Consider the following 57,671-nt stretch of genomic DNA (forward strand, 5'->3'; position numbering starts at 1 on the left):
AAACGGGTTGCCAAACATCTACAGCTTCCCGACCGTAATCCCAGGACGCTCAAATTTGTATTAATTCTGCTGAAAAAGAAGGCAGAAGCGCTACAAAAGGTCGGAAAGCACGACCAAATTCCGCAAATTTTAGATTTTTTTGAGGAAAACAATAACTTCTATCTAGTTGAGGAATTTATCCTCGGTCACCCGCTCAGTGACGAAATTTTGCCGAAGCAGGCATTGTCTGAACTGTGGGTTTTGCAGTTTTTGCGCGAGGCGATGGAGATTTTGGTGGTGGTGCATCGCTGGGGATTCATTCACCGCCGAATTAAGCCCTCCAACCTACTGCGTCGCCATTCTGATAGCCGTCTCGTGCTAACTGGCTTTGGCATCTTTAAGGAAATTAGTGCTGAGGTGATGCGATCGCCCGAATACGCTTCTCCCTTTGGCACCAATGGCGCTTCTGCTTACGTTCCAAATGAGCAAACTCAGGGACAGCTTCAGTCTAATAGCGACATTTACGCAGTCGGGATGATTGGGATTCAGGCGATTACTGGACTGACTGCTCCCGAATTAATCAAATTGCAGGATGCCGGACGATTTAGCCAGGGCGAAATTTGGAATGGTCGCACTCGAATTAGCCCAGAGCTAGCAACCATTCTCGATAAGATGGTACATCCCGATAGCAGCCAGCGCTATCAAGAGGCAACAGAGGTGTTGGACGACCTGAATCGGCTGGTTTCAGGTGAAGAAACTGTGCCGATTCCATCACCGCCCCGCCCTCCACGCTTAAATCTGTCTGTACCTCCAGTGCGTCGCTCTTTAATCCCTGTGGGAATCGCGCTGGCAGTTCTGGGCGGGTTGGCGATCGTCCTTTATTCACGCCTTCCCCAAACGCTGATGTCCAACCATTTGCTCAACCGGGGATTGGAGCAGGAAGAACAGGGCGACGATCAGCAGGCGATCGCCCGCTACGACCAGGCCATTCGCACTAACCCTAGTAGTGAGGTGTACTTTAACCGGGGTGTCGCTCACTCTCGCCTGGGCAACCAGCAAGCCGCTTTAGAGGATCTGACCCAGGCAATCCAACTGAATCCCAATCAGCCTGAGGCTCACTATTTTCGGGGAAATGTGCGCTACGAATTGGGCGATCGCCAGGGAGCGCTTTCAGACTATACCGAGGCAATTCGGCTTGAGCCCCAATCTGCCCGTGCTTACGCAAATCGGGGCAGTGTTCGAGCTGACCAGGGAGATGACCGAGGCGCGATCGAAGACTACACGCAGGCGATTCAAGTTGATCCCAACATGGCAGCGGCCTATCTCAATCGCTGTTTGTCCCGCTCTAATCTAGAGCAGCATCGAGAAGCAATCGATGACTGCACTCAAGCCATCAGCTTGCAGCCTAACTCAGTCGCAGCGTACCAAAACCGAGGGCTAGTGCGTCGTCGTTTGGGAGATATTACCGGTGCAATTGAGGATTTCAACATTGCAATTCGGCTTGATCCCGATGATGCCGATCCCTACTACAACCGAGGGGTGGCACGATCAGAGTATGGGGATGAAACGGGGGCGATCGCTGACTACAGCGAAGCGATTCAGCGCAACCCCAACCATCCATTTGCTTATTACGATCGGGCCTTGTCGCGGGTAGATACCGGGGATCAAGAAGGGGCGATCGCCGACTTTCACCAGTCTGCCAAACTCTGCCTTGATTCGGGGAGAACTGGCTGTTATGAAGATGCTCAATATCAAATCGAACAGCTTCAGGGAGCAGAGTAAATTCTGCTAGAAAGCCGTAGATGGGCAAAGAGCAATTGCTCTTTGCCCATCTCACAATGTTTATGAGCTTAGGATAGGCACGCTTTGCTTTGCCCATCCTGCGACTTTCTGGGAGTTTCCTAAACGTTCACTACCGATTTGTCAGGCAGAGCTGACGCAGTGGTGATTTCTCCCAGCAGTTCATCATCTTCACCCGTAATTAACCGAGCGCCCCGATTTTTGGTGAAATAGCTCCACGCCCACTGAGTCATGACGATCAGCTTATTGTCAAACTCAACCAGGTAGTAGATGTGAACGAAAATCCAGATCAACCAGGCGGGTAAACCAGCAAACTTGAGCTTACCCAGGTTTGCCACCGCTGCATTGCGCCCAATCACCGCTAAACTGCCGCCATCAGAATACTGGAAGGCTGGCACTGTTTGCCCCTCAAGCCGCTGCTTGATCAGCTTGGCAATGTAGCTGCCCTGCTGCATCGCGACAGGCGCTACACCTGGAAGGGGTTTGTCACCCTGATGGGCAAAATGAGCCAGATCGCCCACCACAAAAATGTTTGGATGTCCCGGCACAGACAGATCCGATTCCACGATCACCCGACCGACGCGATCGAGTTCTGCGCCTGCGCGCTCTGCCAACACTTTCCCCATCGCGGAGGCCTTGACTCCAGCCGCCCAAAGGATTGTGCGAGATTGAATCTGTTCGGTGCGATCGCCCTGCTTCATCGTCACCACATTGTCATCAATATTGGTAACCAGAGTGCGCGTCTGCACCGTCACACCCAACTGAGTCAGCGACTTTTCTGCTTCTGCCGACAACTCAGGCGGGTAAGGAGGCAACACCCGATCCAACCCTTCCAGCAAGAAGATGCGGGCTTCAGTCGTGTCGATGTTGCGAAAATCATGCTTAAGCGTCGTGTGAGCCAATTCTGCCAGTGCACCTGCAAGCTCTACGCCGGTTGGACCACCACCTACTACCACAAAGGTCAACCAGGCACGCCGCTTCTCAGGATCAGGCTCCTTCTCAGCTGCCTCAAATGCCATGAAGATCCGTCGCCGCATTTCCAACGCATCTTCGACGGTTTTTAAGCCTGGAGCAACGTTTTCCCAGGCATCGTTGCCAAAGTAGTGATGGCTCACGCCCGTCGCTACAATCAGGCTGTCATACTTTAAAGTCTGGTTTCGCAGCGTCACCTGCCGCTGCTCAGAGTCGATATCCGTCACCTCATCCATCAACACTTTGACATTGCGGCTACCGCTGAGAACGGCGCGCAGAGGCGAGGAAATGTCTCCGGGAGACAAGCCACCCGTTGCCACCTGGTAGAGCAATGGTTGAAACAAGTGAAAGTTGCGCTTATCAACCAGCGTTACTTCTACAGGAGCGCGACTCAGCGCTTTGGCGGCATACAGTCCACCAAAACCACCGCCAACGATCACAACCTTGTGGGGGGATGGACGATTCTCTGCGTCTGACATCAGCTCCTGCTCCGCTTGAATAGGTTTTGCAATGGTGTTCACTAAACAAGCTGTATGACTGTAGATTTCGACAGCTTGTTTCGGTTTCTCTGTCTAACTATTTTTACACAAATTTACACTACAATCACCACTTTTACACAGGTTCACTGAGTATTTATACACAGCAGCGATCGCTACATCTAATATTTGCGATCGCCCCCTTGTCCTTAAGGCAATGGGCGACTGTTGGTCATTTCTTTTCGGGGTGATTGCTCCCAATGGAAGGCGTACCCAGTTGATTGATTATCTTGATCATCTGGTACAGTCGCCCCAAATCTCGCTGATTAAAGCTCATGACTAAGCGTGGTAGCTCTGCCATTTCACCGTTAATTTTTTCGGGTACTGCCGGACTTTTCTCAATCTTTCCCTCTAACAAAATATCTGGGAAGGTTTCGTTGAGGTAATCTACATCTGCGTCAGAAAGTTCGCACTTGAGCCGTAGCACCAGCTTCCCCTGCGTATACCGGCTGGAATGGAAAACGCGGTAAAAGCTAATGATCGCTTCATAAGCCACATCCAGGCGATCGGTGATGGTGTAGAGGCTCAGATCATCTGGGCTAATCAGACCATTTCGCAGCAGTTGGTTCTTCACATAATCCTGCCAGCCCAGCCAATACTCGCCCTCTGGACGATCAATCAGTACTAGCGGCAGCAAATCGGATTTACCCGTTTGAATTAATGTGAGGCATTCAAAAGCCTCGTCCTGGGTGCCAAAGCCACCTGGAAACAGGACCAGAGCATCGCTTTCCCGCAAAAAGAAGAGCTTACGAGTAAAGAAATACTTGAAGTTGATCAGCTTGCGATCGCCCTCAATGTAAGGATTAGCGCCCTGCTCAAATGGAAGCTGAATGTTTAAGCCAAAGGAGCGATCGGCACCCGCCCCCTCGTTTCCAGCCTGCATGATGCCACCGCCCGCCCCCGTCATCACCATAAACCCTTGCTGAGTGATGTATCGGGCAAACTCAGCAGCCATCTTGTAATGAGGACTCTCTGGCAAAATCCGAGCTGAGCCAAAAATCGTCACCTTACGTACATGACGATAAGGATAGAATCCTCTGAATGCTCTCTCCATATCTTGCAGAGAAGCATTCAGAATCTTCCAATCCAGCCGATCCGCCTCAACCTCTGCCATGCGAACCAGCGTCATGATTGCCTGCTGAACCAACTCCCCATGCATCATGTCTGGCAATTGGTCGATTAGGTTATTGACCTCTACCCGCAGCGAATCAAGCGAATGGGATGAAGAAGATACCATGAAGTTCTTTAACGGAAGGCACTCTATTTTACCGAGGTTTCGGTCGGGTTGCCCTTAAACCAGACAAAATCACCCTTTCGGGTACACGGATTTTGCCCTACTTAAAATGTTTGAAAGTTTGTCCCTAAACGGCACAAACACAAGAACAAACTCGTCAGTACATACGAAGGGGATCTGCCAAAGAAGATTTGCGCTGTTCAGAATCATCCTCCTTCAGGCTCTCCCTTAAACTCACTAGAAAAAAAGACTAAACAACCCTGAAAGGAGAGAGTTCTTCGCTCTTCTCCGCTCAAGATTGCCTAAGTCTTATGCAATTTTCAGAGATGTTTTCCCTTAGGTTTAGAGATATTTCTCTAGGGTGTTAGCTAGCGTTGTCTTAGGAACCGCACCAACAACCATATCGACTCGTTGTCCTCCCTTGAAGATCATCAAAGTCGGGATACTGCGAATGCCATACTGACTTGCAACGCTGGGATTCTCGTCAGTATTAACTTTAACGACTTTAATCTGTCCAGTGTACTGCTCAGCGATCTCGTCAACGACAGGTGCAACCATGCGGCAAGGGCCGCACCAGGGTGCCCAAAAATCTACTAAAACGGGAACTTCACTATCAAGTACTTCTTGCTTAAAAGTAGAATCCGTAACTTGCGCGGCTGCTGACATGCCTGAAAAATCCTTGCCTACGTGATCTGTCAAAATCTTACCATAGTGAAACGAACCGCCTTCGACCAAGAGATGTATATCACTGGATACAACTTAACGGAATGTTAAAGCTACTCATGTCTGTGTCATTTCTGATTTAGCAACGTAGGCATTTGTATGTTGCTCATCTTCAAACTTCAGCTTGATGAACTAGAAGAATTGAAAGTAAAGATTCAAAATTTTTCCGCTAACTATTCTGGATTGACTGCTTTGGTGAAGTAGTTCCTTTAAAAGAGGAACCGCCTGAACGGTAGTCCAGGCGGAGTGTGGTGTGAGGAGTGAACGGAAACATGCGTCTCCGCTACTTTCTATTGTAGGCGATAGTTATAGTTTTTCCAGCAGTTCACCCAAACGGAAAGGATAAACTTATTGAAATAACTTGACAAAACTACGCTTACTTGCCCATGCCTAATTGTTGCGCTTTTTGGTAAACCTTACCTTCAGTGAGCAGAGAGGGTGCAATTACAACTTCTACCTGCTGCATTTCTCGAATGTCTTTAGCACCAAGGGTACCCATACTGGTTTGCAGAGCCCCCAGTAGGTTGTGAGTGCCGTCGTCAAGCTGGGCAGGACCACGCAAAATTTGCTCTAGGGTGCCAGTCGTGCCGACGCGAATTCGCGTGCCTCTGGGCAGGACAGGGCTGGGTGTCGCCATTCCCCAGTGATAGCCGCGACCGGGAGCTTCTTTTGCTCTAGCAAAGGGAGAACCAATCATTACACCATCAGCACCGCAGGCAATACATTTACAGATGTCTCCACCTGTAACGAGTCCGCCATCTGCAATTACAGGGACATAATTTCCGGTTTCCTGATAATAATCATCTCGTGCTGCGGCACAGTCTGCGACTGCTGTGGCTTGAGGTACGCCCACTCCTAGCACGCCGCGTGAGGTGCAAGCTGCACCTGGGCCAATGCCAACTAACACTGCTGCTGCCCCTGCTTTCATCAAGTTGAGGGCAACTTCGTAGGTGACGCAGTTACCCAGCACGACCGGAATTGGCATTTGTTGGCAAAACTCTGCCAGGTCGAGCGGTGTGACCGCTTCGGGCGACAGGTGAGCGGTTGAAACGACGGTTGCCTGAATGAAGAACAAATCTGCTCCCGCCTTAGCGACAGCCGAGCCATACCGAGTTGCTCCAAGGGGAGTAGCACTGACCGCAGCGATGCCACCCTGTTGCTTGATTTCTTGAATTCGCCGTTCGATTAGTTCTGGCTTGACCGGTTCTGCATAAAGTTCTTGCATCAGCGGCACAAATTCGGTGGTGCCAACTGCGGCAATGCGATCGAGGATGGGGTTGGGGTCTTCGTAGCGAGTCTGAATTCCTTCCAGGTTGAGTACGCCCAGTGCGCCCATTTGCGAGAGCTGCACTGCCATCTGTACATCAACGACTCCATCCATTGCGCTGGCGATGATGGGAATTTCACGTTCAATTCCACCGATGCGCCAGCTAGTGTCTGCCAATTTTGGGTCTAGCGTTCGCTGTCCAGGGACGAGTGCGATTTCGTCAAACCCATATGCCCTACGGGCCGCTTTGCCCCTGCCAATTTGAATGTTCACGCTTTTAATTCTTCTATAACCCGTTAAGGCTAGACTATCAAATCTAGAACAAAATTAATGCAGCCTAACTATTAAAAACCGAGGGAACACCCTTCCAGGGGAACTCCCCAGTTCTATTCATTTGGCGATTGGAGGAATTGAGTTGAGTCTGACGCTGTACTTACTTCGACATGGGCAAACCGATTGCAGTCGCGCCAATTTGTTTTGTGGCTCGATTGACCCAGAGTTAACGCCCGAAGGAATGGAAATGGCTCAGGAGTTTGCGGCAGCTTACCGCAATACAGCTTGGGAAGCAGTTTTTGGTAGCCCAATGCGACGAACCCAGGCGACGGCTCAGCCACTTTGTGAGGCAATTGGGCAGTCTATTCAACTGCGAGATGGGTTGAAGGAGATTAATTACGGCAAGTGGGAGGGGCAGACGGTCGAGACAGTCAGACAGGATTATCATGATGACTATATTCGCTGGCTGGCTGACCCGGCGTGGAATCCACCCACCGGAGGGGAGGCAGCGATCGCCATTGCCAACCGTGCCCTGGGTGTCATTGAAGAAATCCAGCAACGCTATCCTCAGGGCAACGTCCTGATTGTTTCTCACAAGGCAACGATTCGGATTATTCTCTCTAGCCTTTTGGGAATTGACGTGGGGCGGTTCCGATATCGGTTGGGCTGTCCAGTGGGTTCGGTTAGCGTGGTTGAGTTTGGCTCTCACGGCCCATTAGTCAAGGCGGTTGCCGATCGCCTTCATCTGAGTGAACGGCTACGCAACCTACCGGGAACTTGAAGTAGGAACTTAAAGATGGCTCGCGTTTCGATTGTGATGCCAACCCTGAATGAGGCAAGCTGCTTGAGACGCACTTTGCGTCACCTGAGTTTGCTTGACCCACCCGCGGCAGAGGTGTTGATTATAGACGGGGGTAGTACGGATGAAACGTTAGCGATCGCTCGTCACACTCATCAAGCCTTCCCTCAGACAGAAATGCGTATTCTGTTAACGGAGCAGTGCGGGCGATCGCTGCAAATGAATCGAGGAGCAGAAGCCGCAACGGGCGACATTCTCTGCTTTTTACACGCGGATACCCTGGTTCCAGATGATTTAGTCACGGTGGTAACTGACACTCTGACCGATTCGACGGTTTCCTGTGGGGGGTTTATCTCTTTGATGGCTGGCACTCAGACAACTCGCTGGGGCGTATCACTGCACAACTATTTGAAAACATATTACGCGCCGCTGATTTTTCGTCCCCATTTGTTCCTGAAAGGGATGCGGCTGCTGTTTGGCGACCAAGTGATGTTTTGTCGGCGGGAGGATTTTTGGGCGTGTGGTGGCTTTGATGCAGCAATGCCGATTATGGAAGAGGCGGATTTGTGCTTGAAGCTGACGCAGCGTGGACGAATTCGGCAGGTCAATCGGGTGGTGCAATCGTGCGATCGCCGTGTAGCAAAATGGGGGACACTCAAAGCAACTGCGATTTATCTCTACATTGGGTTGCTCTGGGGCATTGGTGTTTCGCCTGCATACCTGAAGCAGTTCTATGAAGATGTTCGCTAGGTCACAAAACCACAAGAGTTTGATAGAGCCTAAACCCTAGGGCAAAAAATCATGAGGTGTGGATAAAAGCTTGAGTCATCTGTCTAAAAGCCCTGGTGATTTCAACCGATAGTCAGGATACTTAAACAAGGACTCTGCTGACCTTAAATAGAAACGGATTGTGGGAAACTTCGTTGGGAGCATCCCACCTTTGTGTTTTTATAGTGGGCGGAAAAGCGCAGGACAGGAGCAGGCAAAGCAGACGTGAGCAAAGCAGACGCAAGCAAGACGGGTGAGGGCAAGGCAGACATTTTGGTCGTGGATGACCATCCAGCCAATCTTCGGCTGCTCTCGGCGATGCTTGAGAAACAGGGATATCAGGTCAGGAAAGCACTCAGCGGACAGCTTGCTCTAGATTCTGTTGAGGCATCTCTGCCGGATATTGTTTTACTCGATGTCAATATGCCTCAGATGAGCGGTTACGAAGTTTGCGCCAAGCTAAAGGCAGCAGAACGGACTCGCGACCTACCGGTAATTTTCTTAAGTGCTGCTTCAGAGGCGCTCAATAAAATTTATGCGTTTGAGGTGGGAGGTACAGACTACATCACCAAGCCATTTCAGTTAGAGGATGTGCTGATTCGGGTAGAGAATCAGTTGACGATTCAGCGACAGAAGAGACAGCTTACCGAGCAAAATACTCGGCTTCAGCAAGAAATTCGCGATCGCCAACAGGCAGAAGCCGCCCTGCGACGCAGCGAAGCCCAGAACCAGGCTGTATTGGCAGCCATTCCCGACTTGATGTTTCGCGTTCGTCGAGACGGGGTTTATCTAGACTATTTCCCGGCTAAAGGGTTCCATGAACCACTATCGCCTGAGATGGAGCGGATTGGGCGAAAAATGATGGATGTGATTCCTACAGAAATGGCGCGGCGACAACAGCAGTATATGGAATTGGTGCTACAAACGGGCGAGATTGAGGTGTATGAGCAGCAGTATGAGGTAGATGGCAAACTCTTTGAGGAAGAGGTGCGCGTTGTTGTCAGCGGTGAAGATGAGGTGTTGTTTATCGTGCGGGATATTGGCGATCGCCGCCGCATTGAGCGAGCGCTTTATGAAGCTCAACGCAAATCTGAAACGTTGCTGCTGAACATTTTGCCTAAAATCATCGCGGATCAACTCAAGAAGAATCAAGACTCTGTGAATCAAGAGAATGGGGCGATCGCAGAACAGTTCAGCGAAGCCACAATTCTGTTTGCTGACATCGTTGACTTTACCTCTCAGGCGGCGCGGACTCGTCCAACGGACCTGGTGAATCTGCTCAACCAGATTTTTTCGACCTTTGACCAACTGGTCGAACAGCACGGCTTGGAGAAAATTAAGACAATTGGAGATGCTTACATGGCAGTGGGCGGGCTGCCAACTCCCAGAGATGACCACGCCGAGGCGATCGCGGATCTTGCCCTGGACATGCAGCAAGCGATTCAGCGGTTTCATCGAGATCAGGGTGAGCCGTTTCAACTGCGGATTGGCATCAACACAGGAGCTGTCGTCGCAGGTGTAATCGGCATCAAAAAGTTTAGCTATGACCTCTGGGGAGACACCGTCAACGTCGCTTCTCGGATGGAAACCCAGGGTGAAGCCGGAAAAATTCAGGTGACGGCAGAAACCTATCAGCACCTTCAGCACCGCTACCAGTTTGAAAAACGAGGGGCGATCGCCGTCAAGGGCAAGGGGGAGATGACGACCTACTGGCTTTTAGCCAAAGCTTCTAACGATGAGCCGTCAATAGCAGACGCAGAACTCACTGCACAAATAAATTAGGACGCAGCCCTATCGTTTGATCAGAGTTTGATTAATTTGATCGAGCAACTCTTTCATCGAAAGCGAGGGAGGGAGGACTTGAGCGGCGATCGCCTCCAGCACTTCGCCTATCGCCCCCATTTCAAACGGCTGGGGTTGACAGTTCCAAACCAGAATGGGCGGTTTAGTACCGACCTGAGCTAGAGTTTGCAGTGCTTTCAGCACCGACGGATGCGGTTCAGCATGACGCACGCACAACAGCAGCAGATCAACGCTCTGATGCTGGATTTGCTCTAACACCTCAGACCAGGAACGACTGATTGAGCTACGAAAGCCCGCTGCTTGAAAATATTGCATTGAGGCTTGCAGCCATTCTGCCGCGCGCTTAGCGCTGGGATCAGGTGCTGTCCCCTCTACCCAGTCAGACTGCGGCAATGAAACCCAGTCTTGCTGAAGTGCCGCCACATCAACAACCAAAACATGCGGTGCCCAGCTCATTCCAGCAGCGACCTGAATTACCTGAAGTAGTGCTGAGTCTGCATTTGAACTAGCTGTCTCATCTGGCAAAGGCGAAGCCAAACAAGGAAAAACTGTTAGCTCTGGCAGTTGGTTTGCAGCTTGCGTAATTTCTGCGGTGAGCGTTACCAGCGGCAGGGCTGCTAGAGCTGGATATTCACTCAACTGCCTGAGGTAGGTTATTGGATCAGAAATGGCTCCATCCAACAACACCACATTAGGCGTCCAAACTTTTGCCAGCAAATCTGCCTGGTCTAAGTCGTCCACTTCTAGCATCCGGCAGTTGTGAGGATGCAACAGGCTATTTAAGTGAGTCGCTAAATAATGCTCGGATCGGGCAGATAGCACCTGTCCACCTGCGTTCAGGTGCAGGATGGTTAGACTGGTGACTGCATCTTGTGGCTCAGACGCTTTGTGAGTTAGAGGCTTCAGGCTTTGCTCTAACGCATCAGGCTGAATCGGCAAGCTGAGAAAGCCATCTGCTCCATTGCGCTGAGCCTGAGTTTTTTCCAGATGACTGGCGGTCACAATAACGGGGATGTGGCGAGTTTCGGCATCCGATTTCAGCAGGGTCAGGACATCCCAACCAGTCAGCAGGGGCAAAGCCGGATTTAGAAAAACCGTCGCCGGCTGGAGCCGTCGCACTTTTTCTAGGGCTTCGGTGCCAGAGCGGGCGATCGCCACGCGATAGCCCAGCCCAGTCAACTGATGGGTCAAGTCTTTTAAAAAGCGGGGCACTACCTCAACCACCAGCATCAGACGATTGCTGTAAGTTTGGGCAAGCGGCTTGACCGACGATTGCGTTTCAGCTGCGGTTGCTTGAGGAGGGCTAGGCGGCAGCAAAATAGTAAATTGGCTCCCCTGCCCCTCAACGGAGGTGAATGTTACATCACCACCATGCAGTCGCGCTAGCCGCTGGGTCAATACGAGTCCCAGTCCGGTTCCTTCATATCGACGAGTTAGCGGATTTTCAAGCTGCTGAAACTTTTGGAAAATCAGGTGTTGCTTTTCATCGGGAATGCCAATTCCGGTATCCCACACAGTGAAGGCAATCCAACCTTCCCAGGCTTCCACGGTTAGCCCCACTTCGCCGCCCACTTCTGTGAACTTGAACGCATTGGAGAGGAGGTTGGTCAACATTTGCCGTAGCCGTAGCTCATCGGCAATCAAGGTTTCTAAACCGGGCTGCACGGTCAAGTCAAAATGAATTTCTGATGCTGAAGCGCTAATCTCCATGCCAGAGCTTTCTTCCCGGGGCTGCAACCGACGGGCTTGCTCATAAGCGCGATCGCACACCGTTTTAACATGAACTGGCTCTAACGTTAACTCCAGTTGTCCAGTTTCAATTCGAGTCAAATCCAGGATGCTATTAACAATTAGCACCAGATGTCTACCGCTCTGGTGGATTAGTTGCGCGTAGCGAGTCTGGCGATTGTTTAGCTCACCCAACGCCTGGTCTTTGAGCAGCGTTGATAGCCCTAAAACCGCGGTCAACGGCGTTTTTAGTTCGTGGCTAATGCAGGACAGAAACTCATCCTTGAGGCGGTTAAGCTGGACAAGATCTGCATTTTTAGCAGTTAGCTCTTTGGCTACCCGGTGCTGCTCGGTAGTGTCCTGAGCCATCACCAGCCATAGCTCCTGAGAATGGGCTTGAGCAGGATGATCTGGCTCAGCAGCGAAGTCAGATATCTCATGGGACTGGAAGCCAGACTGGGCACGACGGCGAGATTCCACCACCGACAAAAGAGCCGCCATGCTGAACTGTGCGTAAGTAGAGCGGTTTCCCAGCGGAATTTTGAGAAACTGCCAGGTTCGCTCCTGTCCGTCTTTCATGGGACAAGTACAGACACAGGTATCCAAGTCAGCCCCTAAATGACAAAAACTGAAGCGATCGCCCATCGCATCAATCGAATTGGCAACACTCCAAGTCCCGGACAGATGGGACCGCTGGGCTGCGCTGAGGAACCACGGAGGCTCAAAGGAAGATTCGGTAGAGAGAGCAGGTTGGCTACGCTGTAGCACAGGCGTAGCGACTTCCAGCAGTAAAGCGGCTTCTCGACCTACGCTGCTAGGGTCTTGCAGCTCACCGAGTTGTTCCCGCCAAGACAAGTTGCGAGCAACGACTTCCCCAGTGCTGGTTTGTAGCATCATGGGCAAGGGCAGTCGCTCTAGCAAATCAATCAACAGGTCAGCGGAAATTGACTCAGCAGAAATCGACTCAGCAAAGGTTGGCTCTGCTAAGGGCGATCGCTTTGGGTGCTCAAACGCGCTCGCCTTTTCATTTAGCGGACCCAGGCTTTTTTGAATCTCCGCCATCCCTAACGATCGTTCCTGCAAACTGGGCATGGGGTTTAGCACCAGAAACTTGAGCAGTTGCATTTGGTTTAACAGCCCCAGACAGTCGCCGGACTCGTCAATCAAGGCATATTGCCACTGCTCCAGGTCTTTCAGGTAAGGAGCAAGCTGGCTGATTGGCAAGTTTGCAGATAGCTCAACTAGCGGCTCATAGAGCGGCTGATCGACAAGAAAGGACAATTGCTGAAGGGTTTGCTGCCGAGGAGCGATCGCAGTCTCAGAGTAATCACGATCTACGCGATCTATAACTGTTGTCTCTTCAACTTCTGCAGTCTCTTTAGATAGAAAGTCTTTAAGGCAATGAAGGGTCAACGTTCCCACTAACCGCTGTCCATCGGTAACAATAACCCGCTCACAGCTAATTTGTTGAAATAACCCTAGCACCGCTGGCAGTCTGGCAGTTTGAGCGCAGACTGGCGTAGGTTGGATAAATTCCCTGACAGAAGCAACATACATGTATTACGAGAAAGCAGGCCCCAGTGAGAATTTTATCAACAAGCTAGCGATCCTAGCTCAATTATGGCCACATGACAGGAGAAGTAAAGACGTTTGCAATTACAATAAATGTTAAGTATTTTAATGCTGTTTAGCGATCGCCCAGTTTTCGCTAGGATTCTTGACAAGTCTACTTATCTCACTATCAGCTCAGCTTTATAGTTCTTCTTCAGTTATTGTCCTTTTTGCAGTTATAGCTTTGCGTCCTCAACTGTTCATTTGTTGCCTGATCTCTTCTGATGCACTAGCGCAATCCCTCAAGCATTCTCTTCAGCGAGACTCGTTTGAGGGTGCGTTAAGTGGACAGTACAGCCTGACTCAATTTGCGGTTGAGACTGAATTCCTCAGTTTTATTGAGCGAGAAAAGCAGTTGGACTGTTTAATTCTGCAAGATACTGCAAAGCTTTTGGCAACACTTGGACATTTGAGAGAACGGGCCATCTTCCTGCCAACGGTGATTTTAGACTCAGTCACCCCGTCGTCTGTCCAAGACTCACCTATCTTGGCAGAAGCTGATCTGTCAGATCTGGCTGCTCTCTACCATACGGCTGTCCTGAGAACATCAGTTGATCAGCTGCATCAGATCGACCAAACCATTGATCGAGCGATTGATCAATTCTTGACGCTATCGCTTTCTTGCCCGCTCCCTGAACAGGACTCAACCCCTGGCTCCTTGGCAGCCCTGACTACCCACACGTCTCTCGTTGCGCAACAAAAACGCCTGTCTGACAAACTGAAGGAACGGCTAGGATACCTCGGTGTGTACTACAAAAGGAATCCCCAAAACTTTCTCCGACACTTGTCCTCATCTGAGCGAAAAGAGCTAATCCAGCAGCTTAAGGAAGATTATCGGGAAATTGTCTTGAATTATTTTGCCCGAGAAGACAATCTCAACGAGAGAATTGATAATTTTGTCAATGTGGCTTTTTTCGCTGACATTTCAGTCTCGACCATTGTAGAAATGCACATGGAATTGATGGACGAATTCTCTAAACAGCTACAGCTAGAAGGACGCAGTGATGATATCTTGCTGGACTATCGGCTGACCCTGATCGATGCGATCGCCCATCTCTGTGAAATGTATCGTCGCTCCATTCCTAGAGAGTCTTGAAAACTCTGATAAGCGATCGCCATCAGCATTTACAATCCTCATTGTCGTCTCGTCAAAAAACCGAATTCCTCATCGGAGATCCATGAGCCCACTGAAAAAGACTTACATTTTGAAGCTTTACGTCGCTGGGAACACCCCCAACTCGATTCGTGCTTTAAAGACTTTGAACAACATTTTGGAAAAAGAATTTCAGGGTGTGTATGCGCTCAAGGTGATCGACGTTCTCAAAAATCCTCAGCTTGCTGAAGAAGACAAGATTCTCGCGACCCCAACCCTATCCAAAATCCTGCCTCCGCCCGTGCGAAAGATCATCGGAGACTTATCGGATCGCGAGAAAGTTTTAATCGGACTAGACCTTTTGTACGACGAATTGCGAGAAGATGAACGGGAAGAACAGTAGTTCAATCCAAAAACCTTATCCATCCCACATCCCACATCCCACCGCACATTTCACACCATTGAACTAAATTTAAAAACTCTTTTGGTAAGCTGTTGACAGATTTATGAATAAAGCTAATCAAACTGGGCAAGCCATTGAATCGACCTCAGCAGGTATCCAGAAGATTCGTACCCTAATTGAAGGCTTTGATGATATTAGTCACGGCGGTCTGCCAGTTGGTAGAACTACTCTAGTCAGCGGCACCTCTGGAACTGGAAAGACCCTGATTGCCGTCCAATTTCTCTACAACGGCATCACTCACTTTGATGAAGCTGGGGTATTTGTCACGTTTGAAGAATCTCCGGCTGATATCATCAAAAACGCTCACAGCTTTGGCTGGAATTTGCAGCAGCTAATCGATCAGGGCAAGCTGTTTATCCTGGATGCTTCCCCTGATCCCGAAGGGCAAGACGTAGTCGGCAACTTTGACCTATCTGCGTTGATCGAGCGAATTCAGTACGCGATTCGTAAATACAAAGCTAAACGAGTTTCGATTGACTCCGTTACGGCGGTCTTTCAGCAATACGATGCAGCTTCAGTCGTGCGACGCGAAATTTTTCGGCTGGTGGCTCGCCTTAAGCAGATGAATGCCACAACGATCATGACCACGGAGCGAGTCGAGGAATACGGCCCGGTTGCCCGCTTTGGCGTTGAGGAATTTGTCTCTGATAACGTGGCGATCGTCCGCAATGTGCTGGAGGGAGAACGCCGTCGCCGCACGATCGAAATTCTCAAACTGCGTGGCACAACCCACATGAAGGGCGAATATCCCTTCACCATCACCAATGATGGCATCAACATCTTCCCACTCGGAGCCATGCGCTTAACACAGCGATCGTCCAACGTCCGCGTTTCCTCTGGCGTAAAGACGCTGGACGAAATGTGTGGTGGCGGCTTTTTCAAAGATTCGATCATCCTGGCAACGGGAGCGACAGGTACAGGCAAAACGATGCTGGTCAGCAAGTTTTTGCAAGATGCGTGCAGGATTGGCGAACGCGCTTTGCTATTTGCCTATGAAGAATCTCGCGCCCAGCTTTCCCGCAACGCCTATTCCTGGGGGATTGACTTTGAGGAACTGGAGCAAAAGGGCTTGCTGAGAATTCTCTGTGCTTATCCAGAGTCAGCGGGTTTAGAAGACCATTTGCAGATTATCAAGTCTGAAATTGCCCAGTTTAAGCCGTCTCGAATTGCGATCGATTCGCTTTCTGCCCTGGCGCGGGGTGTAAGTAACAATGCATTTCGTCAGTTTGTCATTGGCGTGACGGGCTTCGCTAAGCAGGAAGAAATTACAGGGTTCTTCACCAACACGACCGACCAGTTTATGGGATCGAACTCCATTACCGATTCCCATATTTCTACAATCACCGACACAATTTTGATGTTGCAATATGTCGAGATTCGCGGCGAAATGGCACGAGCCCTGAATGTCTTTAAGATGCGCGGTTCCTGGCACGATAAGGGCATTCGAGAATACACGATCAGCGCTCAAGGTCCACAAATCAAAGAATCCTTCCGCAACTTTGAAGGAATCATCAGTGGCTCCCCCACTCGCATCGCAGTTGATGAGAAGAATGAGCTTTCGCGGATCGTACGCGGCTTCCAAGAAAAATCTGACGACGATGCCTAACCCGTAGAGTGGGCAGTACTCACCTTATAATCTTGTTCCCAGGTAAAACTCGGGAGGCATTGCTGATCTGAGGTATGAATTTCGTAGAGTAATGGCAATGCCATGACCCTGCAGAGGGAATTGAGATCCGTGAATCATGCCCGCATTCAGTAACGCCAAACCTAGAAATGTCTATAGTAAGGCTTTGCCTCATAAAGAGTACAAGAAGCAGAGCCTTTGGTTGGCACTACGAGACTGAGCCTCGTAACGAGGAGAGCTGGAGGATTCAAGGGCTTTCCATGAAGGTTTGGACTCTGCCGCTGGGGTCGAGAACAATGCGAATTTGGGGATTGCTACCATTCTCAACGGGAGAGACAAAGGGTTCACCAGGAAGGGGCATTCCGGTGCGATCGATATAGTCCCCAGCAGCCCGCCCGAGGGGAATAATTCGCTGAATTGTACCGTCAGCGCTTAATTGCAGTCGATATTCCAGTGTTTGGTCGAGGCTTTCGGGCGGTTGCCAGCGTTCCTGGAAAAAGGCGCGGGCTTCTGCAACTTGGGGAATGGTGTCAAAGGCAGTGCTGCCTGGGTTGGGGCGATCGCCTCCTCCTTCATCCGACGGTGCAGCCTCCGACGAAGCAAATGCGTCCCCTTGCCCTGACGAAGATCGCGCTGCGCTCGAAGGCGCATCTGCCGCTTCTGATTCCGTTGGAACTTGCAGTTCAGATGGATTGCTGCCTGTTCCGGGTGCATCCGATCGCTGCTGGGAAGGGGCGATCGCTATATCGGGGAGATTGGTAGGAGCGCTGGAAGTGTTAGGGACAGGAGCATTCGGCGTAGGGGTACGAGGTACCCCTACTGATGGCAACCCGGTACCTGGTGAAGGGAGAGTATTAGCATTGGGCGGCGGTAGCGGAATATCGAGCGGTTGAGAGTTAGGAGGGGTTGTGTCTTTACCAGACGGAAGAGGGGTAAGCGCAATGTCTTGTGGATCTTCGCTAAAGGTACCTTCTGCGGTTTGGATTTCGTTCGTGTCTTCGTTAGAAGCAGTAATCGTAGGCTGTCCAGCGTAAGGATCGACAAAGCGAATGATCGACGCTGTTACCCCAACTGCCAACACTAGGACAGCGGCAACCTTTGCCCAGGCAGGCGTAGCGTTAAGCCAAGTGGGACGGTTAAGCGTGGGGAGAGCGATCGCCTCCGCACTGTACTCATCCAAGGCATTTGCCAAATCAAATAGCTGCAAAGCGCTCAGCCGCACTACATTTGACTCACCTGTGGACAATTCACCCAAGCAAAGGTCGTGGGACAGCAAGCCCTTTGGCTTGAGATAAATCTCAGTTGCGCTCCCAGTTGCACCAGCACCATTACCCTCCTCAGGTTGCATTACTGCTGTACCGTTTCCTAGCCTACTAGAAGCAGCACCCGGCAAAGACTCTAGCTGGTCAAAGGATGCCAACAGGGGAGGAGATTGCCCTGGCGTAGGAGCGGTACCTAAAACATTTTGCACATAGCGCTCGACTGCTTCACACAGTGCTTCTAACTGAGCGCGATCGCCTGTAATCTGTACCTGCTCTTCTGGCGGTAAGCGTGGGTCATCAAAGCTAAGCTGAAACCGCAACTGCTTCAACACAGGGCGACCTGCCCAGCGAGACAGAGGCGACCCTTTTGCCGCAATTTCCAGTGTGCAGGTAGGGGGAGTATATCGACGCAAAACGGAGTTGGGCAAAGACATGGTTAAGGAAGAGAGGTTTGGCTTTCTTCTAAAGACACACGGATAGATCCACAGGTGAACAGAAGCAAGCTGTTTTGTGGAAGCAAGAATACGACTCAATCACCGAAATTATAAGGATACTGCTGAGATAAAGCTTCGTCTCTGCGGTATATAAAGCTCATAGCTCTGGCTTTGAAGGATGAACTGGCGCGACACCAGTGCGATCGAGCAGTGCCATCCAAAGCCGCCGAGAGCCATTAGGAGCGCTATAAAACAACAGATCAATCAGCAGTTTCAGCGCCAGGTGAGTCAACTGGTCGGGCGGTGTGTTTTCGCCGTCTTCCATCCGTTCCTGGTAGGCATTGCTGAAATTATCGAGGTAATCCCCCAATAGCGCAGCCTGGTGAGGTTCACGGTTTTGTTCAGCAAGTTGTTCTAATAGCCCCACTGCACGGCGAATTAGCTCTTGATGCTGGTTTGCCAGACGACAGGCAATCAAGACAAGCGATCGCGCCTCATCTACATCCAACCGCTTACGTCCCTGCCCCTTTCGCAAAGGGCTAGACTGCCTCAACCGCCACAGCGAAACGCGATCTGCCACGACATCTGCCAGGTTTAGCTCTGCCGCCGTTCGCAACATTGCTTCAGAGCCAATTCCGGCTAACGCCTCCAGCGCCAGCAACACCAAATCCAGTTGGGCTTTGATGTTGTCCAACTGAATCGGGTCTGGCTGAATGCCTGAAGTTAGCTCCTCCCAGGCAGCATTTGAATTGGGTGACTTAACGGTAGAAGGCATAAGTCTAAGTTACGGCACGAGACAAAGTTTGGCGGAGCAGTTACAGGACTTGAAACAAGACTACTTAACTCTAGAGTAAGTTTCTTTCTACCCTAAAAGTTGGTTATTTCCGATACATCCCCCAATGGGACAGCTTCTGCAATAACAAATCATTTGCGCCTTAAATAATCTATTAGCCCATCTGCTAGAGCAATCTTATTAAGCGGTTTTTACGGAAAAACTACTAACTTACCTTATGGTGTTCATGCCAGTGTTTAGCAATGTCAATCCGACGGCAAAGCCACACTCGTTCATGCCTTTGCACATAGTCCAAAAACCGTGTCATTGCCAGCGCTCTACCCGGTCTGCCGACGAGCCGACAATGGAGTCCAACGCTCATCATTTTGGGTGCTGTTTCACCCTCAGCATAAAGACAATCAAAGGCATCACGCAAATAGGCAAAAAACTGGTCACCAGAGTTAAACCCCTGTGGGGTAGCAAACCGCATGTCATTGTTATCTAACGTGTAGGGAATCACTAGGTGGGGCTTGTCATATTCCTGTACCCAGTAGGGCAAGTCATCGGCATAACTATCAGAGTCATAAAGAAAGCCACCCTCCTCCACAACCAGGCGGCGCGTATGGGGACTGTTGCGCCCTAAGTACCAACCCAGGGGACGACTGCCTGTGACTTGAGTGTGGAGGGCGATCGCCTTTTCCAAGTGCTCTCGCTCTGCCGCTTCCCCAAAATACTTGTAGTCAATCCAGCGATAGCCGTGACTGGCAATTTCCCAATCTGCTTCCAGCATGGCAGCCACCGCTTCTGGATTTCGTTCTAGCGCCATCGCCACTCCATAGACAGTGATCGGAATGCCTCGCTCCACAAATAAGCGGTGCAAGCGCCAGAATCCAGCCCGACCGCCGTAATCGTAGCAAGACTCCATATTCATGTGGCGCAATCCTTGCAAAGGAACTGCCCCAACGATTTCAGACAGAAAAGTTTCTGAAGCCTGATCGCCGTGCAGAATGCAATTCTCTCCCCCTTCCTCATAATTAATCACAAACTGCACGGCAATCCGGGCGTGATTGGGCCACTGTGGGTCAGGAGGGGTCTGTCCATACCCAATCAGGTCTCGCGGATACGGTGGGGTCATAAGGTTGAAGTTGCCTATTTTGTCCAGATTCTTGAGGGGTTAACATCCTGGCTACCCAAGACGCTGAATACGTCCGTCAAAGACATTACCTTAATATCGCTACCGGCTAAGATACTGTATCTACAGACAAAATTCAGGCATTGCTTCACGTCTATGACCTCCCCTAACAAGCGAGTTTTCATTTGTGGTTCTGCGCTGCGAGGGCAACCTGACCACCAAAATCTCCAGTCTGCTGAGTTTATTCGTCCAGCAAAAACTCAACCGATTTATCGGCTCCATGCGGCTGAGAATGGCTGGCATCCCGCGATCTATGAGGTGACAGAGGGCGGTATTTCGATTCCGGGTGAGGTATATGAACTCACTCAGGAGCAGTATGAATATCTGTTAGCCAATGAGCCACCCCATATGTATCCCGGTGATGTGATGTTGGAGGATGGGGAAGTTTCGACGGCAATGCTTTACCCGCGTGAGTTAGTAGAGCAGCACAACTGGATTGATATCTCTGATTATGGAGGTTGGGCAGCTTACAAGGCGGCTGTAGTGAGTTAGCTGCAATCTACAAAAATCTCCGGCAGGGGCAAACGATCGTTTGCCCCTGCCGGAGGTTCTCCTATTAAATTTTTAATTTGTATATCGGTGTTTCCACAACGAGCTCGGCTTACATTCTGCCGTTCTGCATAACCTGCTGAAGGTGCTGACGAATCTCTTGTGCCTGCTGTTGGTCAGAATCCCGTAGCTTTTGGAATAGCTCCACACAGGGCTGCGAGTCCATGCTTTGAGCATCCTGAATGTAGGTTTCGTAAGCTTTTACTGCTTCGGCTTTATTTTGCAAAGCTGTAATCAGGTCATACTCTAGATTGCTGACGGCTCGGTTTTGGCTACTTTGGGTATTAACCATTGGTTTCACCTCTGTGAATGTTCAATCTCACAGTGACTCACCTTTAGGGACAATTCATCTGCCCAAAAGCGTAGGGGTTGTAACTGATTAAAGTAGTCCCCCGTCGCCCCAAGACATATCAGAGATGTCCCAGCTTTTCAGGTCGGTTGGTGGGCGATCGCTACTCCACGCCCACCAGGAAACACCGCAGGTACAGAGATAAAACTCCTGCCACCTTTTACGATGTTCTTCGGTAAAAACGGGCGATCGCCGATTAATCCAAACCTTTTCTGCTTCTACACAAGCGGTGCGGCAGGTCGGGCAAGAAAATTCGTGAACGTGAACAGCTGAATTTGTCCAGTCAGGTGGAATTGGAGCAAACGCATCCATGAACTAAAACTGAATAGCATCTGCTACCCATTATTAACGGTTTGTTTACGAATCGGGTGAGCTAAATAACTGTAGAAACCCAATCAGAATCTCAAATCTAGGTAAAAGGACAGTTTTCTAGTTTAATTGAGAACATTCACTGTGCCAGAATTTCCACCTTTAGGTACTGTCTGGGATGAAATTCGTAGTAAAACTAGAGCAAAACTGAAAGCTATAGTCTTTCAATCTTCTTTCAATCTTGAAGTTCTCAGTTTTACATTGCCTGCTCATTCAAGGCTAGAGTTCAAGTCTCGGATAATCTTGTAGCCTCACCTCTCCACAGGAAGGATGACCTCTATGACAGACAATCTTCTCATTCTTAGGGTAATCTCCCTGATTGGGATCTTTGTATTGTGTGCGATCGCCTGGTTATTTTCTGAAAATCGCAGTTTCAAGGTCTTCCCGTGGCGACTGGTGATCATGGGAATTCTCTTGCAGCTTGTTCTGGGCTTTCTAGTCTTTCAGTTTCCACTCACCCGGCTTATTCTTCAGGGCTTTAGCAACCTCCTCAACGTCGTGCTAGATGCAGCCGACTACGGAGCGCAATTTGTGTTTGGTCGAAACTTGGTGCCAGAGCCACCTCGCAATAACCCAATTCAACCCATTTTGCTTTCACCGCTTGCTGCGGGCGGCGTTTGTGCGCCCAATACAGCCGGAGAAGTCATTCCTGGATTTTGTGGTATCAGACTTGGCTATGTTTTTGCCTTTCGGGCTTTGCCCGCAGTTATCTTCTTCTCTGGTTTTGTAGGCTTGCTCTACAACTTGGGGGTTATTCAATTTATTACTAATATTTTTGCCAAAATCTTTTACTCGGTGATGCGGCTGAGTGGTGCCGAAGCTCTAAGCGGTGCCGCCAATATTTTTGTTGGAATTGAAGCGGCGATCGTTGTTAAACCGTTTCTGCCCAAAATGACGCGCAGTGAGCTTTGTGCCATTCTTGCCTGTTGCTTTGGCACAGCCGCTTCATCAACCCTGGCGATTTACGTCAACTTCCTCAGACCTGTCTTCCCCAACATTTTGGGACACCTGGTTTCGGCGTCCATCATGGCAATTCCTGCCTGCTTTGTCCTATCAAAGATTCTGGTGCCAGAGACAGAAATTCCTCTGACGGCAGGTGGTATTCCAGATGAACGGGCTTTGAGACATAGTCCTGACCCAGTAGATGAGCGGGTCGAGGAAGCCGACTTTCAAGATGCCCCTAGGGAAACGGTTGCTGGAGAATCGATTGAGCGTGTTAGCCCCTTGGACGCCGCCATTTTAGGTGCGTTAGATGGAGTCAGAATGGCAGTTTCGATCGCCGCTGTCCTGATTCTGATTCTGGGACTGGTTTATCTGGTCAATCAACTTTTTGTTGGATTGGCAAGTTTGCAGGAGTCTGAGATTGCTGCCTTACAACCGATTGGTCGCTTCTTTAGCGTTGTCTCTTTGGCGAATATTTTAGGCGCTTTGTTTTTGCCACTGACGGCGCTAACAGGCGTCTCTCTCAGTTGGCAAGAGCTATGGGAATCCTCGGTGATCATCGGGCGACGCTTGTTTGAAACTGCTATCCCGCCTTATCAAGCTTTGGGTGCAGCAGCAGCTTTGCCGGTAGGCGAAAGAATCATTAGCGATCGCGCTGTCCTGATTGTCAGTTATGCCCTATCCGGTTTTGCTCACCTGGCTTCAGTTGGCATCTTTGTAGGCGGCACAACCGCCCTAATTCCCTCTCGCCGCAAAGACATTTCAGAACTCGGCTGGAAAGCTCTGTTTATTGGGACGTTGGCAACCCTAATGATCGCCTGCGTCGCTGGTGTTTTTGACACGGGTGATTATTCTGGCATTCTAGGCGCACCTGCCCCTGAAGCGGCTCCCCTAACTGCTCCGTCGCCCAGCCCTGAAGAAACACCAGAGGAAAGCCTGGAGGAAGAAAGCCCAGATGCCTCTCCTGTCCCAACTGAAGCAGAATCACCTGAGGCAGAAATTCCCTCCCCTAGCCCGACAGTTTCTCCTAGCCCAACCGCTCCTGCTGGTCAGGCTCCTGCTGGTCAGTCTGCTCCATCTACCGCCCCAACAACTAGCCCTTCTCCGGTAGATAGCCCAACTCCATCACTACGGACTTCACCATCTCCGTCTCCTTCACCGACTCGTTGATGGACTGGAATTTTGGGTTGTAGTCAACCGAAGCTGATGAGAGAGGGGGCGATCGCCCCCTCTCTCATCAAACTAAAAAGAGCTCTCGAATTCCGGCACTGCCGATCTCTACCGCCAAAGCCGCCAACAAAAAACCCAAAATCTTGGTAACAATAATTGCGCCTTCAGCCCCCATCCATTTATCAATTCGGGAAGACTGACGCACAATGAACCAGGTGACAGCCATTGCCGCCACGATTCCCGCTACTACGCTTAACTGAGCCGCCTGCGACTCCGACATCATCAGCATCACTGTTGTCAGTGTTCCTGGCCCTGCCAGTAGCGGCAATGCTAACGGCGTAATCGCAACGTCTCGCCCCTGCTCTATCACAGGCTCATCCATCTCGCCTTTCAGCATATCCAGCGCCACCAGCAGCAGCAGCAAACCTCCCGCAACTTGCAAAGAGGCAATGCTGATATGCAGATAATCCAAAATCGCTTGTCCTGCAAAAGCAAATCCCAGAATTACGGCAGTAGCGACGAACGTAGCGCGATCGACAACCCGATTTCTTTCATCTATTTCCATTCCCTTAGTAAGCGCCAAAAAAATCGGTGCATTACCCAGTGCATCTGCCAGCACAAAAACCGCGACAAAAGTTCTAACCAGAATTGAGATGTCCACAGATAGAAGCTCAAGGAATTTCCCCTCAACAGTATCTTGAGTGCTGCCAGATTGCCATCCATTCAGCAGAAGAAAATCCGAAAGGCTCTGCCAATTCTATTTCAGTAAACCTCAGCCTGAATAAATAGATTTTTGACAAATTTTATACAGACTTTTATCTCTATTGATGAATTTCGATCCTTTGTAATCTAGATAACATTACAGGTATGGAGAAGGACGGCTACTGCCTATCCCTAATTCCCACCCAACAGGCTTTTGTCGTTTTTTGCTAAGAGGCTTTCAATATGAAACGTTTATTAATCAGCAGTCTTTCACTTCTACTACTGGGAACTGCGGTCATACCCGTAGCTCAAGCACAGTCCCAGTCAGGTCAGTCAAGTCCAGACAGCATGCAGCAAAACCAAATGGATCAGGAGAGCCTAGAGAACTCAAACCAGAATCAGCGCGCTACTCCTTACGAGGACGGATCACCAGCCTCAGTTGAAATTCAGCAAGACAACTCTTCTGAAAATCAGCAAAACAACTCTTCTCAAGATAGCTCCCAACCTGCTGCTAACGAAGGCAATCAAAACACCTATGCAGCTACAGGAAACTTTGTTAGCCAGTATGAGCCCACACCTTTTGAGATTGTCAGTCTTGCCCGTCAAGGGTACCTACAGAATCAAGGCATTCCCAGCTACGCTACACTAACCGACAACTACCGAACGCGCGATACCACTCCAGAAGACATTGTTCAAGCTGCGGTTGATGCAGGGCGCTTACCTGCTAGCCGAGTTGACGATGCTGCCTACACTTATGGAGTTCTTACTCAGTTGAGAGGGTTAGACCGCAATTTCCGGGATTAATTTAGCTGTTGAAGCTATAACAATGGGGTGGGCAATGCTCACCCCATTATTAATGAAAGTTCTACAATCTTGTACAACTACCGACTCGCAGTAGTCGGCATTCCTAAAATGTCCTCAATCCGAGGCATTTCCTCTAGGGGAATTACCCGACCTTCATCTTCAAAACCAGCAATCTGGTCAAAGTTGAGGTAGCGATATAGGTCGCCCGCAAAAGGATTCAGCTTGTTCGCCACAATGTTCGTGTATTCCTCTACTGTGGGAATACGTCCCAACAAGGCACAAGCGGCGGCAAGCTCAGCAGAACCAAGGTAAACCCGTGCATCCTTACCCATACGGTTATTGAAGTTGCGAGTTGAAGTCGAAAAAACAGTTGTGCCGTCTTCAACTCGTGCCTGATTCCCCATGCAAAGCGAACACCCTGGCATTTCAGTTCGGGCTTTTACTGCTTCAAAGGTTTCGTAAATTCCCTCTTTGCGAAGTTGGCTTTCATCCATACGAGTTGGAGGGCAAATCCATAGCCGACCATTAACCGCAGGTTGAGCTTCTAGCACTTTTGCTGCTGCCCGATAATGCCCGATATTTGTCATACAGGAGCCGATGAAGACCTCCTGAACTGGGTCACCTGCCACCTCTGACAGCAACTTTACGTTGTCTGGATCGTTGGGGGCCGCTACGATGGGCTCTTTGATCTGGTTCAGGTCGATTTCAATAATCTCAGCGTATTCTGCATCAGCGTCAGCTTCCATTAGTACCGGATTTGCCAGCCACGCTTCCATCTTGGCGACTCGACGCAGAATGGTGCGGGCATCCTGATAGCCCCGTGCCACCATATTCTTCAGTAAGGCAACGTTTGAGCGGATGTATTCTGCTACCGTGTCAGGACTGAGTTTAATCGTGCATCCAGCGCAAGACCGTTCGGCAGTTGCGTCGGTTAGCTCGAAGGCTTGCTCTAGCTTCAGATTGGGCAACCCTTCGATTTCCATAATGCGTCCAGAGAAGATATTTTTCTTGTTTTGCTTCTCGACGGTAAGCAACCCTTTCTGCATTGCCACATAGGGAATGGCGTTAACTAGATCCCGCAGGGTTACGCCAGGTTGAAGTTCGCCCTTAAACCGAACGAGGACAGATTCGGGCATGTCTAAGGGCATTACACCCAGAGCAGCAGCAAAGGCAACTAGTCCTGACCCGGCAGGGAAAGAAATACCAAGCGGGAATCGGGTATGAGAGTCGCCACCTGTCCCTACAGTGTCGGGTAACAGCATTCGATTGAGCCATGAGTGAATGATGCCGTCACCAGGACGTAGGGCAACGCCCCCTCGCGCGGCAAAGAAATCAGGCAGATCTTTGTGGGTCAGCAAATCGACGGGTTTAGGATAGGCAGCAGTGTGACAAAAGCTTTGCATGACTAGGTCAGCACTGAACCCTAAACAGGCAAGCTCTTTTAGCTCGTCGCGAGTCATAGGACCAGTAGTGTCTTGGGAACCTACAGTTGTCATCAACGGTTCGCAAGATGTGCCTGGACGGACGCCAGGTAGACCACATGCTTTGCCAACCATCTTTTGCGCCAGGGTGAAGCCCTTACTGGAGCTTGCCGGAATGCTGGGGCGGGTAAACACTGGGCTTAGCTCTAGTCCCAACCCAGTTCGAACTTTGTCGGTAAGAGTGCGTCCGATCAGCAGTGGAATACGTCCACCTGCACGAACTTCGTCCAGAATTGTCTCTGGCTTGAGTTTGAATGTAGAAATTACTTCTCCAGCTTCATTGGTGATTTCGCTTTTATAAGGATGGATCGTGATCACCATGCCTGTTTCCATTTGGCTGACGTCACACTCGATGGGCAATGCACCCGAGTCTTCAGCAGTGTTAAAGAAGATGGGAGCGATCGCCCCTCCCAGGATAAATCCACCCGATCGCTTATTCGGCACAAACGGAATGTCTTGCCCAATGTGCCATAGAACCGAGTTTATCGCCGACTTACGGGAAGAACCTGTACCCACGACATCGCCCACGTAGGCAACCGGATGTCCCTTTTGCTTTAGCTCAGCAAGGGTTTCCAACCCACCGGGCATTCGTGATTCCAGCATTGCCAGCGCATGAAGCGGAATGTCAGGACGAGTCGTCGCGTGAACGGCAGGAGAAAGGTCATCTGTATTGGTTTCTCCAGGTACCTTAAAAACCGTGACAGTAATTGCTTCGGGCAAAGATGGGCGACTGGTAAACCAATCTGCTGCTGCCCATGAATCGAGCACTTGCTTAGCATAAGAATTGCTTTCGGCTAGCTCCTCCACATCATGGAAAGCATCGTAAACCAGTAGGGTTTTGCTCAGGGCGATCGCTGCCGCTCCTGCAATCTCAGCATCTTCTACCTTCAACAAATCAATTAACGATTGCACGTTATAGCCACCCATCATCGTTTCCAGCAGTTCCACTGCCTGCACCGGAGAAACGAGCGGACTAGTCGCTTCACCCTTGGCGATCGCTGTTAAAAATGCCGCCTTCACATACGCCGCCTGATCAACCCCCGGAGGAATGCGATCGCGCAGCAGTTCCAGCAGTGTTTCTGCCTCATCTGCCGGTGGAGACTTTAGTAATTCACATAGCTCGGCTGTTTGTTCAGCAGTCAACGGTAACGGTGGAATACCCAGCGCCGCTCTCTCTGCAACTTGTTGACGGTAAGATTCCAGCATTTCAAGATTCTCCAGACACGATTAAGACATCAAAAATAGTTGAAATTTTTTAGGCTGCAATTCGGTTCGCAGCAGTTAAACTCCAGCACTTGCTGCCCGTTCCGCTCTACCTCACCGCCCCTGCCTCAACTTCATCATTTTTAATCTCAAGCATATATTCCTACGGTAACGTGCTGCACCATTGACTGGGATTGCAGCCAGATTTACGTTTTTTGCGATCGCACAGCTTCAATCCACCCGCATCTGGCAGAATTTTGGCAGAGCGTAATAGAATAAGATTCATTCTCAAAAAGAAATTGAGATCATTCTCGTTTTGCGTTACCCCCCAAACCTGTTAAAGGAGATCTGCGTCATGCACCCAATTTTGCGTCGGCTGCTGATTGCCCTGCTACTACTACCCGTTGCCGCTGGATGTAGTACATCTGCTCCTGATGCTCAATCACCAGATGTCACTACTGAAGCTTCAGATGAAAAACTGCAAGTTCTGGCAACATTCTTGCCGATGTATCTATTTACAAAAGCGGTAACTGGAGATGCAGCAGATGTGGAAGTCTTAATCCAGCCTGGAACAGAGGTGCATGAATATCAGTCCACCCCCGACGATGTGCGAGCGATCGCCGAAGCAGACGTGCTGGTACAAAACGGCTTGAGCATGGAAGAGTTCCTAGACAGCACAATTAATAGCGCTCAAAATGCCGAACTGGTTGTAATCAACGCCAGCGAAAACATCGACCCAGTTGGAGAATTATCTCCAGTTGTTTTTCCGGGTGGAGAAGTTGAGGAAGCACACGGGCATAACGAAGATGAACACGGTCACGATGAGGAGGCTGCAACAACTAGCGAAGAACATGCAGAGGATGAACAGGCTCACGAAGCTGAATCATCGGGGGAAACTCACACTCATGCTGAAAATCCTCATGTCTGGCTTGATCCCGTACTGGCTATTCAACAGGTGGAAACCATTCGAGATGGTTTAGTTGAAGCAGACCCCAACAATGCCGAAATCTACGAGGCAAACGCAACCGCTTATGTTGAGGAATTGCAGGCACTAAATGCTGAATTTGAGCAGCGCTTGGGAACCTATAGCGATCGCACCTTCATTAGCTTTCACGACGCTTTCCCCTACCTGGCGCAGCGGTATAATTTACAACAGGTGGCGATCGTTGCGATTCCTGAAGACAGCCTTTCCCCTACAGACATTCAGCGGACTGTTGAAGTCGTAAAAGAATATGATGTCAAAGCCTTATTTGGTGAACCAGGAGTGGATAATAGACTACTGCAAAGCCTTTCTCAAGATTTAGGTATAGAATTGCAGACTTTAGATTCCCTAGAGTCTGGTGAACTAGACCCGCAGTACTACTTCACTGCAATGAGCGAAAACCTGAAAATCCTCGAAACTGCGTTTCAATGAATTTCAATGAATTGGTGTGATGAACTCTGACCCCCCTGATGCTGCGATCGCCCCAAGCTCCCACCCCAAGGAAATTACACCTGTTCTCAAAGTTGAAAACCTGACTGTTTACCAGGGAACTTACGCCGCCGTTGAAGACGTTTCCTTTGAGCTTCCGGTAGGCACCAATACTGCGATTGTCGGGCCCAACGGTGCAGGTAAAAGTACTCTGGTTCAAGCCATTTTAGGCTTATTGCCATTTGAAGGCGCGGTTCAAATCTTGGGATGTCCGCTCAGTCGTCTGGGTAATTTGCGTTACCAGATTGGCTACATCCCTCAAAACTTTGTATTTGACCGGGGCTTTCCCCTATCTGTAAGTGAGTTAGTTGGCTTGGGCTGGGTTGATCATAATCTGAGCAATTCAGCTCAACTGCCCGTTTTTCCTCAGTGGCGAATTACCTTACCCTGGAAAACTAACCCTAGAAAAGCACCTGCGATCGCCCAAGCAATGGAGCGAGTCGATATCTATCACCTTCGCAATCGAGCGATCGGTAACCTTAGCGGTGGGCAACTCAAACGAGTTTTATTAGCCCATTGTCTGGTCATGTCTCGACGGCTCCTAGTCCTTGACGAAGCACTGGCAGGCGTAGACTTGCAGGGAGAAGCAGACTTTTACACTCTGCTCAATCAGCTCAAGCGAGAACATGGTTGGACAGTGCTGCAAGTCTCCCACGATCTAGACATGGTAAGCCACCACTGCGATCGCGTCCTCTGTCTCAACCGTCACCTCGTCTGCCAAGGGCAGCCCGAAGAAGCCCTCTCCCCCCAAAATCTGCTAGATGCTTATGGTCCTTCCTTTAGCCGCTATCAGCATCATCATTAAATTCCTGAATTGAAGTAAGCGGTGAGGAGGTCACCGCTTACTTCAATTCAAAAAACTAAAATCCCCTCTCCCCTATGGAAAACCTGATCGAACTCCTCCAATTTCCCTTCATGCAGCGGGCGATCGCTGGAGGAATTCTGCTTGGGCTACTGGGGGGACTGTTGGGTTGCTTTGTTACCCTGCGGCAACTATCCTTTTTCAGTCATGCCGTCGGTCATGCCGCTCTAGTTGGAATTGCATTGGGAGTACTGCTACAGCTTCCGCTCAATTCAATGCTGCTGCCTTTTACCCTGGTCTTCGGGCTGGTCGTGCTTTACCTGATTGACCAAACTGACCTCTGGAGCGACAACGTACTGAGCATTGTGCTATCAGGCGCACTGGCGATTGGAGTCATTCTTACCAGTTTCATCCAGGGCTATCGGGGCAACTTGATGGGTGTTCTATTTGGCGACATTTTGGCGGTTAACGGCGCAGATCTGATTCTGACCGCTCTGCTGCTTCTGGGTAGCAGTATTTTTCTGCTTCTGACACTGGATCAGCAGATTCTCTTGACTTTAAATCAGGCGATCGCCAAGGTTCAGGGCGTTTCCGTTCAGCTACACCGTTATTTGTTTGTCATCCTGCTATCCCTGGCAGTCGCAGTTTCTATCAAAGCCGTTGGCATTCTGCTTGTAAATGCATTCTTGGTCATTCCTGCTTCAACCGCCAAACTCATCAGTCAGCGATTTACAAAATTTCTGTGGCTTTCCTTAATCTTGGGAGTCTTGAGCAGCATCACCGGAATGCTGGTATCTGGCATTTTTGATTTTGCCTCTGGCCCCAGCATTGTCCTCGTACAGTTCACGCTCTTCCTGACTTTTCTAGGATTTTCAAAGTTAAATCGAAAAAATTCGGAAATCCTAAAGAAACAGTGAAAGAAGTAAGTGATGAGGGGCATACTCCGGTTGGCATTGCAGTTAAACCCTGCCTAAATGCCACCATGCTCTGGTGTATTTAAAGCGAACAAAACCCGTTTGATCAGTAGGAGGAACATTGAGATTCTTTGCAGAGAATATACAGTTTCTTGATGTTTCGCGAAAAGTTTCGGGTTAACGTTAGTGAAGCAATCTGAGCATTTCTCTACCTCTGGAGATAAATCCAGGTGTTATCTGGAAATAAATTCAGATGTTAGAGCTGATTTTTAGTGGTGGTTAGCTGATGGCGATCGCGGTCTGCCCTTGCTACCTCCATCCACTCAACTCACAAGGAATTACTGAGGATGACGCAACAGAAACGAGCACTGATCACCGGCATTACAGGTCAAGATGGTTCTTATTTAAGTGAGCTTTTGTTGGAGAAGGGCTACGAAGTTCATGGCATCATCCGGCGAACTTCTACGTTCAACACCGACCGGATTGATCACATTTACGAAGACCCTCACAACGACCAGGCTCGGCTGTTCCTTCACTACGGTGACCTTACAGACGGCGCAACAATGCGGCGAATTCTAGAAGAGGTTAAGCCGGCAGAAATTTACAACTTGGGCGCACAGTCCCACGTTCGAGTTAGTTTTGATTCCCCTGAATACACCGCAGATGCAGTAGGCATGGGGACGCTTCGTTTACTAGAAGCAATCAGAGACTATCGCCATCGCACTGGCATTGAAGTGCGGTTTTATCAGGCAGGTTCCTCTGAAATGTATGGGAAGGTTCAGGAAGTTCCCCAAAAGGAAACCACTCCTTTCTATCCCCGCAGCCCTTATGCCTGCGCCAAAGTCTACGCACACTGGCAAACCGTAAACTACCGCGAGTCTTACGGGATGTTCGCTTCTAATGGCATCCTGTTTAACCACGAGTCACCTCGTCGCGGCGAAACCTTTGTTACTCGCAAAATTACCCGAGCAATCGCCCGTATCATTGCAGGTCGCCAGAAGAAGATTTATATGGGCAACCTCGACTCCAAGCGTGACTGGGGCTATGCCAAAGACTACGTTCGAGCAATGTGGTTGATGCTTCAGCAGGACCAACCCGATGATTACGTTGTTGCCACAGGCGAAACCTACTCAATCCGTGAATTCTTGGATATCGCCTTTAATTACGTCAACTTAGATTGGCAGAACTACGTCGAATTTGACGAGCGCTATCTACGTCCTGCAGAAGTAGACTTGCTGATTGGTGATCCAACCAAAGCTAAGCAAAAATTGGGCTGGGAGCCTTCCGTTACCTTTGAGCAACTGGTTCAACTAATGGTAGAGGCAGACCTGAAGGCACTGGGTCTAACTTCCAGTAATAGCAATGCATCTCATGCTGCTCTAGAAAATGCCACGATCCGGCAAGAACTGAGCAACGTTTAATTCTCGTCTCACTGTCCTCACTACAGAAGGGCAAGCTCACCTTGCCCCACCTGACAAAGGTAATTTCAACTATGGCAACTTTGAACCTTGAGCATAAGCGAATTCTGGTCACGGGCGGGGCGGGTTTTCTAGGTCGCCAGGTGATTGCTCAACTCGGTCAGGCTGGCGCTGACCTGGAGAAAATCACCGTTGTGCGATCGCGCGACTGTGACCTTCGCACCCTAGAAAACTGTAAAAGAGCCGTCGATCAGCAGGACATCATAATTCACCTGGCAGCTCACGTCGGTGGCATTGGTCTAAACCGCGAAAAGCCTGCTGAACTGTTTTATGACAACTTGATCATGGGAACGCAGTTGATTCATGCATCCTATGAAGCAGGCGTAGAAAAATTTGTCTGCGTTGGCACAATCTGCGCTTACCCCAAGTTCACCCCAGTTCCGTTTAAGGAAGACGACATCTGGAATGGTTATCCAGAAGAAACCAATGCTCCTTACGGAATTGCTAAAAAGGCTTTGCTAGTGCAGCTTCAAGCCTATCGACAACAGTACAACTTTGACGGAATTTATTTACTTCCAGTCAATCTGTATGGGCCTGAAGATAACTTTGATCCCCGCAGTTCCCACGTCATTCCAGCGCTAATTCGTAAAGTTCACGAGGCCCAGCAGCGTAGCGACAAACAGCTTCCCGTTTGGGGTGACGGCAGCCCGACTCGTGAGTTTCTCTACTCAGAAGATGCTGCCAGAGGCATTGTCATGGGCACCCAGCTTTACAGTGATTCTGAACCTGTCAATTTGGGCACAGGCTACGAAATATCCATCCGCGATTTGATTACTCTAATTTGCGAGCTAATGGAATTTGACGGCGAAATTGTCTGGGAAACTGACCAACCCAATGGACAACCTCGCCGCTGTCTGGATACTGAACGAGCAAAGCAAGCTTTTGGCTTCACTGCTCAGGTTGATTTCAAGCAAGGCTTGAAAAACACCATCGACTGGTATCGGCAGCACGCTGCATAACAGCAAAGTCAAAATTTTCAAAGCGAGAGTGTTGGTACTGCCAACGCTCTCGCTTTACTTTAGAAATCAGCGATCAAAACAACTTCTAAAATGTTGCTATGCCGTTCCACTTAAGTTTGATAATCAAAGCAATTAGAGCTTAAGATGTCTACTCTTATTCATCGTCGAGTCGAGGAGGCACGTCAGGGAATTAATCCAGCAGTAATTTGTCGGGTTCCATCAGGTTGGGCAGTGCTTGGCGATGTTCAATTTTTGCGGGGTTACTCCCTTTTGTTGCCCGACCCAGTTGTGCCCAATCTGAATGCTTTGCCAATGGAGCAGCGCATTAGCTTTTTACAAGACATGACAATTTTGGGAGATGCGTTGCTTGAAGTAACGGGTGCAATTCGCATTAATTACGAAATTCTGGGTAACAGCGAAGCAGCACTACACGCCCATGTGTTTCCGAGGTATGTAACCGAACCAGAAGAGAAACGACGAAAGCCAGCATGGTTTTATGATTGGCAAAGTGCGCCTCTATTTGATCTGAAGCGGGATCAACACTTGATGGATAAAGTTGCAGCAGCGATTAAGCAGCATTAGAAAATTATCTAGGGTAAATAAAGAGCTTGAAGCCCCTTTCCCAGGTGATGGAGATGTAAATTCTGTCAGTTTAAATGTTGGAGTTAAGTGAATACGGTTGAATTTGCATGGAGAAGGCTGAGTTACGGCGATCGCTCCTTAAAGCTAGACAGGCGATGCATCCTGAAGTTTGGAGAGAGAAGAGCGATCGGCTTTGTTGTCATTTAGAAGCTTCTGAAATATTTAGGCGATCGCAAACCATCTTGGCCTATTTCAGTTTTCGTCAGGAACCTGACCTAAGCCCTTTGTTTACGACATCTCAGCAATGGGGGTTTCCCCGTTGCAGCGATCGCAATTTATCCTGGCATTACTGGTCGCCTCATCATCGTCTCCCTCCTCCCCAACCTGGAGCTTATGGCATCCTAGAACCTCACCCCAGTACGCCACTTTTGCAGCCAGAGCAAGTCGATCTGATTCTAGTACCTGCTGTGGCATGTGACGTACGCGGATATCGTCTAGGCTACGGAGGCGGTTTTTATGATCGCATGTTGAGCCAACCTGGCTGGCTACCCAAACCAACTATTGGTATCGTCTTTGAGTTTGCTCGCCTACCCAAATTGCCAGTTGACCCTTGGGACCGTCCCCTTCACGGAATTTGTACAGAAGCAGGTTTATTTTTATAGCGGTTGCCCAGAGGAAAAAAGCGGGAATTCTGGGAACACAGCTTGCGACTAACTTGCAACTCAGTCATGCACCTCTCAGAACAGACCGCTTGGAGCCGTGTTCGCGCCACATTTCAAAAAGTTTGGGGTTATCAGGACTTTCGCCCTCCTCAGGGTGAAATTGTGCATACGCTGTTAGCCCACCAAGACGCTCTAGTCGTAATGCCTACGGGCGGCGGCAAGTCAATTTGCTTTCAGCTTCCGGCTTTAATGCGAACAGGAGTCACGCTCGTAGTATCGCCTTTGGTCGCGCTGATGGAAAACCAGGTGCAAGACCTACAGCAGCGTCAGCTGTCAGCGGCTCTACTGCATAGCGAACTTCCGACCCATCAACGCCGTCAGACCCTGTGGGCACTCGAACGGCAAAAACTGCGGCTACTCTACCTTTCGCCTGAAACACTACTGAGTGAAGCAGTATGGGAGCGTTTATGTCAGCCCAATCTAAAGATAAATGGATTGATTTTAGATGAAGCTCACTGCTTGGTTCAGTGGGGAGACACATTTCGCCCCGCCTATCGCCGTTTGGGGACAGTCCGCTCGGCTCTTTTGCAATCAAAGCCTGCGGGAACCCAGATCGGCATTGCTGCTTTCACAGCAACGGCTGATCCTCAAGCGCAACAGATTATCCAACAGGTTTTGCAGCTCCAACATCCTCAAATTTTTCGACTTAATCCTTACCGCTCAAACCTTCATTTAGCTGTTCAAATTGCCTGGACACCCAAAGGGCGTCGTCAGTCTTTACTCAAGTTCGTTCAAGCTAGATCACCACAAGCAGGGTTGATTTACGTTCGCACTCGGCAAGATAGCGAAAGTTTGGCAGATTGGTTAGCGGAGAAGGGGTACAAGACAGCTGCTTATCATGCTGGACTTAGCCCTGAAGAGCGCCGCGCAATTGAATCTGCCTGGTTAAAAGATGAAATCAGATTTGTGGTTTGTACGTCTGCTTTTGGAATGGGAATCAACAAACCAGACGTACGTTGGGTCGTTCACTTTCATGCACCAGCGCTGCTATCTGAGTATGTGCAGGAAGTTGGACGGGCAGGAAGAGACGGCTTACCCGCTGAAACACTAACGCTGGTGAGTGAACCGACAGGATGGCTCGATCCTGAGGATCGACAGCGGCAGCGCTTTTTTCAAGATAGAGTGCGATCGCTCCAAAAAAAAGCTCAGCAGCTTGCTCAGCAGCTACCCGTCGAGGGAGACGTTAAAGAAGTATCGCGCCAGTTTAAAGATGGGGCGATCGCACTGGCGATGCTCCACAGTAGTGGACAGCTAGAGTGGCAAGACCCATTTCGCTACAGGATTCATGCCTCCCCTGCTCGTCAAACCTGCGATCAGGCAAATGCAGCACAGCAAATGCAGCAATATTTGACAACCTCAGAATGTCGTTGGAAATTTTTGCTGCAAGCTTTCGGTTTTGGCACAGAAGCGAATATTTTACGCTGTGGACATTGCGATCGCTGTCCTCCAACCTAAACTTAGGTAATTATCAGAGCTCGCCTATCAACTACTGGCGGCTCATACACCGCACCAACCATAGCGAAGCAACTACACCCACAAAATGGGCCAGCACCGTATTCGTGTTTGCCTGCACGATGAAGATATCGGCTGCTTGAATAAACTGAGGATTTCGCCCGAATTCGTATATCGCACCTGACTGGGAAAAAGTCCTTGCCAACAACGAACCAACGATCGCCTCTGCTCCTAGGAGCGTCAGCAACATACCAACCAGGTTGATCGTCAGCCCAATCCTTAGAGCCTGAATGACATCCCCAGGTTTTGGACGACCTCTAGAATCAGGAGATCTCAATCTCCGAGACAGGCGAGTGTAGCGAAATGCCCAGTAAGCGCCTATGCAAAGAGCAACTAATCCACAGACGGCAAGAAATAAACCAGAGCCGGTTCCTGGTCCTCCAGACGTTTCAGCCCCACTTCTCAAGCTCAAACTACCAACAGCAAAAACAAGAGCTACCCCAGAAACTAAAGCCAGGACTGCTTGCACCCAGAAGCTAAGCCAACCACAAACACGGAAGTAAGTGGCAATCCGTCGAACGGCCGGGGGCAACGAGTAGGAATCTATCTTGCTTGTCATATCTGTATGAGAGGGCGCAGTTAACGAAGGGATTGATTCTGCAATGCGCTCTCGCCCTAAATCTGGCGATCCATCTATGAAGGTACGATAACAGAGATGCCAGTTCTCTAGCTAGAGATCAGAAGAATTTGCTGAAATAGCTTACCTTGCGACTGTTTGACGGGAGAATATCTGCGATCGCCTCCACATATAGAAGGCAATTCCACCCAAAAACATTAGTCCCATTCCACCCACTAATGGATTTCGGTCAATTCCTGTAACCCACTCAGGCACCTGGTTGGAATATTCCACCAATTCACCGACTTGAACCATGTAGTAGCCCCAAATTAGCCCAGCGTGTAGACCAATTGATGATCCTAAACGACCAGAGTGCGATCGCTTTGCCCAAACGAGAGCCAAACCAAGCATCACCAGTCCTGGAAATTGAGGCAAAGTCCGCAAAACTTCCGCAACTGGCTTTAGAAAATGCAGACCCGCATAAACTAAGCTGCTACTCCAAAGCGCGACTTTAGGACTGTAATCTCGCTGTAACTCATCCAACAACCAGCCCCGAAACGCCAGTTCCTCAGCTAAACCAACACCCAGCGCAACCAGCCATCCCTCTAGCAGAATGAGCGGGAAACGTGGAGGAAAGTCTTGCCAACTCAACCATCCCAGCCAGCCCTGAAGCAAAAACAAAGCCCATAAGCTAGACAGCCCAATGACTAATCCTTCAAGTAAATCCCATCCATTTCGGCGCGTAAAAATCAGACCGTAGCTCCGAAAAATGTGAGGCTGCCGGTAAACAACTTTCCCCCAAACCTTGACTAGAGCTAAAAATCCAAGTGCCAGCAGCGACATAGCTACGATGCTGAGCGTATTTGAATCTTTCACTAACCACAGAGATAGACCTGCGAGCGGCAACCACGCTAAAAGCAGAACTGAAATAAAAGTCAGCAGCCGAAGTAAAAGTGGATAGCGAGCTATGGAGCGGGGGTTAAACCTTGCCTTAAATTGGTCAAGCACTAGTCGTCTGGTTCAATTGTGCTAGTTAAACCATGAGCATTAAGGGTTTCACTGTAGAACTCTGCATGTTCTTGGGCACATGTGATAACCAAGCCCGTCCCGTTGTTGTGAGCCTGCATCATAATGCTAACTGCCTGCGGAATAGTCAAACTAGTCACAGTCTTGACTAGAACTTGCACCACGTATTCCATCGAGTTGTAATCGTCGTTGTGCAGCAAAACCCGATAGCGGGGTGCGTGTTTGCGGGACGTTGAACGCTGTTCAATGGTCTCGACGGACACGACTCTACCCTCTCTATAAACTACTTAAAACCAGTTTATCTAGCCCTGCTTGAATAGTCGTATTGCTGAGCTAGTGATGAATCCATATAAGCAGCTAGCAAAGCCTCCAGTACAAAGAAATCAGCACAAATCACCATAGCAATTAGGTAAACCTGCATTCAAATGAGATGCATATCTCAACCTTACCAGACTTAACCTTTCTTTACCCAACTTAATTTATGCCTTTCTTCTTACCAGTGAAATTTTATGAACCATATACGTACAATCGTTTTATCCTTCCTACATCAGTACTTCAACCACCAGGTAGTTCAAGCATTGCAGTTTCTCTCTGGGCAACCTCACCAAAAGCTACAATCAATTTGACAAAAGTTTAGCTATCAAAACACTTCTTGACAGCAAGCTAACCCGCTGAGAAGGCAAGAGCTAATGACCTCTATTACCGATTTTCAACCCGGTCAAATTCTTTGCTTGGAGCATGGAGACACCTGTCTATACGCAGAACTCATTCAAATTGCTCCTAAAAACAAAAGTAGGAGAGGGTGGGTTCGTCCATTAATCTTGAAAGTTTCTCCCACCAGAGACTCCATCGCCTCTTCTAGTGTACATATCGACGATCCAACCGCTTCTGAACAGCCTAGCTTATATGACTTACGACAGGGGTCTGATTTGCTCTGCCCTATAGCTCTATTCCGTGCTGCTCTAGATACAGAGGTTTTACCACTGCTGACTCAACTAGCTCATCCCAAAACCCAAATACAAGGCGATTGCATAGCCCATCAGCAGCTACATCGCTTTATCCATGATGTTTGTCAGATGCATTTAACGACTCTTTAATTCAACTTTCAGCAAGGGTTTAACACAAGCTGAAAACCGATTAGGCTCGTCTAGTTCAAACGAAATTAGAACTCTATTAGGGGTAATACAAAAGCTAGAAACCCACAAGAACTCAGCCGTAACGTAAAGTACTAACTGAATAAAAACTATGGACTAGGAACCAACCGAACTCGACCAGCATCCATCTCGGACATTAATAGCTCTAACGCTTCATAATCTACGTCAGAAATATAGCCTAAGCGAGTCAGTTCGTAGTTTATCTCGTTCTCAATATCAGGAGTAAGTTGCCTGATATAAAGTGCCTTCTCTACAAGTTTGCGAATAGCATAAGTCGTTTTCATAGCAGGTACCACCAAATTGAGAGGAGGATGCATGTAAAAGGAAGACATGCCTAAGGTGAATTTTCTGCTGAATACCTGGGCAGGAAAGTGATCTACAACCTTACTTCAGAGTGATCTCAGTCACGGACTTTATTTTGAAGTCACTACTCTCTTAATGCTTTACTCCTTCATAAGTTAAATTTACCATAGTTTCTCTAGTGGCAGAATATAGGGAAAACATTGCCCTGCCTAAAATCCAACCCCTGCTTCAACCACCTCACCCGACATATGGGAGCCAATGCATCTCTTCTTAGCAACCCTCCTGTCGCTGACGAATAGTCCTACACAACACAATAGCTTCACAGAGCTGAACACCTCAAAACCGCCTTCCTCCATAAAGCTTTCAGTTTGTCATGAAAGGAAATCTTAAGGAACGGCATTAACAGTCCTAGAACAACGAACAATTTATCTACTTGGTCTTAGTCATTTATGAACCCGCGACTTGCAGCATTTCTATGAGCTATTGCTGAATGCCACTCTGAATTTCAAACTACAAACTCATAGGCATCTATCTTTAGACGCAAACTTTTTGGAGCTTTGTATTAATCAAAACGACTTTACAAAAAAGACTTGATTAATTCACCAAAAGCTATAACTTAATCCCTCCCAACTCTTTATTGAAGACTTCGCTTCACCCATTAGTAGTAAATTGCTTGATTGAAGGAATAATTCGTAACTTTGAACACTTTCTTGCAGAATGACTTGCTGAAAACTTCAAGTACTGAAGTTAACTCATAAAGTTTTAGTGAAATGAATTAGATTTTGTGGTCTAGACCCGAATCTTAAAGTTATCTTCGGAGCATCTGAAAGCAGTTCTCCAGTTGGTTGTTTTAACAGGATCGAACGATGCGAAGTGTTCTTGCCCAATCTCCAATGACAGTTGTTCAACCTTGCGGTCATCTCAATGCATCCAATGCAGCGGGATTACAGCAGCAGTTAATGTCAGCCGTTTCCTCGCGGGACTCTTCTGCCGTTTTGGTAGACATGAGCCAGGTCGAATCTCTCGACAGCGCAGGCTTGATGGCGTTGGTTTCCGCCTTGACCCTATCTCAGCGATTGGATCAGCGATTTGGACTATGTTGCGTATCTCCCTCGATTCGCATCATTTTTGAGCTGACTCAACTAGATCGGGTGTTCGAGATTTTTGACAGCCGCTCTGCTTTTGAAATCGTTGCGGCTTAAGTTTTACTTTTTCACCGAACCTTGTGACTGCTCTCTTTAGTCAATTTGTTGCGCCAGATTGTGTTCAACCCCTTACTGATCTGGCGCTGAGTTTATTTTGTCTACCTTACCTAATCCCCTAATTGATAGGGTCTCTCACGACTGAGGGGTTCACTATTGTTGACTAGTAGACCCTATGAAGGTTTCAAGCAGTAGTCTTCATAGAAGGGCAGTGGACTGCCTGATTGTGTGCGCGTCCAGTATAGTGAATGAGTAAAGCTTAATCCTAATGCTGGAATTGAATCTACTGTGACGGTTGCGGTTGAAAGGTTGTTGACCCCAGAAATTGCTCGACCTGCTCGCTATCTGGGTAATGAGTTAGGGGCAGTTCATAAGGATTGGAATGCATCAACGGTGCGTTGGGTTTTGACTTACCCTGAGGTTTATGAGGTTGGGGCCTCAAACCTGGGACATGTCATTCTCTACAGCATCCTGAATGCTCAGCCCAGGCAATTGTGCGATCGCGCCTATTTACCTGCGCCGGATCTGTCTGCCAAATTACGAGAAAACAAGATTCCACTGTTTGCAGTGGAGTCGAGGCGATCGCTGACCGAGTTTGACATTTTGGGATTTAGCCTTAGCTATGAACTAGGGGCTACCAACATCCTGGAGATGTTAAATCTTGCTGGCATCCCCTTAACCTGGAAAGAACGGAAGCACGAACTAGCAAGGCAGAATTACCCGCTCATTTTCGCGGGGGGGCAAACTGCCACCTCTAATCCAGAACCTTATGCCGACTTTTTCGACTTCATCGCGCTGGGAGACGGAGAAGAGCTACTGCCCGAAATCGGTTTGGTGTTGGAAGAGGGCAAGTCTGCCGGACTGAGTCGAGAAGAACTGCTGTTAGATCTAGCACAGGTGCCTGGAGTCTATGTACCGCAGTTTTACAAGATGGGTGCAGATGGCTCTGTTCAATCTATTCGACCAGATGTGCCGGACCGCATCTTACGTCGGGTTGCCGACCCTATGCCTGCGTATTCAATGGGGTTGGTTCCCTATGTTGAGACAGTACACGACCGTCTCGTGATCGAAATTCGCCGTGGCTGCACTCGTGGCTGTCGTTTTTGCCAACCTGGGATGCTCACCCGCCCGGCCCGCGATGTGGAGCCAGAGCAGGTTGTAGAAGCGATTGAGCAAGGCATGAGAACGACAGGCTACAACGAGTTCTCGCTGTTGTCGTTAAGCTGCTCTGACTATTTGGCTTTGCCAGCAGTCGGCATGGAAATCAAGAATCGGCTCAAGGACGAGAATATTTCTCTATCTTTGCCCAGCCAGCGAGTCGATCGATTTGATGAAAACATTGCCAATATTTTAGGGGGAATGCGGCAGGGTAGCTTAACCTTTGCCCCTGAAGCTGGCACTCAGCGAATGCGGGACATTATCAACAAGGGACTGACTAACGAGGAATTGTTACGAGGGGTTAAAACCGCTCATGAGCAAGGGTGGGACAAGATCAAGCTCTACTTCATGATTGGCTTGCCTGGAGAAACAGATGTTGACGTGTTGGGGATTGCCGAGACAATTCGGTGGCTTCAGCAGGAATGCAGTACTCCAGGTAGACGAAAGTTAAACTTCAATGTAACGATTTCCAACTTCACACCCAAACCGCATACTCCATTTCAGTGGCACTCGGTTTCGACGGCTGAGTTTGAGCGCAAGCAGAAGCTTTTGCGCCAGGAATTTCGCACGATTCGTGGGCTGAAAGCTAACTTTACGGATGTGCGGCTTTCCGCGATGGAAGACTTTGTTGGACGGGGCGATCGCCGTCTTTCTACCGTCATTCACCGCGCCTGGGAACTGGGAGCTGGAATGGATGCCTGGTGGGAAAGTCTTGATCGTGCCTTTGCTGCCTGGACACAGGCGATCGCTGAGTCAGGGCTAACCTGGAAATATCGTCAAGTCGAAAGCGGCGAATGGAATTTGATGGAAGGGATGCCACAACGGTCTACCAGCCCGTCCCCTCAACCCGACGAGCATTCTACGTCAGTAGAGAAATCTGATCCTTCACTCCCTACTCCTCATCCTGCATGCGATGCTCCTTTGCCCTGGGATCATATTGATACAGGAATTGATAAACAATGGCTCAAAGCAGACCTACAGAAGGCTTTAGAAGCAGCGATCGTACCAGACTGCTCTTTTGAGGGTTGCTCCCACTGTGGCGTGTGTGGGGCAGACTTTGGTCACAACGTTGTGATTCAGCCGCTGCCGATTCCTCAGTTTGAGGGACACTTTAAGCCCAACCAGGAAAAAGTCCAGCGGTTGCGAGTTTGGTTTGGGAAGCAGGGCGATATGGCTTTGGTGAGCCATCTAGATATGGTGCGCTTGTTTGACCGAGCAGTGCGGCGAGCCGCTTTACCCATCGCTTTCACAGGAGGATTTCATCCTTCACCTCGAATCTCGATTGCTAATGCTCTATCGCTTGGAGCAACGAGTTCGGGTGAGCTAGTAGACTTTGAACTGACTAAAACTGTAGATTTAGTCGAGTTTCAGGAAAGATTGGCAGCGGCTTTGCCAGCAGATGTACCCATTTATCAGGTAGAGGCGATTGCTCCCACTACTGCATCTGCCACCAAGTTACTGGAGCAAGCAAAGTACTATGTCGCAGTTCGTGCTCTGGCTGAGGGCACTTCAGATCCAGAGCCTCTGTCAACAGCACAGTGGCAAGCTTGGATAGAAGCGATTAAAGCAGCTAATGAAATAGGCTTAGAGCAGAAGACGAAGTCGGGCAAGACTAAGCAGGTTAACTTGTGCGATCGTCTCTTTGACCTTTCCTTAGTCGAAAATACTGTTTCCTCAAACTTGCCTCCTGCTATTCTGCATCACCAAGCTCAATCTGACGCTATTATTCTGCAATATGTGGGAAGCTGTCGCAACGACGGCAGCTTGCTGCGCCCAGAGCATGTAGTTTATATGCTGGAGCAAATAGCTCAGCGTCCATTTCAACTGCTGCATACCCACCGAAGCCAGCTTTTTCTATCCCTAGCAGTCACTGAGTAAGGATTGTTGATTGGATTCTGCTCCTGATTTCTCACAAATTGCTCACTTCTAGTGGCGTTATCGCTGCTCCACGCTATAATTCAATTCAAAGAAGCTGTCGTGGATTGAGAGCCTTCAGGGTTGCCAGTGGTTTAATCGGCAACACAAGTCGGGCGCAGTCTGCTTCTGCAAGGCTTTCCGTTCACCCCTGGTCAATTGCAGATGCCTAACTCCCAGCGGAAGGTATCTTTCCAGGATGTTTGATTAGTTGGCTGTAGGTTCGAGGTTCGTTGGAGAGATTCAGCCATTCTGGGGTTGCTGAATTTCTCAATGGTTTTGTTTAAGGATAAGGAGCAGCTTCGTTTGCCTCCATGTCATGATTGTGATTTTTTCCATACGTTGTCTTATTACCAGGAAAGCAAGCGGTGCTGATGAGGCTAGTGCCTTTTGCTTTGCTGTAAATATTCGAGGAAGTTGAATGTCGAAGCAAATTATTATTGCCGAACAGCACCGGATTGCTGCTGTTTTTTCAGAAGATCAAATTCAAGAACTGATTGTTGCCACAGGAAGTCACCAAGTTGGTGATATTTATCTAGGTGTAGTTGAGAACGTACTACCTGGAATTGATGCGGCCTTTGTCAACATTGGAGACGCCGAGCGCAATGGGTTCATTCACGTCACGGATTTAGGTCCGCTCAGGCTAAAGCGGGCCGCTGGCTCTATCACTGAACTACTAGCACCCCAGCAGAAGGTTTTGGTGCAGGTAATGAAGGAGCCAACGGGCAACAAAGGACCTCGGTTAACTGGAAATATCAGTCTTCCAGGCCGCTATCTTGTACTCATGCCATTTGGTCGGGGTGTAAATCTATCGCGCCGTATTCGTAACGAAAATGAACGGAATCGGCTGCGCGCGCTGGCAGTCTTAGTCAAGCCCGCAGGGATGGGGCTACTCGTCCGCACCGAAGCCGAGGGTGTGGCAGAAGAGGCCATTATTGAAGATTTGGAAGCCCTGCAGAAGCAGTGGGAAAACATTCAGCAAGAAGCAGTGACGACTCGCCCTCCTAGCTTGCTGAATCGCGATGACGATTTTATTCAACGGGTTCTGCGAGACGTATACAGTGCCGATGTTAACCGGATTGTGGTAGATTCTCACACCGGGATGAAGCGGGTAAAACAGCATTTAGTCAGTTGGAGCGGCGGTCGGTCACCTCAAGGTGTACTGGTAGACCATCATCGCGATCGCACCTCCATCCTGGAGTATTTCCGCGTCAATGCAGCAATTCGAGAAGCACTTAAACCCAGAGTCGATTTGCCCTCTGGCGGCTACATCATTATTGAACGGACAGAAGCGCTAACCGTTATTGATGTCAACTCTGGTTCTTTTACCCGGTCGGCAACCGCGCGTGAAACGGTTCTTTGGACAAACTCTGAAGCGGCTGTTGAAATTGCCCGACAACTGCGACTTCGCAATATTGCCGGAGTCATTATTGTCGATTTTATCGATATGGATTCCCGTCGCGATCAACTGCAAGTTTTAGAGCAGTTTAACAAAGCCATAAGAGCCGACAAAGCTAGACCTCAAATTGCCCAACTCTCGGAACTAGGTTTGGTTGAGCTAACCCGCAAACGCCAAGGCCAGAACATTTATGAGCTGTTTGGAAGAACCTGCCCAACCTGCGGCGGATTAGGGCACTTAGTACACCTTCCAGGTGAATCAGAGCGTCAGCTTCAAGAATTTGTCGAACCAGCGGCTCGCGAATATGCTGCACCTGAGAGCCGCACACCGCAGCTGCGGGAGAACTGGGACGGTCAAAAAGATGAATTTGATGCAGATCCATCTCAAGATTTGCAGGAACTAGATTTGACCAACCATCCTAGCTATCAAGAGCGGGGTGGAGCTAACAATCGCCGCCGTCGTCGCAGCCGCATCCGAGTCGGAGAACCTGTTGCGAGAGTGGGTAGCCCCGTCCGAGCAGAACCTGACGTTGAGCCTGAACTGCCGCCTGCTGTCGAAGAGACAGTACTACCCACGTTGATTCCTAAAGAGAGTCGAAGTGAAAAACCTGATCGAAGCCGCTCCTCTAATCGACGCGACAAACCTATTGCTGAACCACCTCAAATTGTTCAAGTTGAAATGACACTTGAAGAACAAGATGTCTATGCTTTAATGGGTGTTTCACCTTTGGTTTTAGCAACTGAGGAAGTAAAAGATCCAAAGTCTGCTGTTGTCACAGTTACATTACCTGGAGAAAGCTCCCGTACTGGTAATGGAACACCCGTGCCAGTTGTATTTCCACCTAGTGGATTTGAGCAAACTGCAGCAGAAGAAACCTCCCCATCGAGCACAGACTTTCCTTTAGACGACGAAAATGGCGAAGATTCAGTTTCAATACCTGTATCTGTGCCAGCACCTGATTTAGCAGTTTCTGATGGAAGTGTAGATTCGCCTGACGGTAATGGGTCGTCTCGTCGCCGTCGCCGTCGTTCTTCTGCTGTCGAGTCAGAAAATACTATGAATGCAGTGGGTGATAGCTAGTTGTGATCCAATCACAATTGTGTTTTTCAAACCTACCTGACAACTTAAGCCAGTTTCAACTGATTGCTGGAGTTGATGAAGTAGGTCGAGGAGCTTTATTTGGACCAGTGGTTTCCGCAGCAGTAATTTTACCGGAGCGGGCTATAGCGGGTCTACTCAGTGCAGGCTTAACGGATAGCAAGCAGCTTACTCCTTTACACAGAGAACTGCTTGCTAAACAGATCCGGTCTCTAGCAGTAGATTGCCGAATTGGTGTTGCTTCAGTTCAAGAAATCGATCGACTCAACATTCTGCAAGCATCTTTGCTGTCTATGCGTCGCGCTATCCTTCGGCTAACTCCCCAGCCCGATTTTTGTTTGATAGATGGCAATCAAAAAGTTCAAGGGTTGCCAATGCCTCATCAAACCTGCATAAAGGGCGATCAGCAATTCGCAGCGATCGCCGCTGCCAGCATCATTGCAAAAGTTTGGCGGGATGCACTAATCGTTAGACTAGCAGCCAAGTATCCAGGGTATGACCTAGCAACCAATAAAGGATATGGAACTGTCAAACACAAGCTAGGATTAAAGCAATTAGGGGCTTCTCGACAACATCGCTTGTCTTTTAGCCCCTGTAAGTTGCAATAATTATGTTGAAACGTGCTGAGCAGTTAAGCAATTGGTGTATTAGGAGATAGAAGAGATCGCCCGGACTGAGCAACCTGCTCCCTCTGATTAACAGCCCAAGTCCGATAGTCAGACAAGAGTTGATGTATTAAACGTTGCTTAACGGTGAGCAGGACGCTTCGCAGCAAACCATTGCCTGTTGCCTCTAACAAAGGTTTTGGCGTAAATAACAGAGGCGGCGGTAACTCAACTAGTACCTCTAAATCTGCTCTCCCGACGAGATAAGTTGTATCACGCTTTAGTTGTGGAGTTAACTGTCCAACGAGGTTAAGGTTAAATCGCTGGTTGATATATTCCACTCCTCGAATCTCACAAGCAAGGGATTCAACCCGAATCGTGCCGTCTGGTTCTGCCCAGATTCTCATATCTACTATAGGTTGAACCTTTAGCATCATAAAGTTCAAAGGACGCATCTTTAGCCGAAATACTTCTGAACTCAACTGCTCAGTCCGACTTGGATCAACCAGTGCCTTGACCAAGCGCTGAGGTTGACGCAAGTAATGCTGAATTGGGATAGGCTGATCTGCTACAGCAATCTCAACGGATTGGAAGGCGTTAAATCGGATAGGCATAGAAGGATTAAAGAATGGTTGAATGCTTCCCTACTCGTTCACTAAATTTTACATACTTTCCAAGGAAACACCCTTAATCTTACGAAGTATACGTGTTTTGACGGACAATAGCTGATTGTACTTAATAGAAAGTTTCAATTATCTCAGCTTTGTCTCTGAAAAGTTATTCCTCAAATATTTGCTATGGCACGCTCAATTGCTTACCTCGGGCCTCCAGGAACCAATGCTGAAGCAGCAGCCCTGATCTGTGCCAGATGGTTGCTAGAGACGACAGGGGAAGAATCTTTACTCTGTCCCTACCCCAGCATCACACAAACATTAAGAGCAACAGCAACCAGAGAAACCGACTTAGTAGTAGTTCCGGTCGAAAACTCAATTGAAGGAAGTGTGAGTGTCACCCTAGATACACTTTGGCAGCTTGACACCCTGCGTATACAAAAAGCTCTAGTGCTGCCAATCTCTCATGCTTTGCTGTCGTACAGTCCAGCTCTGAAGCAGATTCAAACCGTTTACTCTCACCCTCAAGCTCTTGCCCAATGCCAGAGTTGGCTGGAAAGAGCCTTGCCCAATGTACAGCTAATTCCCACAAATTCTACAACGGAGGCATTGCAATACCTAGACCGAGACCCTAGTAGTGGAGCAATTTCATCTCAACGGGCTGCTCAGCTTTATAAGCTGCCTGTTCTGGCTCATCCAATCAATGACCACCCTGACAACTGCACCCGCTTCTGGACATTAAGCTTACAACCATCGCCTGGTGGTAGCTATACCTCGCTGGCCTTAAGTTTCTCTGCCAACTTACCAGGGGCATTAGTTAGACCCCTTCAATCTTTTGCCGAACGGGGTATTAACCTAAGCCGTATAGAATCACGTCCTACCAAGCGCTCGCTTGGAGAATACCTGTTCTTTATCGATATTGAAGCTGATGAAAAAGATCCGACAACACAATCTGCCCTAAAAGAATTGAGCAACTATGCAGAGACCCTAAAAATCTTTGGCAGCTACACGGTTCTTCCATCTCAGATTGCCCAAACCTAAGAGAGTTGAACCCCCTTTCCCTTTTTTACTTCAAAGCATCCTTTAAGGCTGTTCGAGCTGCCAGATGATTACGCGTAGAGGTTAAAATTTCAGCTTCGCGCTCTAGACGAGCCGCCGTGTCTTGCATCTCCAAAAGGGCTTGCTGCTCCATCGCTACACCATAAAGGTTGCTAGCGACCCAGTAGGAGAGTTCAACGGGCAAATCAGGAATGTCATCAGGCAGTTCAATTTCTTGCCCCGTCAACTTAGCGGAAAGATGCACAACATCTCGCAATAGCTGATCAACTTCAGTTGATAATGTCTTTAGATTCCTTTCAGTGGGTTGATCTTCAATCCATTCAACCAATCCTACGTAGTAGGGCTTCTCTCGAACATATTCAAGAATCCGAAAGCGTTGCTGTCCCACAGTCATAACCTTCATCCGGTCATCTGGGAGACGTTGAAAGTGTACGATCTCTGCACAACAACCAACCTTTGCAACTTTACCCTCTACCGGGTCAACCATCAGCACTCCAAAGCGGCGATCGCTCTGAAGTATGGTATTCATCATAATCCGGTAGCGAAACTCAAAAATGTGAAGTGGAAGTGGTTTGCCTGGAAATAGAACTACTTCAGACAACGGAAAAAGTGGAAGCTCTCGAACAGCAACTGATGAAGAAGATGTCATTGAAATCCTAATCCCCAATAGGGATTCAATATGATTAGGTTTGACCTTATCAACTGCTTTCGGAAACAGGTCAAATGTGTGAGCAGCAAAGGCTACTCCACATAGTCTATCGCATCCTTCTAGTCTGCAAAAAGGCTATGACCCTAAATCTATAACCAAAGACTGAGTTGGCGACATCTAGCTACTAGTGCCCACCTAATACCCTTGATTAAAAGACCTCTCCTGCAAAAGGTTATGGCTGATTTCTACCTTCAATAGAAACAATGTCAATCTAACGAACAGAGAAGAAGCTCTATTATTGCTAAACAGCTAGCTTAGTCGTACAAATGGGTCGTGGGAGACGAACTTCCGAAGAGTTCGTCTCCCACGACCCATTTCATTTCACAACCAATCTAAGAGAGCTACAGCTTCACTTCAATGTCAACGCCAGCAGGCAAATCCAGCTTCATGAGAGCATCAATCGTTTTAGAAGAAGGTTGGTAAATATCAATAATGCGGCGGTGAGTACGGGTCTCAAAGTGTTCTCTAGAATCTTTGTCTACGTGAGGCGATCGCAGTACGCAGTAGATTCGGCGCTTAGTCGGTAGAGGAATCGGACCAATTGCTGTAGCGTTTGTCCGATTAGCAGTATCGACAATCTTTTCACAAGAGGTATCTAAAAGGCGACGATCGAATGCCTTGAGGCGAATCCGAATTTTTTGCTGTTGAATAGTTGCCATGATTTTGCTTCAGTTGTCCAGGTTCAGTTAATTCCAGGTTCATCTCAACATCCTAGCTTCAGCCAGAATGTTGAGATGAACCTGGCTAAGCTCAAAATTATCAGCAGCCAAACTTGTAATTTGGCTGCTGACAAAAACGGCTCAGTAGCTAGAGCTACTTGATGATTTTAGAAACGACACCCGCACCTACGGTACGGCCACCTTCCCGAATTGCAAAGCGCATTCCCTGCTCAATTGCAACCGGGTTAATTAGCTCAACCGTCATTTTGATGCGATCGCCAGGCATCACCATCTCAGCTTCACTGCCATCGTCAGCAGTAAAAGCACTGATTGTGCCAGTCACATCAGTTGTACGAACATAGAACTGAGGGCGATAGCCAGGGAAGAATGGGGTATGACGACCACCTTCTTCTTTCTTCAGAATGTAAACCTCAGACTCAAATTGGGTGTGAGGTGTGATCGAACCAGGCTTAGCAAGTACCATGCCGCGTTCAATGTCAGCTTTCTGAATACCGCGAAGCAGAACTCCAACGTTATCTCCAGCCATTCCCTCTTCCAGAACTTTCTGGAACATCTCTACACCCGTAACTGTGGTGCTGCGAGTATTTCTGATACCGACCAACTCAACAGTCTCACCGACCTTGACCTTGCCACGCTCGATCCGTCCGGTTGCGACCGTTCCACGACCCGTGATTGAGAAAACGTCCTCAACAGCCATCAGGAAGGGTTTGTCTATATCCCGCTCAGGAGTAGGGATGTAAGCGTCTACTTCATCCATTAGCGCGTAGATTTTGTCTACCCACTCGTTCTCTCCCTTAACGATCTTAGGGTTAGAGACCAATGCTTCCAGAGCCAACAGAGCAGAACCGGAAACAATGGGAATGTCATCGCCCGGGAAATCATAGGTGCTGAGTAGTTCACGCACCTCTAGCTCAACTAGCTCCAGCAACTCTTCGTCATCAACCTGGTCTTGCTTGTTTAGGAAAACAACAATGTTGGGTACACCAACCTGCTTCGCCAGCAGAATGTGCTCACGGGTTTGGGGCATCGGGCCATCAGCCGCTGACACAACCAGAATCGCTCCGTCCATTTGTGCCGCGCCAGTGATCATGTTCTTCACATAGTCGGCATGTCCTGGACAGTCTACGTGAGCGTAATGCCGCTCTTCTGTCTGGTATTCAACGTGAGCGGTGTTGATTGTAATGCCTCTTGCCTTCTCTTCAGGAGCAGCATCAATCTCGTCGTATTTTCTGGCTTTGGCACCACCCGTTGCAGCCAGGGTCATCGTGATCGCAGCGGTAAGAGTAGTTTTACCATGATCGACGTGACCGATGGTACCGATATTAACGTGGGGTTTAGTCCGTTCAAACTTTGCGCGTGCCATGAATCTATGTGTTCCTCTTTCTGATTATGCGTTCCCTTTACTCTTAGCAATGATTGCTTCAGCCACGTTGCGAGGCACCTCATCGTAGTGGCTAAACTCCATCGAGAATATGCCCCGACCCTGCGTCTTAGACCGGATATCAGTAGCATAACCGAACATTTCTGCCAGTGGCACCTTAGCGGTGACTTTGGCAATTCCTTCTTCCGATCCCATCCCTTCAATCTGACCTCTGCGGGAGTTTAGGTCACCCATCACATCCCCCAGAAAATCTTCAGGAACCTCGACTTCAACTTTCATCATCGGTTCCAAAAGAACGGGTGAAGCTTTCATCACAGCTTCCTTAATTGCCATTGAGCCGGCAATCTTGAAAGCCATTTCTGAAGAGTCAACCTCGTGATAAGACCCGTCTACCAGCGTAGCCCTAAGGTCGATTACCGGATATCCAGCCAGAATACCAGACTCACAAGCTTCTTTCATGCCTTGCTCGGCTGGGCCAATGTACTCCTTCGGTACAGTGCCTCCAACAATCTTGGAAACAAACTCAAAGCCAGTACCAGGCTCTCCAGGCTCCAACTGAATCACGACATGACCATACTGCCCTTTTCCTCCGCTTTGACGAACAAACTTGCCTTCTGCCTTAACAGCCTTACGCACTGTTTCCCGGTAAGCGACTTGAGGGGCACCAATGTTAGCTTCTACCCTAAACTCCCGCAACATCCGGTCCACAAGAATCTCTAGGTGAAGCTCACCCATTCCGGCAATCACGGTCTGGTTTGTTTCCTGATCAATGCTAACTCGAAAAGTTGGGTCTTCCTCAGAGAGAGATTGGAGGGCCTTGGAAAGCTTCTCCATATCTTGCTTTGTCTTAGGCTCAACCGCAACCGAGATTACAGGCTCTGGAATAAACAGAGACTCTAAAATGACTGAGGATTCCTCAGTGCAAATCGTGTCACCTGTAAACGTATCTTTCAAACCAAGAGCAGCACCTAAATCTCCGGCTCGAAGCTCGTCAACTTCAGTTCGTTCGTCTGCTTTAAGCACGATTAAGCGAGAGATCCGTTCCTTCTTGCCCTTTGTCGAGTTGTAGACATAGCTCCCTTTGCTGAGGATGCCTGAATAGACTCGAACAAAGGTCAGACGACCATATGGGTCTGCCATGATTTTGAATGCTAGGGCAGCTAGGGGCTCATCGTCACTTGCATGACGAACAGCCACACTACCATCCGGTAAGGTACCTTGAATTGGAGGCACCTCTGTAGGAGCGGGTAAATAGGCAACCACAGCGTCCAAAAGAAGCTGAACGCCTTTGTTCTTAAAGGCAGAACCACACAGCATAGGAACTATGGTGCCTGCGATAGTTCCTTTCCGCAAAGCGGCTCGGATCTCTTCTTCAGTTAGCTCCTCACCTTCGAGGTATTTTTCTGTCAGAGCATCGTCAGTCTCAGCCACTGACTCAATCAGCTTAGTGCGATATTCCTTTGCAAGCTCAAGCACATCTTCTGGAATATCCGTATCTTCAAAGTCCGTACCTAGATCATTGTTGTAGATACGAGCGCGCATCCCTACTAGATCTACGACTCCTCGAAAGCGATCTTCACTCCCAATTGGAAGTTGAACAGGCACAGCGTTAGCCCGAAGGCGATCGCGGATCTGGTCATACACCTTAAAGAAGTTAGCACCCGTTCGGTCCATCTTATTGACAAATGCAATCCGGGGTACTTTGTAACGATCGGCTTGTCGCCAGACCGTTTCTGACTGAGGTTGAACCCCACCGACCGAACAAAATACAGCGATCACACCATCTAGGACACGCATGGAACGCTCAACTTCGATCGTGAAGTCAACGTGGCCAGGAGTGTCGATAATATTGATGCGATGGTCTTTCCAGCTTGTGCTGATAGCAGCAGCAGTGATAGTAATACCCCGCTCCCGCTCTTGCGCCATCCAGTCGGTTACAGCTGTTCCCTCGTGGACTTCTCCAATTTTGTGAACGACACCGGAGTAAAACAGAATTCTCTCCGTCGTCGTCGTTTTACCAGCATCAATATGGGCGGCAATTCCGATGTTACGTATCCGCTCTAGCGGGATATTACGTGCCACAGCTACCTCCTTAGTCCCTGTCGCAAAGTTCGTTCGGATACCTCTATTAAGATTCTATACACTGCGAACTCTTAACGGAGTCTTCCTCTAAGAAATTAGTATCTGTAGTGAGCAAACGCTTTGTTAGCTTCAGCCATTCTGTGAGTTTCTTCACGCTTCCGGATTGCGCTGCCAGTTTCATTAGCTGCATCCATAAGCTCATTTGCTAGCTTACCAGCCATAGTTCGGCCTGTACGCTGGCGAGAGTACTGGGTCAACCATCTTAGAGCCAATGCAATGCCTCGGTCAGAGCGAACTTCCATAGGAACTTGGTAAGTTGCACCCCCTACACGGCGTGCCTTGACTTCTACCAAGGGAGTAGCGTTTCGTACAGCTCTCTCAAACGTTTCCAACGGGTCTGACCCAGTTCTCTCCTCAATCACCTTGAACGCATCATAAATGAGACGATACGCTAAGGATTTTTTTCCACTTCTCATCAATCGCCGGACCATCATGCTGACAAGGCGGCTGTTGTGAACTGGATCAGGTTGAACTGGACGCTTTTGGATGACTGTACGACGAGACATGGTAAGCCTTAAATTGAGAGGTTAGATTGCCTTGCAAAAAAGATTGATTGAAACAGAAAGATGTGGACATCACAATCGCAAAGAGAACGCAGTCCCATTACGATATACGCTGAGAACACATCGACAGTGACGAAAATGCCACCAATATCCAAGAATAACTCAAGGTAGCAAATTTCGAATAAATCGCAAGTGTAAAGTCAGCACATACGAAAAGTATTACGGGCTTAGCTCAGGACTTAGGGCGCTTAGCGCCATACTTGGAGCGCCCTTGCTTCCGATCTTTTACTCCAGCAGTGTCCAGAGTTCCGCGAATAATGTGGTAACGAACACCCGGTAAGTCTTTAACCCGACCACCCCTAATCATAACGACAGAATGCTCTTGTAGGTTATGACCAATCCCCGGAATGTAAGCAGTCACCTCAAACCCAGAAGTCAAACGTACCCGCGCAACCTTGCGGAGTGCTGAGTTTGGTTTTTTAGGAGTGGTTGTATAAACCCTCGTGCAAACGCCTCTACGCTGCGGACAGCTCTTTAAAGCTGGTGACTTTGTCTTCTTCGTTGCCTTTTGGCGTTCGTCGCTAATAAGCTGTTGGATTGTGGGCATGGAATAACACTAAATCTCGTTCTCTTACTGGTTTGCTCTTTGCAACAGTCTACAACTATAGCGATTTTAGCGATTTTTTGTCAATTTGTTTGGACTTTAATATCTGGCAGCAAAGCCCTCAGAAATGGGAAGCTCTGGAAACCACTACGAAATAGAGAAAGAGTTACCACATCCACAGTTTTGGATAGCGTTAGGGTTGTGGAAGCGAAATCCACCGCCCATTAGATCCTCGGAGTAGTCTACTGCCAAACCGCTAATACAACTGAGACTCTGAGGGTCTACTACAACAGACATCTCCCCACATTTTAGAACTTGGTCAGTCGGGTTAATGCAACTATCAAATCTAAGGACATAATGAAGCTCAGAGCAGCCACCGGGCTGAATTTCTAAACGAAATAGCATTTGAGGGTCACGCTGTTTTGCTTTGAGACGGCTGATTTCGGCGATCGCTGCCTGACTAAGCTGAATCATGAATTATATGGAAAAATATAAGTCCTGTGGATGATCTTACAGCCATCTACCCGCAAGCGTAGAGATGCAAAGAGGTCAGAGTTAGAGCTAGCTAAAAAGGGTAGGCTCTTGGTCAAGCCTACCCTTTTTGATGTAATAGTCAGGTGAGCGAATTTTGAAACTTAAGCTTTGGCTCGAGAGTAGTCATCCTGGAACCGAACGATGTCATCCTCTCCTAAATATTCTCCGTTCTGAACTTCAATTAGAACCAGAGAAATTACTCCAGGATTTTCTAAGCGGTGGCTGGTGCAGGCGGGCACGTAGGTTGATTGGTTGCTAAACAACAGCTTTTCCTGGTCGCCGCAGGTGACTTTGGCGGTTCCGGAGACGACGATCCAGTGTTCGCTGCGGTGATGATGCATTTGTAGGCTAAGACGATGCCCAGGCTTGACTTCAATCCGCTTAATTTTGTATCCCCGCCCTTCTTCCAAAATAGTGAAAGAGCCCCAGGGGCGCAGTTCGGTGGCAGCGACTCCTTTTGGAGTAACCGAGGTAGGTAGGTTCAAAGCGGCGGGTTGAGTAACTTCTTGGGTTTGAGCCACGACATTTTCTCCTTATGAACTGCTGTGAGATTGAGTTGACTTCGGGCATTCGCTTTGGTTGCTTTGACTGGAAAACGATGCCCGACTCAAGCATGATTCCCTCAATTCAAACAACCGAAGCTAACCATAGCAAAAGCGCCCAGATGATTTCATCTGCCAAACCACAGTTTGAGCTGATTTATATGGATTCTTTACACAATAGGATGAGCTTTAAATCAGCTTTATTTCCTCTAAAGTTGAAAAGGTATAAGTACTCATCCCAAAAGTAAGCAGTGCGAGTTACGTAGGCTGTTTTATTCAAAGGCTAGGTTGAATAAACACACCGATGCCATTGTGAACGCGGGCTGCTGTATAGGGAGAGCGGTTAAGCAACTGTCCACCGAGATAAAGTGTTGTGGAACTTCCACCATCTAGATTGAGAGCATCTACTGCGCCTAATCGCTGCATAATTTGAGCGGTTTCTGCCAGAGTAGGTCCAGGTCCACCTATTCGATTTTGAACCGTAATCATAATCAGATTGCCTTCTGCTGTTCTACCGATCGCACTGCGGGCAGCTGCCTGTCGGGCAAAGGCTTCACCAAATTGCTCGGACTGAGCATTGAGTACGACTTGACGATTTTGCAGCAGCAGCGGACCGGCTCCAAGAATTTGGGTATATCGGCCAAAGTCGGCTGGGTTGCTAGTAGTTTCTAGCTGCACGTTGGTACCTACAGCAAGAGCGTTTGCAGCAGCACTGTAGGCTCTAACGACTATCACATATCCATTGGCAGGAATGGGAATGGAGGTTTGCCCTGCAGCTCCAGCAGGTTGCTGATTGACGACCCGATTGTCCTGAACTGTGACCAAAATCTCGTTGTCGATGATCGAAGTGTAGGTTGATCCCCAATCACTTGTATAACGAGCAACACCTGCCTGAACGTATCCGCTGTTGAGGGAAAGAACTGTAAACCGCTGCCCTGCGGGAGTTGCTATTGTTTCTTGAAGCCCGAGGCGGCCGATCGCCACTTCTCCGGCTTCGTTCCAAGCGATCGCCCCTCGATTCAAAATTGGCCCTGAGATCCAGCGACCATCTCGACGAATTGCGCCCAGCGGCAACTGATTATTGCGGTTGAAAAAACCACCATTAATAGCAGCGATCGCTTGTGAGCTTTGAGCCATCGTAATCAGTGGCGTAGTCCCAATAGCACTAGAGGCATTGCTCCAAATTGGTCTAACTGCCAATCCTGACTGACGGGGATCAATGACTAGAGCGATTACTGGAAATTGGGCGCTTCCTGTATTCACAACTTGCTCTTGCCAGCGAATACCCGGTGCCCAAACAATATTGCGTTGCACGGTGGAATCTGCTCCAACGTCGATGATCATACGATTAGGGTTAGGCAAAGACCAGACGCGAGGACGGAGGTTTGTGGGAATGCCAACTCGAATCACCGTTTGATTGCCGCTTGCCTGAACATTGAGCGAAGTTAGTCGATTACCTGGTCCTGCCTGGAAGTTTCGGACTAACGCAGGATCAGCCTGGGCGTTGATATTAACTACCAATTCTCCAGATTGCTCGGTGACTTGCCAAGGGGTTGAGCGATCGAGGTCAATCACAATGCGATCGCCCCAACTTTGCCGTCCTTGACGAACCGCCATTACTCTAGACACTGGCGTAGAAATCCGCAGCACATTGCCACTCACCTGCATCTGCCAGCCAGCCTGCTGTGCGAGTTCAGTGATATCCAAATAGCGATATCGACTGGTGAGCCAGGTTCCCAACGCCAGAGCATTTGTACCTGAATCAGAAAACCACTGCACAGGCTGCCTAGAGGCACTTTCAGTATTCAGTAGCTCAACGCCAACTGTTTGCATCAATCCAGTATCAGCAATGCCAATGCGCTGCTGGCGCTGGCTCCAGGCCGCATTTAGAGTGCGACCGTTAATTACAACCTGAGTACCCTCAGTGACGGGTATGGCTTGAGAAATCCTAACTAGAACAGGGGTCCAGAACTCTTGCGGAATCACTTCTACATCGGATGCCTGAACAGATCGTTCAGCGGACTGATTGGAGACATCTTCAGTAACAGCCAAGATATTCGACGACTCTTGAACAACGGGCATTTGGAGCTGTAAACTAGCGCTTTGCAGAGACTGAAGAGATAGGAGCGCTTCATTCCCCTGAGTAAAA

Annotated in this window: 51 protein-coding genes (2 of these 51 only partly in view); 24 read left to right on the forward strand and 27 right to left on the reverse strand. The window is 48.9% G+C overall.

The genetic code is table 11. The features are described 5' to 3' along the window. On the forward strand, window positions 1–1,761 hold the 3' portion of the coding sequence (locus H6F93_RS13510; protein WP_190681410.1) for a tetratricopeptide repeat protein. Its footprint begins 105 nt before the window's first position; only the last 1,761 of its 1,866 coding nucleotides appear in the window; the start codon falls outside the window, past its left edge; the stop codon is at window positions 1,759–1,761. Window positions 1,762–1,880: 119 nt separating this feature from the next. Here H6F93_RS13510 and H6F93_RS13515 read toward each other — a convergent pair whose 3' ends face one another. The 4 genes from H6F93_RS13515 to H6F93_RS13530 form a co-directional block, all read right to left on the reverse strand. Next, window positions 1,881–3,230, reverse strand: a complete 1,350-nt coding sequence (locus H6F93_RS13515) for an NAD(P)/FAD-dependent oxidoreductase (protein WP_190681628.1) — start codon at window positions 3,228–3,230, stop codon at window positions 1,881–1,883. Between the two features lie 229 nt (window positions 3,231–3,459). Beyond that, on the reverse strand, window positions 3,460–4,524 hold the full coding sequence (locus H6F93_RS13520; protein WP_190681412.1) for an LOG family protein: 1,065 nt from the start codon (window positions 4,522–4,524) through the stop codon (window positions 3,460–3,462). 339 nt (window positions 4,525–4,863) lie between these two features. Then, on the reverse strand, window positions 4,864–5,187 hold the full coding sequence (trxA, locus tag H6F93_RS13525; protein WP_190646260.1) for a thioredoxin: 324 nt from the start codon (window positions 5,185–5,187) through the stop codon (window positions 4,864–4,866). A 433-nt stretch (window positions 5,188–5,620) separates the two neighbouring features. Next, on the reverse strand, window positions 5,621–6,784 hold the full coding sequence (locus H6F93_RS13530; RefSeq protein WP_190681415.1) for a GuaB3 family IMP dehydrogenase-related protein: 1,164 nt from the start codon (window positions 6,782–6,784) through the stop codon (window positions 5,621–5,623). 142 nt (window positions 6,785–6,926) lie between these two features. Between H6F93_RS13530 and H6F93_RS13535 the strand changes: the two genes are divergently transcribed. The 3 genes from H6F93_RS13535 (at window position 6,927) to H6F93_RS13545 (ending at window position 10,133) form a co-directional block, all read left to right on the forward strand. Beyond that, complete coding sequence (locus tag H6F93_RS13535; protein WP_190646258.1) at window positions 6,927–7,565, forward strand: histidine phosphatase family protein; 639 nt, start codon at window positions 6,927–6,929, stop codon at window positions 7,563–7,565. Window positions 7,566–7,580: 15 nt separating this feature from the next. Continuing rightward, entirely contained in the window at window positions 7,581–8,333 is a 753-nt protein-coding gene (locus H6F93_RS13540; protein ID WP_190681417.1) for a TIGR04283 family arsenosugar biosynthesis glycosyltransferase, read from the forward strand. Window positions 8,334–8,576: 243 nt separating this feature from the next. Further along, window positions 8,577–10,133: an adenylate/guanylate cyclase domain-containing protein gene (locus H6F93_RS13545; protein ID WP_190681419.1), complete on the forward strand. Its 1,557-nt coding sequence runs from the start codon at window positions 8,577–8,579 to the stop codon at window positions 10,131–10,133. 9 nt (window positions 10,134–10,142) lie between these two features. Here the strand turns inward: H6F93_RS13545 and H6F93_RS13550 are convergent, their stop codons facing one another. Continuing rightward, window positions 10,143–13,439 (reverse strand): ATP-binding response regulator, encoded by a 3,297-nt coding sequence (locus tag H6F93_RS13550; protein ID WP_190681421.1) that lies wholly within the window; start codon window positions 13,437–13,439, stop codon window positions 10,143–10,145. A 238-nt stretch (window positions 13,440–13,677) separates the two neighbouring features. On the opposite strand from H6F93_RS13550, the gene H6F93_RS13555 reads away from it, so the two are divergent. From H6F93_RS13555 to kaiC, 3 genes are all read left to right on the forward strand, one after another. Further along, window positions 13,678–14,589, forward strand: coding sequence for a circadian clock protein KaiA (locus H6F93_RS13555; RefSeq protein WP_190681423.1), 912 nt, complete (start codon window positions 13,678–13,680; stop codon window positions 14,587–14,589). Between the two features lie 82 nt (window positions 14,590–14,671). Next, window positions 14,672–14,989: a circadian clock protein KaiB gene (gene kaiB, locus H6F93_RS13560; protein ID WP_190646253.1), complete on the forward strand. Its 318-nt coding sequence runs from the start codon at window positions 14,672–14,674 to the stop codon at window positions 14,987–14,989. Between the two features lie 103 nt (window positions 14,990–15,092). Continuing rightward, window positions 15,093–16,655, forward strand: a complete 1,563-nt coding sequence (kaiC, locus tag H6F93_RS13565; RefSeq protein WP_190646252.1) for a circadian clock protein KaiC — start codon at window positions 15,093–15,095, stop codon at window positions 16,653–16,655. A gap of 265 nt (window positions 16,656–16,920) precedes the next feature. Here kaiC and H6F93_RS13570 read toward each other — a convergent pair whose 3' ends face one another. The 3 genes from H6F93_RS13570 to puuE all read right to left on the reverse strand — a co-directional run bounded on the left by H6F93_RS13570 (window position 16,921) and on the right by puuE (window position 20,276). Then, complete coding sequence (locus tag H6F93_RS13570) at window positions 16,921–18,369, reverse strand: DUF4335 domain-containing protein (RefSeq protein WP_190681426.1); 1,449 nt, start codon at window positions 18,367–18,369, stop codon at window positions 16,921–16,923. A gap of 157 nt (window positions 18,370–18,526) precedes the next feature. Continuing rightward, the gene (locus H6F93_RS13575; RefSeq protein WP_190681428.1) at window positions 18,527–19,144 is read right to left on the reverse strand and encodes a DUF3038 domain-containing protein; all 618 of its coding nucleotides are present in this window, start codon (window positions 19,142–19,144) and stop codon (window positions 18,527–18,529) included. 223 nt (window positions 19,145–19,367) lie between these two features. Then, window positions 19,368–20,276: an allantoinase PuuE gene (gene puuE, locus H6F93_RS13580; RefSeq protein ID WP_190681429.1), complete on the reverse strand. Its 909-nt coding sequence runs from the start codon at window positions 20,274–20,276 to the stop codon at window positions 19,368–19,370. A 153-nt stretch (window positions 20,277–20,429) separates the two neighbouring features. Between puuE and H6F93_RS13585 the strand changes: the two genes are divergently transcribed. Further along, the gene (locus H6F93_RS13585) at window positions 20,430–20,825 is read left to right on the forward strand and encodes an allophanate hydrolase-related protein (RefSeq protein WP_190681431.1); all 396 of its coding nucleotides are present in this window, start codon (window positions 20,430–20,432) and stop codon (window positions 20,823–20,825) included. A 109-nt stretch (window positions 20,826–20,934) separates the two neighbouring features. Here the strand turns inward: H6F93_RS13585 and H6F93_RS13590 are convergent, their stop codons facing one another. Both H6F93_RS13590 and H6F93_RS13595 read right to left on the reverse strand, forming a co-directional pair. Further along, a complete protein-coding gene (locus H6F93_RS13590) occupies window positions 20,935–21,174 on the reverse strand; it encodes a hypothetical protein (RefSeq protein WP_190646247.1) in 240 nt (79 codons plus the stop codon). An 87-nt stretch (window positions 21,175–21,261) separates the two neighbouring features. Continuing rightward, the gene (locus H6F93_RS13595) at window positions 21,262–21,543 is read right to left on the reverse strand and encodes a hypothetical protein (protein WP_190681433.1); all 282 of its coding nucleotides are present in this window, start codon (window positions 21,541–21,543) and stop codon (window positions 21,262–21,264) included. A gap of 336 nt (window positions 21,544–21,879) precedes the next feature. Here H6F93_RS13595 and H6F93_RS13600 point away from each other — a divergent pair, with 336 nt between their 5' ends. Next, window positions 21,880–23,712, forward strand: coding sequence for a NupC/NupG family nucleoside CNT transporter (locus tag H6F93_RS13600; RefSeq protein ID WP_190681435.1), 1,833 nt, complete (start codon window positions 21,880–21,882; stop codon window positions 23,710–23,712). Window positions 23,713–23,779: 67 nt separating this feature from the next. On the opposite strand, the gene H6F93_RS13605 is transcribed toward H6F93_RS13600, so the two are convergent. Next, window positions 23,780–24,373, reverse strand: coding sequence for a MarC family protein (locus H6F93_RS13605; protein WP_190646244.1), 594 nt, complete (start codon window positions 24,371–24,373; stop codon window positions 23,780–23,782). A 284-nt stretch (window positions 24,374–24,657) separates the two neighbouring features. Here H6F93_RS13605 and H6F93_RS13610 point away from each other — a divergent pair, with 284 nt between their 5' ends. Then, window positions 24,658–25,218, forward strand: a complete 561-nt coding sequence (locus H6F93_RS13610; RefSeq protein ID WP_190646243.1) for a hypothetical protein — start codon at window positions 24,658–24,660, stop codon at window positions 25,216–25,218. Window positions 25,219–25,295: 77 nt separating this feature from the next. On the opposite strand, the gene acnB is transcribed toward H6F93_RS13610, so the two are convergent. Then, window positions 25,296–27,905 carry a bifunctional aconitate hydratase 2/2-methylisocitrate dehydratase gene (acnB, locus tag H6F93_RS13615; protein ID WP_190681437.1) on the reverse strand — a complete coding sequence of 870 codons (2,610 nt, stop codon included), beginning with the start codon at window positions 27,903–27,905 and terminating at the stop codon, window positions 25,296–25,298. Between the two features lie 160 nt (window positions 27,906–28,065). Continuing rightward, window positions 28,066–28,188: a hypothetical protein gene (locus H6F93_RS34660; protein ID WP_277881941.1), complete on the reverse strand. Its 123-nt coding sequence runs from the start codon at window positions 28,186–28,188 to the stop codon at window positions 28,066–28,068. 69 nt (window positions 28,189–28,257) lie between these two features. Here H6F93_RS34660 and H6F93_RS13620 point away from each other — a divergent pair, with 69 nt between their 5' ends. The 8 genes from H6F93_RS13620 (at window position 28,258) to H6F93_RS13655 (ending at window position 36,285) form a co-directional block, all read left to right on the forward strand. Further along, window positions 28,258–29,316 carry a metal ABC transporter solute-binding protein, Zn/Mn family gene (locus H6F93_RS13620; RefSeq protein ID WP_190681440.1) on the forward strand — a complete coding sequence of 353 codons (1,059 nt, stop codon included), beginning with the start codon at window positions 28,258–28,260 and terminating at the stop codon, window positions 29,314–29,316. 19 nt (window positions 29,317–29,335) lie between these two features. Next, entirely contained in the window at window positions 29,336–30,178 is an 843-nt protein-coding gene (locus tag H6F93_RS13625) for a metal ABC transporter ATP-binding protein (RefSeq protein ID WP_190681443.1), read from the forward strand. Window positions 30,179–30,252: 74 nt separating this feature from the next. Continuing rightward, window positions 30,253–31,092, forward strand: coding sequence for a metal ABC transporter permease (locus tag H6F93_RS13630; RefSeq protein ID WP_190646239.1), 840 nt, complete (start codon window positions 30,253–30,255; stop codon window positions 31,090–31,092). Window positions 31,093–31,436: 344 nt separating this feature from the next. Then, window positions 31,437–32,510, forward strand: coding sequence for a GDP-mannose 4,6-dehydratase (gene gmd, locus H6F93_RS13635; protein ID WP_190646238.1), 1,074 nt, complete (start codon window positions 31,437–31,439; stop codon window positions 32,508–32,510). A gap of 71 nt (window positions 32,511–32,581) precedes the next feature. After that, window positions 32,582–33,526 carry a GDP-L-fucose synthase family protein gene (locus H6F93_RS13640; protein ID WP_190681446.1) on the forward strand — a complete coding sequence of 315 codons (945 nt, stop codon included), beginning with the start codon at window positions 32,582–32,584 and terminating at the stop codon, window positions 33,524–33,526. A 144-nt stretch (window positions 33,527–33,670) separates the two neighbouring features. Next, a complete protein-coding gene (locus H6F93_RS13645; RefSeq protein WP_190681449.1) occupies window positions 33,671–34,108 on the forward strand; it encodes an HIT family protein in 438 nt (145 codons plus the stop codon). Between the two features lie 107 nt (window positions 34,109–34,215). Next, window positions 34,216–34,770, forward strand: coding sequence for a 5-formyltetrahydrofolate cyclo-ligase (locus tag H6F93_RS13650; protein WP_190681453.1), 555 nt, complete (start codon window positions 34,216–34,218; stop codon window positions 34,768–34,770). A gap of 66 nt (window positions 34,771–34,836) precedes the next feature. Beyond that, entirely contained in the window at window positions 34,837–36,285 is a 1,449-nt protein-coding gene (locus tag H6F93_RS13655) for a RecQ family ATP-dependent DNA helicase (protein WP_190681456.1), read from the forward strand. A 31-nt stretch (window positions 36,286–36,316) separates the two neighbouring features. Here H6F93_RS13655 and H6F93_RS13660 read toward each other — a convergent pair whose 3' ends face one another. From H6F93_RS13660 to clpS, 3 genes are all read right to left on the reverse strand, one after another. Further along, a complete protein-coding gene (locus tag H6F93_RS13660; RefSeq protein ID WP_190646233.1) occupies window positions 36,317–36,901 on the reverse strand; it encodes a DUF3611 family protein in 585 nt (194 codons plus the stop codon). 141 nt (window positions 36,902–37,042) lie between these two features. Beyond that, on the reverse strand, window positions 37,043–37,906 hold the full coding sequence (locus H6F93_RS13665; RefSeq protein ID WP_190646232.1) for a CPBP family intramembrane glutamic endopeptidase: 864 nt from the start codon (window positions 37,904–37,906) through the stop codon (window positions 37,043–37,045). Continuing rightward, window positions 37,906–38,187, reverse strand: a complete 282-nt coding sequence (gene clpS / locus H6F93_RS13670; RefSeq protein ID WP_190646231.1) for an ATP-dependent Clp protease adapter ClpS — start codon at window positions 38,185–38,187, stop codon at window positions 37,906–37,908. Before clpS ends, H6F93_RS13665 begins: the two co-directional genes overlap by 1 nt. Before the next feature lie 426 nt (window positions 38,188–38,613). Here clpS and H6F93_RS13675 point away from each other — a divergent pair, with 426 nt between their 5' ends. Beyond that, entirely contained in the window at window positions 38,614–39,021 is a 408-nt protein-coding gene (locus H6F93_RS13675; protein ID WP_190681459.1) for a hypothetical protein, read from the forward strand. Between the two features lie 146 nt (window positions 39,022–39,167). On the opposite strand, the gene H6F93_RS13680 is transcribed toward H6F93_RS13675, so the two are convergent. Further along, window positions 39,168–39,362 (reverse strand): hypothetical protein, encoded by a 195-nt coding sequence (locus H6F93_RS13680; protein WP_190646229.1) that lies wholly within the window; start codon window positions 39,360–39,362, stop codon window positions 39,168–39,170. 885 nt (window positions 39,363–40,247) lie between these two features. On the opposite strand from H6F93_RS13680, the gene H6F93_RS13685 reads away from it, so the two are divergent. The 4 genes from H6F93_RS13685 (at window position 40,248) to H6F93_RS13700 (ending at window position 46,760) form a co-directional block, all read left to right on the forward strand. Then, on the forward strand, window positions 40,248–40,583 hold the full coding sequence (locus H6F93_RS13685; protein ID WP_190681462.1) for an STAS domain-containing protein: 336 nt from the start codon (window positions 40,248–40,250) through the stop codon (window positions 40,581–40,583). Window positions 40,584–40,871: 288 nt separating this feature from the next. Beyond that, window positions 40,872–43,619, forward strand: coding sequence for a TIGR03960 family B12-binding radical SAM protein (locus H6F93_RS13690; protein ID WP_190681465.1), 2,748 nt, complete (start codon window positions 40,872–40,874; stop codon window positions 43,617–43,619). Window positions 43,620–44,076: 457 nt separating this feature from the next. Then, complete coding sequence (gene rne, locus H6F93_RS13695; protein ID WP_190681468.1) at window positions 44,077–46,134, forward strand: ribonuclease E; 2,058 nt, start codon at window positions 44,077–44,079, stop codon at window positions 46,132–46,134. A gap of 2 nt (window positions 46,135–46,136) precedes the next feature. Then, on the forward strand, window positions 46,137–46,760 hold the full coding sequence (locus tag H6F93_RS13700; RefSeq protein ID WP_524537946.1) for a ribonuclease HII: 624 nt from the start codon (window positions 46,137–46,139) through the stop codon (window positions 46,758–46,760). A 23-nt stretch (window positions 46,761–46,783) separates the two neighbouring features. Here H6F93_RS13700 and H6F93_RS13705 read toward each other — a convergent pair whose 3' ends face one another. Continuing rightward, the gene (locus H6F93_RS13705; RefSeq protein ID WP_190646225.1) at window positions 46,784–47,371 is read right to left on the reverse strand and encodes a DUF1997 domain-containing protein; all 588 of its coding nucleotides are present in this window, start codon (window positions 47,369–47,371) and stop codon (window positions 46,784–46,786) included. A gap of 183 nt (window positions 47,372–47,554) precedes the next feature. Here H6F93_RS13705 and pheA point away from each other — a divergent pair, with 183 nt between their 5' ends. Further along, on the forward strand, window positions 47,555–48,409 hold the full coding sequence (gene pheA, locus H6F93_RS13710; protein WP_190681471.1) for a prephenate dehydratase: 855 nt from the start codon (window positions 47,555–47,557) through the stop codon (window positions 48,407–48,409). A gap of 25 nt (window positions 48,410–48,434) precedes the next feature. On the opposite strand, the gene H6F93_RS13715 is transcribed toward pheA, so the two are convergent. The 9 genes from H6F93_RS13715 to H6F93_RS35200 all read right to left on the reverse strand — a co-directional run. Then, the gene (locus H6F93_RS13715) at window positions 48,435–49,076 is read right to left on the reverse strand and encodes an LON peptidase substrate-binding domain-containing protein (RefSeq protein WP_190646223.1); all 642 of its coding nucleotides are present in this window, start codon (window positions 49,074–49,076) and stop codon (window positions 48,435–48,437) included. A 401-nt stretch (window positions 49,077–49,477) separates the two neighbouring features. Then, a complete protein-coding gene (gene rpsJ, locus H6F93_RS13720) occupies window positions 49,478–49,795 on the reverse strand; it encodes a 30S ribosomal protein S10 (protein WP_018399487.1) in 318 nt (105 codons plus the stop codon). 154 nt (window positions 49,796–49,949) lie between these two features. After that, window positions 49,950–51,179 (reverse strand): elongation factor Tu, encoded by a 1,230-nt coding sequence (gene tuf / locus H6F93_RS13725; RefSeq protein WP_190646222.1) that lies wholly within the window; start codon window positions 51,177–51,179, stop codon window positions 49,950–49,952. A 24-nt stretch (window positions 51,180–51,203) separates the two neighbouring features. After that, window positions 51,204–53,279 carry an elongation factor G gene (fusA, locus tag H6F93_RS13730; RefSeq protein ID WP_190646221.1) on the reverse strand — a complete coding sequence of 692 codons (2,076 nt, stop codon included), beginning with the start codon at window positions 53,277–53,279 and terminating at the stop codon, window positions 51,204–51,206. A 95-nt stretch (window positions 53,280–53,374) separates the two neighbouring features. Next, a complete protein-coding gene (gene rpsG / locus H6F93_RS13735; protein ID WP_190646220.1) occupies window positions 53,375–53,845 on the reverse strand; it encodes a 30S ribosomal protein S7 in 471 nt (156 codons plus the stop codon). A gap of 229 nt (window positions 53,846–54,074) precedes the next feature. Then, the gene (gene rpsL, locus H6F93_RS13740) at window positions 54,075–54,449 is read right to left on the reverse strand and encodes a 30S ribosomal protein S12 (protein ID WP_190646219.1); all 375 of its coding nucleotides are present in this window, start codon (window positions 54,447–54,449) and stop codon (window positions 54,075–54,077) included. Between the two features lie 144 nt (window positions 54,450–54,593). Further along, window positions 54,594–54,920 (reverse strand): HesB/IscA family protein, encoded by a 327-nt coding sequence (locus H6F93_RS13745; protein ID WP_190646218.1) that lies wholly within the window; start codon window positions 54,918–54,920, stop codon window positions 54,594–54,596. Between the two features lie 161 nt (window positions 54,921–55,081). Then, complete coding sequence (locus H6F93_RS13750; protein ID WP_190646217.1) at window positions 55,082–55,501, reverse strand: cupin domain-containing protein; 420 nt, start codon at window positions 55,499–55,501, stop codon at window positions 55,082–55,084. 297 nt (window positions 55,502–55,798) lie between these two features. After that, window positions 55,799–57,671, reverse strand: the 3' portion of a protein-coding gene (locus H6F93_RS35200) for a phosphodiester glycosidase family protein (RefSeq protein ID WP_199313690.1). It continues 116 nt past the right edge of the window; the window shows 1,873 of its 1,989 coding nt (coding positions 117–1,989); its start codon lies beyond the right edge, outside the window; the stop codon is at window positions 55,799–55,801.

The sequence above is a fragment of the Leptolyngbya sp. FACHB-671 genome (genome assembly GCF_014695745.1).
In the GTDB taxonomy this organism is placed as follows: domain Bacteria; phylum Cyanobacteriota; class Cyanobacteriia; order Elainellales; family Elainellaceae; genus JAAUTN01.

What these genes read in the sequence shown, in the direction of transcription:
- H6F93_RS13520 (WP_190681412.1), bottom strand. Translation starts at nt 4,524, where the DNA reads ATGGTATCTTCTTCATCCCATTCGCTTGATTCGCTGCGGGTAGAGGTC.
- rne (WP_190681468.1), top strand. Translation starts at nt 44,077, where the DNA reads ATGTCGAAGCAAATTATTATTGCCGAACAGCACCGGATTGCTGCTGTT.
- puuE (WP_190681429.1), bottom strand. Translation starts at nt 20,276, where the DNA reads ATGACCCCACCGTATCCGCGAGACCTGATTGGGTATGGACAGACCCCT.
- H6F93_RS13685 (WP_190681462.1), top strand. Translation starts at nt 40,248, where the DNA reads ATGCGAAGTGTTCTTGCCCAATCTCCAATGACAGTTGTTCAACCTTGC.
- H6F93_RS13590 (WP_190646247.1), bottom strand. Translation starts at nt 21,174, where the DNA reads ATGGTTAATACCCAAAGTAGCCAAAACCGAGCCGTCAGCAATCTAGAG.
- H6F93_RS13610 (WP_190646243.1), top strand. Translation starts at nt 24,658, where the DNA reads ATGAAACGTTTATTAATCAGCAGTCTTTCACTTCTACTACTGGGAACT.
- H6F93_RS13620 (WP_190681440.1), top strand. Translation starts at nt 28,258, where the DNA reads ATGCACCCAATTTTGCGTCGGCTGCTGATTGCCCTGCTACTACTACCC.
- H6F93_RS13650 (WP_190681453.1), top strand. Translation starts at nt 34,216, where the DNA reads ATGGAGAAGGCTGAGTTACGGCGATCGCTCCTTAAAGCTAGACAGGCG.
- H6F93_RS13570 (WP_190681426.1), bottom strand. Translation starts at nt 18,369, where the DNA reads ATGTCTTTGCCCAACTCCGTTTTGCGTCGATATACTCCCCCTACCTGC.
- H6F93_RS13575 (WP_190681428.1), bottom strand. Translation starts at nt 19,144, where the DNA reads ATGCCTTCTACCGTTAAGTCACCCAATTCAAATGCTGCCTGGGAGGAG.
- H6F93_RS13660 (WP_190646233.1), bottom strand. Translation starts at nt 36,901, where the DNA reads ATGACAAGCAAGATAGATTCCTACTCGTTGCCCCCGGCCGTTCGACGG.
- H6F93_RS13715 (WP_190646223.1), bottom strand. Translation starts at nt 49,076, where the DNA reads ATGACATCTTCTTCATCAGTTGCTGTTCGAGAGCTTCCACTTTTTCCG.
- kaiB (WP_190646253.1), top strand. Translation starts at nt 14,672, where the DNA reads ATGAGCCCACTGAAAAAGACTTACATTTTGAAGCTTTACGTCGCTGGG.
- acnB (WP_190681437.1), bottom strand. Translation starts at nt 27,905, where the DNA reads ATGCTGGAATCTTACCGTCAACAAGTTGCAGAGAGAGCGGCGCTGGGT.
- H6F93_RS13745 (WP_190646218.1), bottom strand. Translation starts at nt 54,920, where the DNA reads ATGATTCAGCTTAGTCAGGCAGCGATCGCCGAAATCAGCCGTCTCAAA.
- H6F93_RS13585 (WP_190681431.1), top strand. Translation starts at nt 20,430, where the DNA reads ATGACCTCCCCTAACAAGCGAGTTTTCATTTGTGGTTCTGCGCTGCGA.
- H6F93_RS13630 (WP_190646239.1), top strand. Translation starts at nt 30,253, where the DNA reads ATGGAAAACCTGATCGAACTCCTCCAATTTCCCTTCATGCAGCGGGCG.
- H6F93_RS13550 (WP_190681421.1), bottom strand. Translation starts at nt 13,439, where the DNA reads ATGTATGTTGCTTCTGTCAGGGAATTTATCCAACCTACGCCAGTCTGC.
- H6F93_RS13680 (WP_190646229.1), bottom strand. Translation starts at nt 39,362, where the DNA reads ATGAAAACGACTTATGCTATTCGCAAACTTGTAGAGAAGGCACTTTAT.
- rpsG (WP_190646220.1), bottom strand. Translation starts at nt 53,845, where the DNA reads ATGTCTCGTCGTACAGTCATCCAAAAGCGTCCAGTTCAACCTGATCCA.
- H6F93_RS13640 (WP_190681446.1), top strand. Translation starts at nt 32,582, where the DNA reads ATGGCAACTTTGAACCTTGAGCATAAGCGAATTCTGGTCACGGGCGGG.
- H6F93_RS13645 (WP_190681449.1), top strand. Translation starts at nt 33,671, where the DNA reads ATGTCTACTCTTATTCATCGTCGAGTCGAGGAGGCACGTCAGGGAATT.
- rpsL (WP_190646219.1), bottom strand. Translation starts at nt 54,449, where the DNA reads ATGCCCACAATCCAACAGCTTATTAGCGACGAACGCCAAAAGGCAACG.
- H6F93_RS13540 (WP_190681417.1), top strand. Translation starts at nt 7,581, where the DNA reads ATGGCTCGCGTTTCGATTGTGATGCCAACCCTGAATGAGGCAAGCTGC.
- H6F93_RS34660 (WP_277881941.1), bottom strand. Translation starts at nt 28,188, where the DNA reads ATGAATCTTATTCTATTACGCTCTGCCAAAATTCTGCCAGATGCGGGT.
- H6F93_RS13655 (WP_190681456.1), top strand. Translation starts at nt 34,837, where the DNA reads ATGCACCTCTCAGAACAGACCGCTTGGAGCCGTGTTCGCGCCACATTT.
- kaiC (WP_190646252.1), top strand. Translation starts at nt 15,093, where the DNA reads ATGAATAAAGCTAATCAAACTGGGCAAGCCATTGAATCGACCTCAGCA.
- tuf (WP_190646222.1), bottom strand. Translation starts at nt 51,179, where the DNA reads ATGGCACGCGCAAAGTTTGAACGGACTAAACCCCACGTTAATATCGGT.
- H6F93_RS13515 (WP_190681628.1), bottom strand. Translation starts at nt 3,230, where the DNA reads ATGTCAGACGCAGAGAATCGTCCATCCCCCCACAAGGTTGTGATCGTT.
- gmd (WP_190646238.1), top strand. Translation starts at nt 31,437, where the DNA reads ATGACGCAACAGAAACGAGCACTGATCACCGGCATTACAGGTCAAGAT.
- H6F93_RS13600 (WP_190681435.1), top strand. Translation starts at nt 21,880, where the DNA reads ATGACAGACAATCTTCTCATTCTTAGGGTAATCTCCCTGATTGGGATC.
- trxA (WP_190646260.1), bottom strand. Translation starts at nt 5,187, where the DNA reads ATGTCAGCAGCCGCGCAAGTTACGGATTCTACTTTTAAGCAAGAAGTA.
- rpsJ (WP_018399487.1), bottom strand. Translation starts at nt 49,795, where the DNA reads ATGGCAACTATTCAACAGCAAAAAATTCGGATTCGCCTCAAGGCATTC.
- pheA (WP_190681471.1), top strand. Translation starts at nt 47,555, where the DNA reads ATGGCACGCTCAATTGCTTACCTCGGGCCTCCAGGAACCAATGCTGAA.
- H6F93_RS13705 (WP_190646225.1), bottom strand. Translation starts at nt 47,371, where the DNA reads ATGCCTATCCGATTTAACGCCTTCCAATCCGTTGAGATTGCTGTAGCA.
- H6F93_RS13595 (WP_190681433.1), bottom strand. Translation starts at nt 21,543, where the DNA reads ATGGATGCGTTTGCTCCAATTCCACCTGACTGGACAAATTCAGCTGTT.
- H6F93_RS13675 (WP_190681459.1), top strand. Translation starts at nt 38,614, where the DNA reads ATGACCTCTATTACCGATTTTCAACCCGGTCAAATTCTTTGCTTGGAG.
- H6F93_RS13625 (WP_190681443.1), top strand. Translation starts at nt 29,336, where the DNA reads ATGAACTCTGACCCCCCTGATGCTGCGATCGCCCCAAGCTCCCACCCC.